Consider the following 57448-nt stretch of genomic DNA (forward strand, 5'->3'; position numbering starts at 1 on the left):
ACTTTTAAAACCTTTCTCACTACCCACAACGCATAATCCGTAAGGTAGTGTGTCAAAGCCATAGTACTTTAAAACTGCTATAATCTATCAGAAAAATTTTTTTCAAGATGTCAAGGGATTTATTTAGACTATAAATTTTAGTTATAGTTAAAAAGAAGCTTTTTTGTAACTTATTAGCCTGCAAAGCAAGCGCTGTCTTCCGCATTTAAACCCGTTAAGCCGAGTTCCGAAAAGAATTTTTTCGGAACCCGGACTCGTTAATTTGCAGCTTAAAAATTGTCTGCCAACTCTTCCATAAATGACTGCGGGTGAAGGCAGGCCGGGCATTTTTCAAGTGCTTGTTTACCTTCATAAACATATCCGCAGTTACGGCATTTCCATCTTATAGGAGCATCTTTTTTGAAAACTCTGTCATTATCCACATTGTCAAGAAGTTCCAGATATCTCGTTTCGTGATGCTTTTCAACTTCGGCAATAAACTTAAAACAGGCCGATATTTCAGGGAAACCTTCCGACTCAGCAACCTTTGCAGCTTCAGGATAAAGTTTTGAATGCTCTTCATTTTCTCCCATAGCGGCAGCTTTTAAATTTTGCGCTGTAGTGCCTATTTTTCCGGCGGGATACATTGCGGTAATTTCAAGGTCTCCTCCTTCCAAAAATTTAAAAAATCTTTTTGCATGTTCCTTTTCATTATCCGCAGTTTCCTGAAAAATGGCCGAAATTTGCTCAAATCCCTCTTTCTTTGCAACAGATGCAAAATAAGTGTACCTGTTTCTAGCCTGCGACTCCCCCGCAAAAGCCTCAAGCAACTTTTTCTCCGTCTTTGTTCCTTTCAATGATTTTGGCATTTTACGTCCCCCTTTAATAAAATTTTTTAAAGCGTAACTTCGTTATACCAGTCTCCGTGCAAATTACATTTTTCAATTATCTGAATTTTTCCTTTTGTACCTTCTTTAAGATGCACTACGGACGCAGGGTTTACATTCTCCGAAATATCGGTTGAAGCAATATATTTATTGTCATGATAAAACACGATTCTGACAATATGATGCTCGGCAAGCGACGGATGAAGTATTTCGCCTACTTTTACATGAACGTCTACACACCCTTTTCCTTCAATCAACCCGCATTCTTCTACGATCGTAATCGCCGGAATATGTTTTTTTTCACTCTCCCCATTTTCAGACTTATACTCAGGCGTCTTATACGCGTTTTCTTTTTCGGAAAACATATTTGATAAGTGACATACAGGACAAACGTCCGTTTTTCCATCTAAAGACACATACCCGCAGACTTTACATACTAAACCTTTCATTTTCTTTCCCCCGTATTGTTTTATTTACTGCTGATAAGGCATGCAAAATCATAAAAAAAACGGTGCATTCGTTTTACCCTTTTATTTTCAATGCGAACTCTTTTCCGGTTTCATAACATTTTTTGAGTTCTTCATCTGAAGGTGCATAGACGGCTCTTATGCCGTCCAAAGTTTTTTCTATTCCAGATTGCATAAAAATTTCTTCGATATTTTTCACGCCCTCACCGCTCCATCCGTAAGATCCGAAAGCAAAAGCTTTGCGTCCTTTGGGCTTGAAACCTTTAAAATAATGTAAAAAACTCGCTATGATAGGAAGCATGTCGTTATCGTGCGTCGATGAACCAAAAACAAATCCTTTGGCATCTAGCATATATGCCGCCAAATCGGTTTTATTGCATTTCATAATGTCAAACAAAAAAGCTTCAACGCCTTCCGAAGTAATGCCTTCAAGAATCTTTTTTGCCATTTCATATGTAGAATTCCACATCGTTTCATAAACTATGGCAACTTTGTTCACTGTTGAATTTGCCGACCAAAAAAGATAATCATCCCAAATTTTTGAAATATGGCTGCGCCATACCAAACCGTGACTCGGAGCAATCATATCTATAGCAAGATTTAATTTTTTAATCGCGTTAAGTTTTATCGTGATAAGATTTCCAAAAGGCCAAAGTATGTTTGCATAATATTTTTTTGCTTCTTCCATTAACACGCTGTGATCTACTTCATCGTCAAAAATCTTATTTGTGGCATAATGCTGACCGAACGTGTCATTTGAAAACAAAATTTTATCGAAAGATGAATAAGTAAGCATGCTGTCAGGCCAATGGATCATTGGAACGTCGATAAATTCCAAAGTTCTTTTTCCTATATTTATGTTCTGCCCGAACTTTACCGTGACAAAGTCTCCGCATACTCCGTAATATTTAAGCAGCCCCTGCCTGCTTTTTTCTGTACCGTAAACTTTTGCATTAGGACACAGTTTGATTATTTCCGCAAATACTCCTGAATGATCCGGCTCTATATGATTTATAATTATCATCTCAATTTTTGAGAGAACTGTAATCTGTTTTATGTTTTCAATAAAATCTTTTGCAAAATCTTTACAAACCATATCTATAAGTGTTACCTTTTCATCAAGAATAAGATATGAATTATACGTTACACCTCTGTTTGTTCTATAAGTGCTTCCGTGAAAATTTCTTGTGCCCCAGTCAACACATCCTACAGAATATACATTCTCTTTAATCAAGCGAGCCGCCATTTTTAATTCTCCTTAATTATTTTCAGTCTTTTTTTCTTTTTCCCAGCTGTCTGTCTATAAATAAGAGGCTTCCTTTAGAGTTGATTGTCATTTCCAGTTGCGCAATTATCGTTTCGACCGCAGACTCTTCTTCAACCTGTTCATCGACAAACCACTGAAGAAAAGAAAGAGTTGCATAGTCTTTGTCTTCATTGGCAATATTGACCATATTGTTTATCAGACCTGTAACATATTTTTCATGATTAAGCGCATCTTTATACATGTCAAGCGCAGTATTCCATTCATGCGGCGGCTGGTCTATCTGTAAAAGTTTTACTCTAGCGCTTCTTTCCGTCATGTATTTAAAAATTTTATCGCAATGAGAAAGTTCTTCTTCATACTGATACCTGAACCATTGCGCCATACCAATAAGATTTATGGCATTGCAACAAGCCGACATCGACAAATAAAGATATGCCGAAAAATATTCATTTCTGATTTGTTCATTTAAAGCGTTATACATTCTTTCGGAAAATTTTCCCATCATAATAAACCTCCTATTGCAAATTTATTTTTTGTTACGGATAGAAGCGGCAAGACAAGAAGGGCATTCATCATATTCAGCCGCATAACGTGCTTTGCAGCGGGCACATATTTTTATTTTTTCATTGGGAATAATACCGCACAATCTGCAAAACCCCGGATGGAAACAACCCATTTTAAGTTCCGTTTCACAATGCGGGCAGGAGCAACTTTTTATTTTCCGCATAATTATTTACCTTTGGATTTATAATTTTCTATTGCTTTATGCAAAGCGGCGGCACCTAAATTTGAACAATGCATTTTGTTCGGAGGTAATCCGCCTAAAGCTTCAGCAACTTGAGCATTTGTAAGCTGCATGGCTTCGTCAAGCGTTTTGCCTTTAGCCATTTCTGCTACCATTGAAGATACAGCGATCGCGGCGCCGCAGCCAAAAGTTTTAAATTTAACGTCTTCAAGTATATTATCTTTAACTTTAATGTAAAAAGTCATCATATCGCCGCATATGGGATTACCGACTTCTCCTATGCCGTCGGCATCTTTTATTTCTCCGACATTACGTGGGTTTGCAAAATGATCCATAACTTTTTCCGAATAGAACGCCATCTTTTTTTCTCCTCAAAACTGCCGTTTTAAAAACAATTTTATTTTATAACGCAAATCTTAAATCGCTTAAAAAAATTATCACTTCTCATCGCAAATATCACAGTGTTCATGGTCATTATCGTCATAATCCGTACCAGGTCCTGCTTTCATTCTGCTGCCTGTTTTAAGAAAATGTGAATATAGCGGTGACATATCTCTCAGTTTTTGTACAACAGGGGGAAATTCTTCAATTAGATAATCTATCTCTTCTTCGCTATTGTATTTTGAAAGCGTAAACAAAATAGAACCCTGCCCTACGGCGACATCCACATTCATTGCGGTTAAAACATGAGAAATTTTAAGATTTTTATTTGCACACGCAGAACCGCTTGCTGCCATAATTCCTTTTGCATCCAACAACAAAAACAGAGCTTCACCCTCAACAAATTCTATCGAAAAATTTATGTTTCCCGGAAGACGGTTTTTCTTGCTGCCGTTGAGATAAATGTAAGGGATTTTTTTTGGGAGTTCTGAAATCAGCTTATCCCTGAGATTTCTCATTTTTTCGGCATTTTTCACCATTTCAGATTTTGCAATCTCGCAGGCTTTTGCAAATCCTGCTATAGCCGCAACATTTTCTGTTCCTGAACGTTTCGAATTTTCTTGAACCCCGCCTTCAATCTGTGGCGTAATTTTTACGCCTTTTTTAAGATAAAGCGCAGCCGCGCCTTTTGGCCCGTACATAACGGAAGCGGAAAAAGTTAACGCGTCAACACCGAAATCTGCTGCATCAATGGGAATCGTCCCACATGCACTTACCGCGTCCGTATGAAAAAGTGCTTTGCTTTGAGATTTAACTATTGAGACAAGTTTTTTGATATTTTGAATTGTGCCGACTTCCGGGTTTGCAGTCTGGATTGACACTAAAATCGTATCATTTTTCAACGATTTTTTAAGTTCTTCCTCAAAAATGTTTCCCTCCTTGTCAACCGGAAGATAAGTTATTTCAAAACCGTCTTTTTCTAGTCTTCTTGCCGCATTCAATATTGAAATATGTTCTATGGCGGATACTATTATATGCTTGCCTGACTTTTTATAAGCGTCCGCAATACCTTTCAGCGCCAGATTATTTGATTCCGTCGCGCATGAAGTAAAAATTATTTCTTCTGGCTTAATGTTTATTAATGTGGCAACCTGTTTTCTGGCTTCTTCAACAGCATTTTTTGAAACCGAACCCAAAGAATAAATGCTTTGTGGATTACCATAATAATCCAAAAAATACGGTTTCATTGCTTTAAAAACATTTTCGTCAATTTTTGTATTTGACTGATTGTCAAAATAAATCTGTTTCATCATCGTTTCCTTTATATCTTTTCAAACATTTCCTTGCTTACGCCGCAGATAGGGCAAGTCCAATCATCGGGAATTTGCTCAAAAGGCGTTCCCGAAGCTATTCCTGAATCTGCATCACCTGTTGTAGGATCATAAATATAACCGCAGGCCGAACATTTCCATTTTTCCATAATTTTCCTCCCCCCATAAAAATTACTTCAATTTCAATTGTATTATCCTTTTTTATTATCACTTTTGCAAGCTTTGCAAACGCCGCTGTAACAGATAAAAACATCCTCTACTTTATGCCCATCAATAGCGTGTTTTAAAATATTTTTATAGCATATTTTCACATCGTATATTCTTCCGCATTTGCTACATACAAAATGGCAATGAGGTTCGGTATTCGCATCAAAACGCATTTCGGAATTCTTCATTTTAATACATTTTATTATTCTTTCTTTGACAAGTTTATTAACCGTATTATATATAGTAGTTTTGGAAACCGTGGGAATATCTTTAACTATCCTTTTATAGATATTATAAGCCGTAGGATGGGAATCAGTATTCATAAGAAATTCTAATATCTTCCTGCGTTGAAAAGTCTGCCTTAAACCTAATGATAAAAACTTATTTGTAATCATTACAATTTATAATTATAGCAAATAATTTTATTCTGTCAAACTTTTTGCCGCAAGTGGAGGGCGATTTTTAACCGATTTTTTAATGTTTGACTAAATTTTTATAAAATAGTATTATTGAAAAGTATTTTGTTTCAATAAATAAAAGGAGAAGTGTTGATGAAAAAGATATTATTGTTATTGGTACTTGCCATATTTGTTCTGTCCGCTTGTAAAGAAAAGGCTATTGTAGTTGCAAAAGTGGGTGGAACGGAAATAACGGACAAAATGCTTGCCGGAAAATTACAAAACACGCCTCCCGCATACCAAAATTACGTAAATACAGCTTTGGGAAGAAAACAATTCGTTGAAGCCATAGTAAGAGAAAATATTATGATTGAAGCTGCCAAACAGGCCGGCGTAAGTAAAAGAAGCGAATATATAGAAACTTTGGCGGATTTCAAACGCGAACAAGAACGACAATATAATGAATACCGTGATGGCCTTTTGATAGAGACATATCTCAGGGAAATACATACAGGAATAACGGCAAACGAATCGGATATTGAACAGTATTATGCGGAAAATAAAGCAATTTTTGATGCGCCGATAGAATATATGGTGAAACATATTCTTGTTACGGATAAATCTGAAGCGGAAGCCGCTTATGCAAGACTTGAGAAAGGCGAAAAGTTTGACGATGTCGCAAAAGAAATTTCACAGGATACGGGTTCCGCGGCAAACGGCGGTTTAATAGGACCTTTTAAAAGGGGAGAGCTAGTTGCAGAATTTGAAAAAGCCGCGCTTGAACTTAAAAATAATGAGTTGTCCAATATAATTGAAACTTCTTACGGATATCATATAATCTTTAAAGTTTCCGAAAATAAGCTTCCCAATATACAGTACGAACAGGCAAAACCTGAAATTAAGAGAATTTTAGAAAAAGAAAGGTTTGACAAATGGTTTGAAGACACAAGAAAAAAACTTGGTGTGACTGTCGATGAAGTTAAAGCTAGAGCTGTAACAATTATACCACAGATGGAAATTAATGAGTCTAAACTGCCTGCAAACAACGAATTTTCGGAAAATTAAAAGAATTTTAATAGGAGAATGGGAAATGGTAAAAAAATTATTGTCGGTGTTTATGTTATCGGTATTTGTAACGTGTAATGTTTTTGCAGTTGATTCAGATGTGGATAAAACAATTGCGGTAGTTAACAATGAACCTATAATGGCTTCGGAGTTTAACAAAGTTCTTATTCCAATGCTTGAACAGTATAAACAGACGGTTCCTGTTTCAGAGCAAAGCGAAGCTAGAATTAATGAATTTAAGAAGGCCTTGCTTAATCAGAGAATAGAAGACATTCTTTTAAAACAGCAAGCAAAAAAAAATAAAATAAAAGTTTCCAAAAAGGAGCTTGGAGATGGTATTGCCCAGATAAAAAAAAGATTTGCCAACGAAGCCGAATTTAATGCAGAACTTAAAAAAGAAGGCATTACGGCGGCAGAATTCGAAAAAAGGATTGATGAACAGATGTCTGTCATGAAACTTATCGAGCAGACAATGAAATCAAAAACAAAAACTCCCGATGAAACTCAGGTAAAGAATTTTTTTGATTTGGTGCAGGTTAAAATGAAAGGCGGTGAAACGGGTCTTTCTAAAGAAGATGACGATATGGTTGCAAATGTTGCCAATTTCATTAAAAGAATGTCCTCGGAACAGGTAAGACTTAGACAGGTTTTTGTAAACTCGCCCAAAGGTTCGCCTGCGGAAGAAGTTAAAGCTGCCCAATCAAGAGTTGAAATAATAAAAAAAGCCGTTAAAAGTGGAGATAGTTTTGCCGATATAGCCGCTAAATATTCCGAAGATCCTGCTTCAAGAGCTAGAAACGGAGATATAGGCATAGTCGTTAAAGGCGATTTGCCTGTAGAAATAGATAAAGTTATTTTTAATATGAACGTTGGCGAATACACAAAAGATCCCATTAAGACAGATAACGGTTATCATTTCCTAAGAGTCGAAGAAAAGAGAGCCAGTAAAGCCTTTACTTTTGATGAAGTTAAAAATGATATAGGCGAACTTCTTTATCAGAATGAAGCAAAAAAAGCTTATGCGGCATGGATGCAGGAATTGAAATCAAAAGCTAATATAAAAGACAATTCAGATTGGAAGTAAAAAATGTCTAAACCCCGTATAGCGATTACACTGGGAGATCCTGCGGGAATAGGACCGGAGATAGTTTTCAGGGCTGTAAATTCTTTGAAAGTTAAAAGAGTTTGCAGCCCTGTGATTTTTGGCGATAGGCAGAATTTGAATAAATATTTCAAAAGCCGTAAAAACTGCGAATTGATTGAAAGCTCTTTTGTAAAGAAAAAAATATACATGGGCAGGCCTTCGGCTTTAAGTGGGAAAGCGGCTTTATCTGCGATAGAAAAAGCCGTTGAAAGCTGTGTGAAGGGATACGCAGAAGCTCTTGTTAACGCGCCGGTATCTAAAGAATCGTTTAAACTTGCCGGCTCAAATTATCCCGGACATACCGAGCTCTTGGCAGATTTAACCAATAGTAAGGAAGTTGCGATGATGATGGTTTGCGGTAAAATTTGCGGTGCAATGGTTACGCGGCATATTCCTTTATCCGCCATATCTTCAAATATTAAAACGAAGGATATAGTTGGAACAGTAATGATTGCACACGCTTTTTTTAATAAACGCGGTAAAAAAAATATAAGAACGGTTTTATGCGCTTTAAATCCACATGCCAGCGATAACGGCATTTTAGGCATAGAAGAAAAGAAATTTATTTTTCCAGCTTATGAAATTTTAAAAAAAGCTGGTATTGACATATCAAAACCGCAGCCGGCAGATTCGGCATGGCTTAAAACAAAAAATGGCGAATACGATTTAATCTGTACGATGTATCACGACCAGCTGATGATACCTTTGAAATGTATAGATGCTAAAAAAATAGTTAATGTTACGGCGGGATTGCCTTTTGTCCGCACTTCTCCCGGTCACGGAACGGCATTCGATATAGCAGGAAAAGGTAAAGCATCGCCAGATTCAATAATAGAGGCAATATTATATGCGGCAGGGAAGTGATAGCAGAAGGTTAGTAGAAATTTGGAAGTTTTTATTTAATAATAAAATTATGAAAATAGAAGATTTTTCAAACGATCTTATAGATGATATCATGAAGATTGAATGGAAATCATTTAAAAAGGCTTGGACAAAAGATATGTTTTTAAGTTCCGCTTCAAATAAAAACACACATTTTAAAGTTTATTTTGAAGATGGAAAAATCGCGGGTTTTTGTATATATTGGACATTTTCCGGTGAAACTGAAATACTTAATATTGCTGTTGATCCTGATTTCAGAAGGCGCTCGATAGCCAAAAGTATGTTAAAATATATGGAAAATGATGTTAAAAATGAAAAATCGCGGACAATTTTTCTTGAAGTAAGACATAGCAACGCCGCCGCGATAAATTTGTATCTTGGTTTTGGATTTGAAAAAATAGGAATAAGAAAGAAATACTATATTGATGAAGATGCTATAGTTTTAAGGAAAATAATATAAATGAAAAAAATTATTTTTGTTATAATTTTTATAATTATTGCGCATCCGCTGCCGGCAGCTTCAGCAGTAAATTACAATGCGTATAAAGCTTATTTAAAAGCCGTGATGGCGGTAAAGGCAGGAGAATTAAATACCGCCGTAAAAGAATATGAAAAAGTAATTTCGCTTGATCCCGAAGCTGTAGCGGCGTATAAAGATTTGATGTACCTCTATTGGCAGGCGGGAAACAATAAAGAAGCTTTTGAAACGGCCGAAAAAATATATGCTCTTGACGTCGAAAACCCTAAAACTACAAATTATATAGCCACTTTTTATCTTGTGGCAAATCAACCCTACAAAGCAAAAAATTTCCTAAATAAAACGCTTGAATTGGATCCCGATAATGAAACAGCGACAATATATCTTGCTGCATATTATTACTCCGACAACAAACTTGAAAAGTCTGCCGAGTATTGGAATAAATATCTTCAGCAGCAGCCGGATTCATCCATAGGATATTTGCAGCTTGGAATGATTCAAGAAAAACTTAACATGGAGCAAGAGGCTTTAAAATCGTATGATAAAGTTATAGAGTTAAAACCAGAAGCAAGAGAAGCTTATCTTTCAAAAGCAAGAATTTATGAAAATATTAAACAAATTCCACTTGCTATTGTGGAATACGAAAAATATATTAAAGTTTTTCCCGACAACGTTTATGTGTTAATGTTTCTGGGAAGATGTTATTTTGAAAATAACGAATATGTGAAAGCCAGAGCCAGTTTTCTTAAAGCTAAAAAAGGTTTAAGCACAGCTGAAGCCGAAATGGTTTATTATTGGCTTGGGATAACTTATGAAAAAATGGGTGATATTGAAAAAGCGGCAGCAGAATTTGAAGATCTTTTAATAAAACAGCCAGACAATATTTCCATAATCGCAAGGCTCGGATATTATTATTCGCTTTTAAAACAGTATTCCAAAGCTGACAAAAAATTTCAGCTTGCTTCGTTAAAGGAACCTCTAAATTATGAAGTTTTATATCTTCAAAGCCTGAATTATACCGACTGGGCAAAATATGATAAAGCTATTAAAACTTTGGAAAAAACCATAAATTTAAAACCTGATTTTGACGATGCTTATTTTTTTCTCGGAGGCGCTTTTGACAAAAATGGGAATTTCGAAGATGCGGAAAAAGCTTTTCTACAGACGCTTGAAATAAATCCTGACCACACCAAAGCGATGAACTATTTGGGATACTCCTATGCAGACAGAAATATTAAACTTGCCGAAGCCGAAATTCTGCTCAACAAGGCGGTAAGTCTGGAGCCTCAAAATGCGGCTTATCTTGATTCTCTGGGATGGCTTTATTATAGGCAGAAAAAATATGAACTTGCAAAAAAATATATAGTTATTGCGGCGAATTTTACTAGAGATGCTTTAATTTATGAACATCTCGGAGACGTATATGTAGAGTTGGGGCAGCTTAACGATGCATGGATAGCTTATGCTCTATCATGCGATTCAGGAGGCGCGAAAGCCGCAGGCAAAAAGCTTAGCATGGTTCAAAGCAAACTTTCGGAAAAAGACTTTTATAATGCCGTTTTGTTCAGGGCAGACAGCAATTATAAAAAGCTTTTTTCACTTAAAGCTGGATACAAAATGAAAATAGGCGTCAGCGGCTATAATGTGGTAAAAGCATATTTGCCTTTTAATTATGTCAAAGGCGAAGGAATAAGTATCGGCGTTCCGTCAAAATTCGTTTTGGCCGGGGCAAATATATATATGAAAAACGGAAATATAGATTTTGTACCTCAGGCAGTAAAGGATCAGATTCCGCAGGAGTTTAATGAAATTCTGGAGTTTGCTTCGGCCGTTTTCACTCCTGATTTTTTTCAGCAGTTCGCGAATAATGTCGTCGGCAAAAAAGGTAAAAAAATTACGTATTTGGCAAATGGTTTTGAACTTGTGTTAAATTCCGACAACGGCAATATAGAAAAAATATCAAAAGGTTCCATTGTTGTATCGCTTTCAAAATATAAACCTTTTTTTAATAGCAAAGTGCCTTATGAGATAAGCGCTGTTTCAAAAATGTTTAAAATTAAATGTGTTTTTGAGGCGGTTAAAATTTCCTCTTTGAACAGTCCTGTTCGCGTCGATAAAAAAGAAATGAATATAAATACAGAAAAAGAGTCCATCGATGAAAGTCAATATCCAAGCTCCAGCGAAAATTAATCTTTATCTTGAAATAACGGGTAAGAGACCGGATGGTTACCATAATTTGGAATCGATAATGCAGACGGTAAGCCTGTTCGATGAAATTACAGTTGAGGACATTCCTGCCGGGATAGAACTGAAATGCGATAATGCACACATTCCTTTGGACAGTTCAAATCTTGCCTATAAAGCGGCTTTAGTGCTGCAAAAGCATTTCAATATACGAAAAGGCGTAAAAATCTCTTTAAAAAAAGTAATTCCAATTGGCGCAGGTCTTGGTGGAGGTTCTTCAGATGCGGCTGCAGTAATAAAAGCTCTTGTGCAGCTGTGGAATATAGATGTGGACAAATCCGTGCTTGAGCGGATAGCTGCAGGGCTTGGAGCGGATGTCCCATTTTTTTTTACAGGCGGAACGGCGGTATGTAAAGGCATTGGTGAAATCGTATTACCAATTACAAATATTAAAAAAATGTCTATAATTTTAGTAAATCCAGGATTTGTCGTTTCAACTCCTTCTGTATATAGAAACATTAAGTTTCCATTGACAAAACCAAGAAAAATTCATATAATTAGAAACCTTATTTGTGGTGGTTCTTTTAATAAAAATGATGCTTTAAAGCATTGCTTTAACAGACTTGAAGAAATTGTGTTTCCAGTGTATCCTGAAATCGCAAAAATTAAAAGCATTATGACTGATTTGGGTTGTGCAAGCCTTATGTCTGGCTCTGGCGCAACGGTTTTTGGCATCTTTGGCTCTGAATCTCAATCAGAAACAATAAAATCTAAGTTGCGTGAATATCACTGGGATACTTGGACGGTTTGTCCGGTTAAGTAAAATCAAATTGATGCAGCGGAGGAGAGATGAAAATAACCGAAGTCAGAGTATTTCTTAAAAATGAAGAAAAACTTAAAGCTTATGCTGTAATTACTTTTGACGGATGTTTTGTCGTACATAATTTGAGAATAGTAAAAGGAAAAAAAGATTTAATGGTATGTATGCCGTCGCGAAAGAAGAATGATGGAACATTTAAGGATATAGCACATCCAATTACAAACGATTTCAGAAGCGATTTAGAAAAGTTTGTTCTTAGAGCATATGAAGATAAAGTTGAAGAAGCGGGAGTTCAGGTAAAATCTCCTCAGGAAGCAGATCCTGCCGAATCCTCATAGTGCAAACCTGAAATACTATAAAAAATCAAAAAAACAAATCTAATTCCGGGATGGTGTAACGGTAGCACAAGGGATTTTGGATCCCTTTGTCTAGGTTCGAGTCCTGGTCCCGGAGTATTCCTTTACTAAACGACCTTTGGCAATTTTGTCAAAGAGTTTTTTTATATGTAAAATCAATACAATTTTTCCCACCTTAGAGTTGGAACCCACAGAAATCAAAATCTGATTTTTTTGCTCCGAGTTTGAACTTTCAAACAATTTAAATACCGCCACAAGTGAAAAATTAACTTTGTTGTTGCCCTTAATTTAGTTAACATGGGTGTTTATGCCAGCTGTGAGTATTAAAATATAAAATGATTACATTTTTATTAAATATAATTATATTTTTATAAATTTTATACTATTATATTTTCTATGAAAACATTAAAATTACAGGACATCTGCACGGACATATTTGCAGGAGCAGCTATTTTTGATAACGACAGACTTTCGCGGGAGTATAAAAATGGAGGATATAGAGTTATCCGATTAGCCGATATTCAAAATAATGAAATTTATTTGAAAGATTGTATGTTTTATAATAAAACCGATTACAAGAAGAACCGATACCTTTTGCAAGACAACGACATTTTAATATCTTCCCGCGGAACTATTTTTAAAGTTGCAATTTATGCCAAAGACGGCAATTATAAGACAATCCCGTCGGGCTTCTTAACTTGTATAAGGATAAACCCAGAATTAGACATCTCTGTCAATTATGTAGCTGCCTGCTTAAGACATAAAGAAAATAGTATAATATCAAAGTGCAAAACGGTAAAAAATATAGGCAACAAGAAGCCAAAAATCCAATTAAAACTTGCAGATATTTACAACATAGAAATTCCAATTGCTTCAAATAAAGTTCAAAAAGAAATAGATAAATTGTCGCAAGAAGTGACAAATTTTTTGAAACAAAGGATTGAAAAAACAAAAAAAATTGAAAATCTGATAAATAATTATCACTTGCAGGAGTAAAATAATGGGAAATTTACAACTATATGGCAATGTCGTTAGAAGGATTTATTATGATGATGCTTTGAGATTATCTAAAATCTCAAACAAGGTTCATTGCGCTGATGCTTTATCTTTTCTTAAAAGAGTGCCTGATAATAGTTTTGATTTAGTTATAACTTCACCACCTTATTTTCAACAACGGGATTATGGCTGCGGCGGTATTGGAAATGAGACTACAGAAGACGAATATATAAATAATTTAGTTCTTATATTCAATGAATGTTCGCGTGTTGTTAAACCAACAGGAGCAATAGTTTTTAATTTAGGAGATAAATATCTTAACGGCAATTTGTCGTTAATCCCTTTTAGAAGAAACGGATTTACAATAATTAAGATAACAGGAAATGCTATGAAAAAAGATTTAATAGAAAGTCCTGTTGAAATAACAAAGGGTAATAAGCATACGGCAGTTTATCCGTTATATATAATACAAGAATTAGTAAAATTGTTATCTAATAGCGACGATATTGTATTAGACCCTTTTTGCGGAAGCGGAACTACTTGTGTTGCCGCTAAAAATCTTGGAAGAAAATATTTAGGGATAGAAATAAACCCTGAATATGTGTCTTTATCAGAAGAAAGAATAAAAGAAGCAGATAATCACGAGGAGTTTTTTATATGAGCGAAAGAGAACTTTTAGAACAGGCATGTAAGGACGCTGTTAAATTGAATGCCGACAATATCCCTGAAGTGATTAAAAAAGACATAGATACATTGATTGCAAATATAGAAAGTAATAAATTTTTGGTTTCTGCTTTGACCTCAAGTCTTTTAAAGAAAATAATAACTCCCAAGTAAGATATTCGTTTGCATAGAACAGATTTTGAAGGCGGCTATTCTGCAAGAGTTTTGGATACCCATATAACATCGCCTTTTTTAAAGACTATTTTCCAAAATATGCCAACAAAGAAAGCGCTTTCTTAACGTTAGCTATAAGAGAAAAAATAAAATGGAATAAAAAAGAAGGGATAAATTTAAAGATACGAAATATAAAACTGAAAGAGGCTTTCTTAAACATACTTGATCAGATAGAAACTTTTAAGACAGAGCCTAAAAAATATCTTGTCTATCTATTTTTAAAACTTATAAAATTATCAGAAAGCAGCGAGGATTTGTTTCAGAAAACGGTTCAACAAAAAACAAAAAATTCAAATAGTTTGAATATCAGTACAATTCTTTCAATGCTTGCAGAATATATTGTGATTTGCGAGAAGACAGCATAGTAAAATTTATTTTAATGAATAATCCGTATCACATACAATTAAACAAAGCTTTATTATTCCAACATCTTCTTAAAAACTAAAATCTCCAATATGTTGTGATATTTTATATTTTTTGATTTTTAAGTCATTATTTGATACAAATATACTCATGAAATTGTGTAAAATTCCAAGAAAAAGTGAAGAGCAAATCTATAAGGCCTTTACGGAAAAACAAAACAAATCCCAGCAAAAGAAGTTTGCCGCCGTTGCTTTTGACAAGCGTGTTGTTTTTGCTCCGCATTGTATGCGCAATACTGCGGTTTGCATTGCACAGGAAAAAGAAAGCTATTACATCTGCGGGGAATGCGGCGGATGTAGCATAGATAAAATAAGCAAGCTCATAAAAAAGTTTGGTTATAAAGGACTTTTTATCGTTAAAGGCGGAAGATCTCTCATGAAGCTTGCAAATGAAGACCGTCCGGAAGCGGTTGTCGGAATTGCATGTTATTTTGAAGGAGAGCTCGGATTTAAAGCTTTTAAAGGCACAAATATCTCAGTGCAGTATGTTCCTCTCACAAAAGACGGTTGCTCCGCAACCGATGCGGACATAAAGGAAATAGAAACGATTTTGTCGCAAAAAATATAAAAAGGAAACACGGTATTTAAAGAACCCATGAAAACATTAAAATTTGATGAACTAAATTTGTCAAACGAAATACTGAAAGCCATCGAAGATCTCGGTTTTGAAGAGGCCACGCCTATACAATCTTTGTCCATCCCCGTTATGATGACCGGTACGGATATTATAGGTCAGGCTCAGACGGGCACCGGAAAAACCGCGGCGTTTGGAATACCTCTTCTTGAAAAAATCGACGCTAAAAATAAAAATGTTCAAGCTATAATTTTGTGTCCTACCAGAGAGCTTGCGATACAGGTATGCGAAGAGATCAAACTTTTTTCAAAATATAAAAGAGGCATAAACATTGTTCCGGTTTATGGCGGACAACCTATACAGAGACAGATGATGGCTCTTTCAAAAGTCGCGCAAATAGTCGTCGGTACTCCCGGCAGAGTAATAGATCATCTTGACAGAAAAACGTTAAAGCTTGAAAATGCGTCTACAATTGTTTTAGATGAAGCCGATGAGATGCTGGACATGGGATTTCGTGATGACATAGAAATTATTCTTAAATCTCTACCGGAGAAAAGACAGACGGTGTTTTTTTCCGCCACGATGCCTAAAGAGTTTATGTTTCTTACCAGAAAATATCAGCATCATCCAGAAACGATAAAAGTCGTAAGCGAAAAGCTCACTGTTCCTTTAATCGAACAATACTATTTCGATATACGCGAGCATCAAAAACTCGAAGCTTTGGCAAGATGTCTTGACATGTATGATCCAAAACTGTCTCTTGTATTTTGTAATACCAAAAAGAAAGTTGATGAAGTTGTCGCGTCTTTACAGGTACGTGGCTATTCAGCAGACGCTCTTCACGGCGATATGAACCAATCTCAAAGGGACAGAGTCATGGCAAAATTTAGAAGCGGTTCAATAGAACTTCTTATAGCTACAGACGTTGCGGCAAGAGGAATAGACGTAGACGATATTGACATGGTTTTTAACTTTGACGTCCCGAAAGACGATGAAGATTACGTGCACAGAATAGGAAGAACCGGCAGAGCCGGAAAAGCAGGCAAAGCATATACTTTTGTTTCCGGAAAAGATATTTATAAGTTACGTGACATACAAAAATACACAAAAGTCAATATAAAAAGAGTGAGTGTTCCCTCGCTTGCTGATGTAGAAAATCTGAAAACAACGATGCTTCTTGAAAAAGTTAAAGAGATTCTTAAAGATAAAGGCACGGAAAAGTACACGCAGACTGTAGAATCTCTTATATCGGACGACGTTACGTCTTTAGATGTGGCTGCGGCGCTGTTAAAAATGTTTTTTGACAATGAAAAGAAAGAGCAGAAACAAAAAGAAGACGTTTTTGCAAAAAAAGTATATGAAAACACCGGCGCAAGAGATTACGGCATGACTCGTTTATTTATCAATATCGGCAAAAAAGATGGAGTCAGAGCCGGTGATTTTGTCGGAGCGATAGCAGGAGAAACGGGTCTTAGCGGAGATATTGTGGGAAATATTAAGATTTTGGAATCTTTTTCGTTTGTTGAGGTTCCCAACGAATATGCAGAAAATGTGATAAACGCTTTAAGTTCAAGCAACATAAAAGGTAAAGTTGTTTTTGTGGAGCCTGCAAAAGAAATAAAAAAATCCGAAAAAAGTTATGGAAGGCAAAGAGAAGGCAGCGAAAACAAAAATGATGGGTACCGTTCAAAAGAAAACAAAAATTATAGGAAAAGATTTAATAGAAGAGGATAATATGCCTATTTTTGAGTTCATATGCAAAAAATGCAGCGAAAAATTTGAAACACTTGTTCTAAATGACGCAGAAAGAGTCGAATGCCCGAAATGTAAAAATGGCGAAGTGTCTAAACAATTTTCTGTATTTTCCGCTTCTTCCGGCTCAAATTGTACAAATTATGATGCCTGCCGTCCGAAAAGCAAACACAAATGCAGCGGTGGCTGTTGCCATTAATTTGTAAACCTGTTGCTTTTATTGACTTTAAAGCTAAAATCGAATAAAATAGATTCCTAATAAGCTTTTGCGCCCATAGCTCAATTGGATAGAGCATTTGACTACGAATCAAAAGGTTAGAGGTTCGACTCCTCTTGGGCGCGCTTAGCGTTAAGCGATACTGTCCCGTCATCTCCCGATGTAGTGTCGCACTTTGACAGTAAATTATAAAAAAATTATAATATACTATAGAATACATTCTGATAGAGAAAAGATATGAGACTATCAACAAAAACTCGTTATGGGACAAGAGCAATGATTGAATTGGCTGACAATTATGGGATAAGAGTCTCTCCCGTAAACGTTATAGCCAAAAATCAAAATATCTCTGAAAGGTATTTGCAAAATATTCTTCTTATACTTGTAAATGCGGGACTTGTAAAAAGCGTAAGAGGTAAAAACGGCGGTTTTGCGCTTGCAAAACATCCATCTGAAATTAATCTTGCTGAAATTGTGCTGGTTTTGGAAGAAGATAAGGCTCTGTTTGAGTGCGCTGACGAAGATATCTCATCTGAAAAATCATCTTCATGTGTTGTGAGCAAGATATGGGAAATGGTTTCTGAAAATCTATATAGTTTTTTAAGCAGGATAAAGCTGTGTGACCTAGTAAAAATGAGCAATGAAAAAGAGTATGGAGAAAAAATATTAGATTTTTATATTTGAAATAAATATTGAAAAGGAAATTTCAGATGGCCAAAGCGTATGGCGATATAACCGAGACCGTTGGAAATACTCCTCTTGTGAAAATCAACAAACTTTCAAGCGGTCTTCATGGTAATATATACGTTAAGGCTGAATTTATTAATCCTCTTTCAAGTATTAAAGACAGAGTAGCAGTTGCACTTATTGAGGACGGCGAAAAAAAAGGTCTTATAAATAGAGATACTTTGATAATCGATGCGACAAGGGGAAATGAAGGCATTGCTCTTTCTTTCGTATGCGCTCAAAAAGGGTATAATCTTTTGCTTACCATGCCGGATACGGTAACGGATGAAAGAAAACGGCTTTTGCATATGTTTGGAACAAAAGTAGTTTTGACAGAAGGGAAAAAAGGTATGACCGGTGCTGTTGTAAAAGCCCAAGAGTTTGCTAAAACTTATCCAAACAGTTTTATTCCGTGTCAGTTTACAAGTAAAGAAGCGAGCGACGTTCACAAAAGAACTACAGCGGTTGAAATATGGGAAGCTCTTGACGGCGAGATCGACTATTTTATTGCAGGTGTCGGCAGCGGTGGAACGATAACAGGAGTCGGCGAATTTTTAAAAGAGCACAGGCCAAAAGTAAAAATCGTGGCTGTTGAACCCGAAGATTGTGCAGTTTTATCTGGAGGTGTTTCTGGTTCACATACAATATACGGCATTGGCGCAGGTTTTGTGCCAGAAATATTAAACAGAGATATTATAAATGAAATAATAAAAATCGGATTTGAAAACGCATATATAACGACAAGTCGACTTGCCAAAGAAGAGGGGATTTTAGCAGGTATTTCTTCCGGCGGAAATCTTTGGGCGGCTTTACAAATTGCAGCAAGACCTGAAACAGAAGGTAAAAATATAGTTACAATCCTTTGTGATAGCGGCGAAAGATATATAATGCATTTCTATTAATATTGACAAAAACCAAAAAAGTTTATATTATTAGCAACAACATATAAACTAAACATATAAACAATGAATAATTTATTACAACGCTTTAATTTTTATACGGTTTTTTTCTCTTCAATCACAACTCTTGAAGTCGTGATTCGAATGCATATCTTTTATTGCTGAGATATTCGTTCGAATTATAAATTCAAGAGGTAAACCAACAATGTCATCCAACAAAACAAATAAAAAAGATTTCTTTAAGACTATTCCGTTTTCATTCGTCAATGGCCGAATGCGCGTTTGCTAATGCGCAAACATACATTATTATAATATATGTATAAAAAACAAAAAATCATAATGATAAAATAATATAAAATGTTTCAAAAGGAGAAATTAAATGTCAAAAATAGACAATAAACTTGCAACAGAGAGTCTTTTAATTCACGGTGGGCAACAGCCTGATACTATTACAGGATCCGTAGCAGTGCCGATTTACCAGACGACGTCTTTTAAATTTAACAATGCCGAGCATGCGGCAAACCTTTTCGGACTGAAAGAGTTCGGAAACATATATTCAAGACTTACAAATCCTACAAATGATATTCTTGAAAAAAGAATAGCTTTAGTTGACGGTGGAGCGGCTGCATTATCTTTTGCCAGCGGTGCCGCGGCGATTACGGCATCAATACTTACTTTGACGCAAAATGGAGATGAGATAGTTTCCGCAGATAACCTTTACGGTGGAACCTATTCTCTTTTTGCAAATACCATAAGTAAGTTCGGCATAAAAGTTAATTTTGTAGATTCGGCAAATTTGGACTCTATTAAAAAAGCCATAACGCCTAAAACAAAGGCCGTTTATGCGGAAAGTATCGGAAATCCTAAACTTGACATAGCAGATGTTGAAGCTTTGTCGAAAATAGCGCACGATGCGGGGCTTCCTCTTATAATAGATAATACGGTATCTCCCTATCATTTTAAACCCATAAAATACGGGGCAGATATCGTTGTTTATTCTGCTACAAAACTTATAGGCGGTCACGGAACGACTTTGGGTGGTTTGATAGTTGACGCTGGAAAATTCAATTGGGCAAGCGGAAAGTTCCCTTTAATTTCCGAGCCGGATCAGGCATATCACGGTTTAAAATTTACTGAAGCTTTCGGAAATCTTGCCTACATACTCAAAGCCAGAGCCGGGATTTTGAGAGATACCGGAGCGGCTTTGTCGCCTTATGCGGCATTTTTGCTTCTGCAGGGTCTCGAAAGCCTGCACGTGAGAGCTGAAAGACATAATGAAAACGCTTTAAAAGCCGCACAGTTTTTGGAAAAACATCCTTTGGTTACATGGGTAAATTATCCCGGTCTTGCCAGCAGCAAAGAAAATGCAAAAGCTAAAAAATACCTCGGCGGCAGAGGTGGATTTATTATAGGTTTCGGCATAAAAGGCGGAAAAGAATCCGGCAAAAAGTTTATAGATTCCGTTGAACTTGCCACGCATTTGGCAAATGTCGGCGATGCAAAAACTCTTGTAATACATCCTGCTACGACAACTCATTCGCAGCTTGAAGAAAAAGAACTTCTCTCGACTGGAGTAACGCCAGACTATGTAAGACTTTCAATCGGTATAGAAAATATAGATGATATTATAGCCGACATAGACCAGTCGCTTAAAAAATCGCAGGCTTGATGCGAAACGCGAAATAAATTAGTATAATAAATGAAAAAGCGGGATTAGAAAAAATTAATCCCGCTTTTCACATTTCAAAAGCAGTAAAACGACAATAAGATTAATGGAACTTTTATGAAAAAAAGTGGCGCTCCTCTTACATTGGCAACATCGGACATAGGAAAATTATTAATACAATATGCGGTGCCTGCGGTAATCGCAATGACGGCGGCCTCTCTTTATAATATTACGGATGGCATTTTTATAGGGCACGGTGTTGGTCCGCTTGCACTATCCGGTCTAGCGATAACTTTTCCGATAATGAATTTAGCGGCGGCCTTCGGTTCTCTTGTGGGGATGGGCGGTGCGGCTCTTTTATCGTTAAGATTGGGGCAAAAAGATTATGAGTCTGCAAATAGAATTTTAGGCAATGTTCTGGTACTAAACATAATTATCGGCTCTCTTTTTACTCTATGCGCTTTAATATTTCTTGAACCTTTGCTACGCTTTTTTGGAGCAAGTAATGAAATGCTTCCTTATGCACGCGATTTCATGGTAATCATTCTCATCGGCAATGTAATTACTCATATATATATGGGGCTTAACACTCTTTTGCGTTCCGCAGGGCACCCTAAAAAAGCGATGTTTGCGACAATACTTACCATTATTATCAATATTATTTTAAACCCGTTATTTATTTTTGGTTTCGGTTTGGGAATACGCGGAAGCGCTCTTGCAACCGTCATATCGCAAAGTGTTGTTTTAGTTTGGCAGTTTAAATTTTTCAGTGATAAAGAAAGCTTTATATGTTTCAGAAAAGGCATATACAAATTAAAAAGTAAAGTAGTCAAAGGAATCATTTCGATAGGGCTTGCCCCGTTTCTTCTTAACGCAGCCGCCTGCATTGTAGTAGTGCTTGTAAATAAGCAGCTTACTTCTTACGGCAGCGATTTAGCTGTCGGTGCTTATGGCATAGTCAACCGTGTGGCATTTTTGTTTGTGATGATAGTTTTTGGAATAAATCAGGGAATGCAGCCGATAGCCGGATATAATTATGGAGCGGCTCTTTATTTACGTACGTCTGAAGTTTTAAAAAAGTCCATATTTCTTGCCACGTCGGTTATGTCTATCGGATTTGTTTTCGTGGAGCTATTCCCGCATGCCGTTGCCTCCATATTTACAAGAGATGAAGAACTTATCAATTTATCCGTCACAGGGTTACGCTACACATTTTTATTCTTTCCCATCGTAGGTTTTCAAATGGTTACTTCGACATTTTTTCAAAGTATCGGAATGGCGGTAAAAACTATATTTCTTACTTTGACAAGACAAGTCTTATTTTTAATTCCATTGCTCATAATACTTCCTAAACATTTCGGCATAAAAGGCGTGTGGCTTAGCATGCCACTGGCGGATTTTACTGCGGGGATTTTGGCTTTTATTTTGCTTTTCACGCAGCATTGCAGGTTAAAAGAAAACAATGAAATTAAACAGGAGAGCATGAGTCCATGAGTAAAAAATTTGTAATAAATATCGGACGTGAGTTCGGAAGCGGAGGCTTTAAAATTGCAGAAAAACTGTCAAAAAAGATGGGGATAAATTTTTATGATAAAAAACTCATAGAGCTTTCCGCACAAAAAAGCGGTCTGTGCAAAGAATATTTCGAAAATTCCGAAGAGAAGACTCAAATAGGGCTTATCGGCGATTTATCAGGCGTAGCTTCAAATATTTTCAGCGCGGGCTATTGCTCCAAAAGGTATTTTATAGATGAATTTCTTTTTAAAATCCAAAGCGATATTATAAGACAGTTTGCAAGAAAAGAGTCATGTATTTTTGTAGGCAGATGCGCCGATTATGTGTTAAGAGAGCATCCATGCGCCATAAATGTTTTTATTTGCGCGAACATAGATGACAGAGTCAAAAGGATAATGGAACTAAGAGGGGAAGCTGATTTTGAGAAAATCAAAAAAGAAATTGAAAAGACTGACAAAAACCGCTCTAAATATTACGATTTTTACACAAACAAGGTATGGGGAGCTGCATCATCCTATCATATTTGTATAAACTCTTCTATTCTCGGGCTTGATGCAACAGCATGTTTTATTCATTCTTTTGCAGAAAGAAGAATCGGGAAAAAATAAAAACTTATTAATAAATCAGGTATATCAAATTCATAAACGACGTAAAAAATGGTATAATAACAACATTGTCGGGAAATATGGATTTTTTTGTCAGGAATCCGCTTAATTTTATTGTTTTTTTAATAATCATTTTTAACGGGGGCAGTGTTCATGGACAAGATTTACGAAGTGTTGGAAAGGGTAAGAAAGCAGTCGCCTTTGGTTCACCATATTACAAACTGGGTAACTATTTCCGATTGTGCCAATATCGTGAAAGTTTTCGGCGGGTCTCCTGTGATGGCACATGCTAAAGAAGAAACGTCCGATATGGCTTTGATAGCGGACGCTGTCGTAATAAATATAGGCACTTTGAACTCTTTTACCATAGAGGCCATGAAGCTTGCCGTTGGTATGGCAAACAAAAGAAACATACCCGTAGTTTTGGATGCAGTTGGCGCTGGCGCTACAAAGTTCAGAAACGATATGATTAAAGAACTTTTAAAATATAAAATTGACATTATAAAAGGAAACCATTCCGAAATAGCGGCCGCCGCTGGAATTAATGTTACCACAAAAGGAGTGGACAGCGGCCATGTTTCTGGAAATATGATTGAAATAGCAAAAAGTTTTGCAAACGAAAGGGAATGCGTAGTAGTAGTTACCGGAAAAGAAGACATTTGTACAAACGGCGAAGACATTTTTTTGGTAAAAAATGGTACACCTCTGATGTCAAAAGTCGTCGGAACAGGCTGTATGGCAGGTTCGGTAATCGCAACATTCTGTGCAGTTGAAAAAGATTACCTTTTTGCCTCCGCTGCGGCTCTAGTATGTTTTGAAATAGCGGCCGAAAACGCTGATAAAACTTCTGAAGGTCCGGGCACTTTCAAAAATAAACTTTTTGACAAAATAAGTACTTTAAGCGATATTTCGATAAATAAAATGAAGAAGATAGAGAAGAAATGAATAACGGCATAACTGCGGATGACTAGCAAAGATAGAATGACGTAAATCGCAGAATCTTGACAGGAACTCGTAAACGCAGTTTTTGTCTCCCTGCTTCTCAGCTTCTAAATAATACCATGAGTAAAGAAACCATTGAAAGGCTTAACAAACTTAAAAAAGAGCGTAATGCGGTAATTTTATCGCATATATATCAACTGCCCGAAATACAGGATATTGCCGATTTTGTCGGCGATTCTTTGGATTTAAGCAGAAAAGCTGCCAAAACGAAAGCCGATATTATAGTTTTTTGTGGAGTTCATTTTATGGCCGAAACGGCCGCAATACTAAGTCATGATAAAAAAGTTCTCATCCCTGACACGCATGCAGGTTGCCCGATGGCGGACATGATTACAGCGCAGCAGTTGAAAGAATTTAAAAAGCGATATAAAAATCCGGTAGTCGTAGCTTATGTAAATACTTCAGCAGCGGTTAAAGCTGAAAGCGATATATGCTGCACTTCTTCGAATGCCGTGAATGTTTTAAAAAGTATTGATGCGCAGGCGAAAGACTCGGAAATCATTTTTGTTCCGGACAGAAATCTCGGCTCTTACGTGCAGAAAATGTCAGGGAGAAAAATGGAAATATGGAACGGTTTTTGTCCAACGCATAACAATATGCTTCCCGAAATGGTTTTAAAAGCAAAAAATGAACACCCAGAAGCAGAAATTTTAGTGCATCCTGAATGCCGTCCGGAAGTCATTGAACTGGCAGACCATGCTTTGTCCACAGGCGGAATGTGCAAACATGTTCTTTTAAGTTCCAAAAAAGAGTTCATAATAGGCACGGAAAGCGGTATTTTATATAAATTGAAAAAAGAAAATCCCGGCAAAAACTTTTATCCGATTTTTCCGCACGCCATATGCCCTAATATGAAAAAAATTACTCTGTCCAAAGTGTTTGATGTTTTGACAAATATAAAAAATATTGTGACAGTCAAACAAGATATAAGAGAAAAAGCCTATCCTCCGATAGAACGTATGCTAAAAGTGAATGCTTAATGAAATAGAAGATTCGATGATTATAAATTTCTGCCGTTTAGCCGTTTGCAGATACTTGGCTTTCTTTAAATCGAAAACATATTGAAAGAAGCGTTGTGTATGCCTTTTATGCCTTTAATACGCGAAAAAAGGCGTTCAGTTTCTTTTTTTATCCCTTTGACAATAATTATTTCAAAACAGTCGCGATGACTGACATGAATATGCTGGGAAGAAAGTATCAATTCTTGAAAATCGTGTTGTACACAGGTAAGTTTTTTTAAAAGTTCTCTTTTATTGTGATCGTAAATAATATTAATTGTCCCGATAATTAATATTTTATCATCGGTGAGATTCTCGCCGGTGATATAGTGATTGATTAAATCTTCTATGGCTTTTGACCGCGTCGGATATTCCTGATCATTTATAAGCCTGTCAAACTTGTCCAAAATATCGGCGTTTAACGATACTCCGAAACGTGAAAGTTTAGACATATTTTAATCCTCTAAAATTTTACTGCGCGACGACTCTACCGATGGATTCTTTAATTTTTGTTCGGTTTCTTTCGTATGAAATCTGTACTCTATTTCTCCATGAGCTATAACGTTTAACTCTCTGCGTACCATTCTTTCTATGTAGGAAGGTTCATTTTCCAGATAATAAATTCTTTTTTTGAGCAGTTCATTTTGATATTGGGCGCTTTTTATGTCTGAATCCAATTTTCTCTGCTCAAAAAACCGCCTTATCAGCGTCCTTGAACCTCCGTTGAAAATTAACACCGATAAAATAATTATTAAAGCGACATAATAGCGAAAGCGTATTTTGAGTTTTTTCATAAAAAATGAACGCAGTCTGGAAATATTCCAGACTGCAGGCAGACATATTATTTACTTTATGCTTGAAAAAGCAGCTTTTCCCAAATAGCTTGCTTTTGATCCAAGCTCTTCTTCAATTCTTAAAAGTTGATTGTATTTACACATTCTGTCCGTTCTTGAAGCTGAGCCTGTTTTAATCTGTCCAGTATTTAAAGCTACTGCCAAATCAGCAATAATCGAATCTTCGGTTTCGCCAGAACGGTGCGACATGATAGCCGTATAGCCCGCGTCATATGCCATCTGTACCGCAGCAACGGTTTCCGACAGAGAGCCTATTTGATTTACTTTAATGAGAATTGAATTTGCTATTCCTTTTTCGATTCCTTCTTTAAATATTTTTGTGTTTGTAACGAAAAGATCATCTCCTACCAGCTGCATTTTTGACTTTAAGGTATCAGTAAGAGGTTTCCAGCTTGCCCAATCTTTTTCACTGAGACCGTCTTCCATAGATATAACGGGATATTTTTTAAGCCATTCTTCATAGAATTTTATCATTTCCTGCGAAGTTTTTACTTTGTCTGATAGTTCGCCTTCCAAAGTATATTTCCCATCCTCATAAAGTTCGCTTGCTGCACAGTCTAAAGCCAAAAGAATATCTTTTCCGAGTTCATATCCCGCGACTTTTACGGCTTCGGAAATAACTTCAAGCGCTTCTATATTCGATTTCAAATTAGGCGCAAATCCGCCTTCATCACCTACTCCCGTTGCATACCCTTTATTGTTTAAAACTTTTTTCAGGTTGTGAAAAACTTCGCAGCCCATTCTTAGAGCTTCACGGAAATTCGGGGTACTTACGGGTGCGATCATAAACTCTTGCAAATCAACGTTATTGTCGGCATGTTCTCCTCCGTTGATGATGTTCATCAAAGGCACAGGAAGCACATATTTGTCGGTTTTTATGCCGTAAATTTCTCTTACATATTCGTAAACAGGAAGCTTTTTTGAATTTGCGCCGGCTTTTGCACAGGCAAGCGAGACACCGAGAATAGCATTTGCGCCAAGGTTGACTTTGAAATCGGTTCCGTCAAGTTTAATCATTATATCGTCGATCTCTTTTTGCTGCGTTATTTCTTTGTCGATGAGGTTAGCTGCTATAATCTCATTGATATTTCTAACGGCTTTTAAAACTCCTTTTCCGCCGAACCTTTTTTTGTCTCCATCCCTGAGTTCCAAAGCTTCTCTTTCGCCGGTTGACGCACCCGAAGGAACTGCTGCTCTTCCGATAGCGCCGTCGTCGAGTTTTATATCGACTTCAACCGTAGGGTTTCCGCGGGAATCTATTATTTCCCTGCCGATAATTTTTTTAATCTTTGCCATCTTTGCTGCCTCCTGTAAGAAATTTTTAATAATAAACGGAATTATTATAGAAGTTTTGTTTAGTTTAGTCAAAGTTGTTCGTCTTCTGAATTTTTTGGCGGATTAAGCATTAAAGTGAAATATTGTTCCGACAGATTTTGCGCAAGCAGCGAATTATTGCAGATTACCGTAATTTTTACCTGCTTTCCAGTAATTTCTTCAATAAAAAAACCTGCTTCTGTAGAATCTAAACAATAATCAAAACTTTTTGCAAAATCGAAAGCTGTTATGTAGTTCTTTTTATAGCTTTTACTTGTTGTTCTGGCTTTTAAAAATTTTATTATAAGTAAAGTTCTGTCAAAACTTTCTTTTTTTGTCAGATTAAAAGTTTGCGAATATCTTCCTTTTTGTTCTTTTTCAAATTTTTGAATGGAATATCCCGCTGCACGTTTCGGGAAGTCCACAAGAGCGCAGGATGACAGAAAAAACAAAAATGGAAAAATAAAGATAAGTTTAAACATTCTTTAATCTGCAAAATCGAACAAGTCGGCAATCTTATCAAATAAATTCTTGCAATCTCCTTCTCTTCGCTTGCAAAATTCGTTTTGAAAAAGCTCAATATTTTGAAATTTTTATTTTCATAGCCCGAAAAAAATAAACATTTCGCTAATATCCACTTTTTCCTATGAAGAAGGATGTGAGACTTCAAAACCTAGAACCAATTTTGGTATTTAAAGTATTGATTAAGATCTTATTTTTTTGAACATGAGCATAATATGAGAGCGAATAAGAAAAACACACAGGCAAAAATATTCTTCGGCATATAGTTTCTTTTATATTTGTATTATTTATAATGGATTATAACAAATAGTATAAGGCAAGTAAATAAACGAAACGTCGTTATGCTGTTTGACAAAGCAAAAGAATTCATATATAATTTTGTATTCAAAACACTATGATTTAAGGTAGTGTGCGCCTGAGCAGCGGATTTACAAGCGTATTTATCCGCACATTATCTGACATTAAGTGTAAGCATATACGGAGGTAGAAGATGGCTGTCAAACTGCGTCTGCAGAGAAGGGGCAAACCAAAGAGACCTTTTTACAGGGTTGTAGCAATTGATCAAAGGGCAAAAAGAGATGGAGAACCTATTGAAATTCTTGGACAATATGATCCTATCGCGCAAGAAAATAAGTTTAATGTCAATATGGGCAGAGTGAATTATTGGTTGACAGTGGGAGCGAAAGCATCTGAAACGGTTGCAGTCCTAATTAAAAAATCGCAGCCGTCCGAAACAGAAGCGGAAAATAAGTAAATCAGTGAAAAATTAAACACCTTAGACTATGGGAGGAAGTATGAAAGATTTGGTTCTTTACATCGCAAAAGCATTAGTTGATAATCCGGAACATGTTGAAGTTAAAGAAATTGCGGGTGAAAAAGCTACGGTTTTAGAGCTTAAAGTTGCCGATGGAGACAGAGGAAAAATTATAGGAAAAGAAGGCAGAATTATAAAAGCCATAAGAATTATAATAAATTCGGCTTCAGCAAAACTTGATAAGAGAGCAACAGTAGAAATAGTAGAGTAAAGCAAAAAAAATGGCGCAGAAAAAAAAAATAAACTCTCTAAGCAAAACTTGGAAAGTTTCTGATATTTTGGGTTTTGAAGTTTTTAACCAAGCGGGCGAGAGACTTGGAGTTCTTTCCGATGTAGTCTCAACCGGAAGCAATGATGTCTGGGTTGTCAAATATGATGGAGAAGAGTATCTCATTCCAGCTTTAAAAAATGTAATAAAAGAAGTAAATGTTTTAAGAAAAAAGATATTTGTCGAATTGCCGAACGGTTTTGATTCGGTTTATGGTTCGGCAAAATCGGCAGACGGGACTCTTGAATATAACGGTTATTTGGTTTATGAAGATTGACGTGCTGACAATATTTCCTGCGATGTTTGAAGGTCCGTTAACTGAAAGCCTTATAGGGAAAGCGAGGCAAAAAGAAATTCTTAAAATTAATATGATAGATATAAGATCTTTCTCTAAAGATAAGCACGGAAAAGTTGACGATAAATCATTTGGCGGCGGCGCGGGTATGATAATGAAACTCGAACCTGTTTATGATGCAATAAAAAGCACGGGTGTAAAAAAAAAAAATAAGGATTATAAAAATTTTTACAATAAACCCTACGTTATTTATATGTCCCCGCAAGGCAGGACTCTCAACTGTAATATCGTAAAAGAACTGTCAAAATTTAAACATTTAGTAATTTTATGCGGTCATTACGAAGGAATAGATGAACGCATAATGAACTTTGTTGACGATGAAATTTCCATAGGCGATTATGTGCTTACCGGAGGCGAGCTTCCCGCAATGGTGTTAATAGATTGCATGGCAAGAATGGTGTCTGGAGTCATAAAAGAAAAATCTTCGGTAGAAAATGATTCGTTTTATAATAATTTATTGGATTATCCGCATTATACAAGGCCGTCAGTTTTTAAAGGCATTAAAGTGCCTGAAATTTTGTTGTCCGGCAACCATAAAAAAATAGAACAGTGGCGAAAAAAAGAGTCTGCTGAAAGAACAAAAAAACGCAGACCCGATTTGTTGAAAAGAATACGACATTGTTGTTGTTGACGCTACAAAATTCTTTGAATGCGTAGATAAACAACATTATTGCAAGGATAATAAAGCGGGAAAATAAGAAATATTATTACAAAATATGACATCCTAAAATTGTATTTTTTGAATTAAGTTAAGAAAGTGGAACTATGGTTATTGTTACGGAAACGGCTATTGTCATGAATCGGACGACTCTTTTTAGGATATTCTGAAGCAGCAGGTTTCTTAAAAGATATGTATAATGCCGTTTCATTTTGATATTCGCTATTAAATAAAGGAGCAGTAAAATGTCATTATTAGAGCAAGTTCAAGCAGCACAGAAAAGGGAGTTAGCGGTTGATTTTAAGCCCGGCGATCAAATTAAAGTACATTTTAAAGTTGTTGAAGGCGGAAATGAAAGAATACAGGTTTTTGAAGGCGTTGTAATAAGAAGAAAAGGCAGCGGACTTTCGGAGACTTTTACGGTAAGAAAAATTTCTTTCGGAGTAGGCGTTGAAAGAATTTTCCCGATTCATTCGCCCAGAATAGATAAAATTGAAATTTCAAGACGCGGAAAAGTGCGCAGAGCAAAACTTTATTATCTCAGAAAGCTTTCCGGAAAAGCCGCAAGAATCGTCGAAGATTCTTCAAGAATAAAAAAGTCTGAAACTAAGAAAACTGAAACCGAGCCTGCTTCTTTCCAAGCCGAGATGGAAGTGGCAGCTGAAACGCCGTCGGCAAATTAAAATTTACGGAGAAGCGGGTGTGTCCATTCTTCTTCGATAAAAATTATTACGACAGGGGACTCTGTTCTATTGCGGGTATTGACGAAGCAGGACGGGGACCTTTGGCAGGACCAGTAACGGCAGCCGCAGTAATCCTTCCTAAAGATATAAATATCGCTTATCTTAACGATTCCAAAAAATTAACTGAAAAAAGAAGAAACGAGCTTTTTGTGATTATAAAAGAAAATGCGGTTGATTATTCTGTTTCAACTATCGACAATATAATAATTGACGAAGTAAATATACTTCATGCGACTTTTATGGCGATGAAACAGGCTGTTTTAAATTTAAAAATCTCTCCTCAATTATGTCTTGTGGATGGAAATTATAAAATACCAAACCTAGATTTAAAACAGGAAGCCATAATAGACGGCGATGCAAAAAGCGCGTCGGTCGCCGCGGCTTCGATATTGGCAAAGGTTACAAGAGACGCAATAATGTATGAATATGCGAAACGGTTTCCGCAATACGGTTTTGACAAACATAAAGGATACGGAACAAGAGCGCATATGGACGCTTTAAAAAAGTACGGCTCCTGTCCTATACACAGACAGAGTTTTGCACCCGTAAAACTTTGCTCACAGGAGCAAAAATGGTTGATACCAGAACAGTAGGTTTTGAGAAAGAAAAAGAAGCCATAAAATTTCTTCAAAAACGTGGATATAAAATAATCGGAACGAATTATGTTACGATTTTTGGAGAGATAGACATAATTGCAAAAAATAAAGGCAATATTGTCTTTATCGAAGTAAAGTACAGAAAAAATTTGTCGGGAGGAACTCCTCAGGAAGCGGTAACTAAATCCAAGCGGAAAAAAATCATAAAATCTGCAGTTCTCTATGTAAAACAAAACGGGCTTAAAGATAGTAATATCCGCTTTGATGTAGTGTCAATTAATGATGACAAATTTGAAATAATTGAATCTGCATTTTTTGCGTCCGGATATTTTATATAAATAACTTTACAAAATGGAATTCTTCAAAATGTAAAAAAATTTCGAAATATGCCATTTTTTGTTGCTAACACTTTAAAATACGGATATAATATTTCCAAATACAATATTTGTTGGAGTTTTCTGAAATGATAAAAATTTTACTCGTGGACGATGAAATTTACGCAAGGGACAATATGGCAAAACTTATTCAAAGAAGAGGCTTTGATGTATGCGTAGCCGGAAATGCCGACGAATGTCTTAAAGTGTTAAAAGAAGAAAATCCCGATATTATTTTTCTTGATATCATGCTTCCGGATCTTGACGGGGACCATTTATTTCATTATATAAAAGAAATAAATACAACCGTGCTTATTTATTTTATTACTGGGTCGGGCGCAATTTTTACGGAAGAACATGCAAAAGAACTGGGAGCCGCTGGATATATGCAAAAGCCTGTTTATGTGGAAAATCTCTTTGCTCTTCTTGATGAAATAAAAAGTAAAATAACAAAAGAGGTGTCATGAAAAAAATAGTTTGTATTGTTTTGGCGGTATTTATTTATGCACATACGGCTTTTGGATATGGAAGTGTTCAATATGACGATTTTAACGAATATAAATCAAAATACAGAATACTTTATGGAGCATTGCTTTTGATAGGCGGAACCCTGCTTGCTTATGATGGATTCAGAACTATACAGGTAGACATATCCAGACCATCGGTTAACATGAATTTTTCATCTTTTTGGTATAAAAACCTCGGCGCCAATAAATATGTGATAAATATGAGCGGTGCAATAGTAAATACCGGTAATGTTGATTTGCAAAATGTGAATGTTTGGATAAGATATAAAACAGTAGCTCAGGACGGCAGCCCCAGCAGCTATTATGTGCCTAGTGATCAAGGCAAAATGATAAAATATGACGGCAATCCGACAGGATCTCCTCTTGCAAATCTTTCCGCAGGAGAAACAAAAGGTCTTAGCGATGTGACCGAGTATGACACTTTTGCGCCGGGCCAATCAAAAAATCCTCCAGCAGGAAGCGAAGCCAACAGTAGTAATCCTGATGAGAATGTTTATCATGAACAATATCCTTCGGCAACGCCTACGACACTTGTGGATGTAGTAAAAATCGATTATGAATATAAGAAAAGATATAAAGATGAAATGAACAATGCTTATGAGGGCATACTCGGACTGCTTCTCGTAGCGGGCGGAACGTATTTGTTGATAGATTATGTTATCAGCATGAAAAAATTCGATTATTATATGAAGAAAAACAATATGAGTCTTTACGTTGAAAATACTTTTGATGAATTTAAGTTGATGCTTTCAAAAAGACTCTGATACAAGAACATCAGCTGCAATGATTTCGAAAAAATCCATGTATATTTTTATTATATAGCCGACTTTCATGTTTTTTCTGATTTTAAACTCTTCCTATATTGCCTGTCAAAAATTACCAACTTCAACATGTTTAATGAGACGTTTGAAAGCAAACCTCAAATATCCGTTATTGCTTGTCGTTAAGCTTTTAAAGACAAAGGAAGCCATTGCAGCAGGCAGTGTCGTTATTTCTTTTTTTGCTGATAGAAAAAGGTTTTTAATTCTTCTGCTGCATTGGCAACTTGAATCTACCTATTTGTTTTTTTTATAGTTTATGGCAGAAATTTAATGTATAATAATAATGTCAAGATAATCGGAGTTATGGCTGTTTATATATTAATTTATAGAAAAAACGGGTGTAAAATGACATTAAAAAATACAAAAAAAAGCCTAATTGCATTTGCGGCATTATTGTTTTTTGTTTTAGCGGGTTTTGCGGCTCCCTCGCCGGGCGGCAAAGGCCGCATAGGTTCATACAATTCGACAATGCAGCATTCAAGAGTAACCTCAAACGTAAGTTTCCCGTATCCGACAAACAGATGGTTTAGTTCGATTTTTACCAAGCATGGTGATATACATCATTCCTCCTTTAGAATGTCGCCGTCTCCGTGGATAATAAACACAAATACTGGGACAACTCAGCAGGGGGGGGCATATTCAAGCATAGGGTATCTTTTAGGATATCCGGAAATAACCTTTTCTGCGGACAGTGTACATAATGCGGTCAGTCTAGAGCATCCAGTGAAGCAATTTGCAGCCGTAATATCAGGGAATATATCCCCTGCCGAAGTGCTTTTAGACAGCTATTCGGATTGGTCGGCAACTTTTATAAGCAGGAATCAAAGTGATAATACAAAATGGATAAAAACTACCATCGGTAAAGGCTTTATTTTTACTTATAATGAATATTCCGATACGGTAAATCCTTCTATACATACTTGCCTAAACACCCCAAACCCCGAACCTTTCGTCGTATATGATTCATCGGGCAATCCTCTTTCCGGAGTATATCAAGGCGATCGTATTCTTATAAGAGGTTATGATGGAGGCACATCCGGCCGCTATGTTTATTATGCCATTTACGCTCCTGAAAATACGACATTTAATATTATCTCTGTACCTCCCGTAAATACAAGAATAGAAATCTCTTTTACTTCAGCCGATAGATATCTTTCCATAGCATTGATAACCGCAGGAGACGACAGTTCTGCTGCAAAAGATGATGCCATAGAAATTTTCAATGAATATTATAAGTACGCATATAATTTTATTACCGATACTAAAATGTCGTATGTTTTTGACAAACAAAATTCAAAGGTTAAAACTACTTTTAACTTTACTACGACGCCAAAGAGAACCGGTGCAAGTTTTCTGCCCGGCACGGTTTTTGCACTTTTTCCACATCAATGGAAAAACTCTTCCATGGCTTTAAGACCTGAAAAATATAATTTCCGTACACTTAGAGGTACGCTGAAAGTCGGGACGGGTTTTTCATTTACTACGGAAAATAAATTTTTCGGCATCATGCCCAATCTTACGTATGAAGTGCCCGAAACTTCAAGAAACACAATGCAAAACTATATAAATACCGACAAAAATTTTTCCGCGCAGGGTTCGGCTGCAGACACGTATTACAGCGGCAAAGCTTTGGCAAAAGCGGCAAATCTCATACCGATTTTTCATCAGTTCGGGGATATTTCAAGCAGAAATCAGATGATTGAAAAATTAAAAGCCCAACTGGAGCTATGGTATAAAAACGGTTCGGGCTCAAAATATTTTGCTTATGATTCAAACTGGGGCGGCATTATCGGCATACCTCATGCTTTCGGTTCAGAAAACTATAATGACCATCATTTTCATAATGGATACTTTATATATGCGTCTGCGATTCTTGCACTGTTTGACCCGCAGTTTGCCGACAGCAGCGAATATAAAGGAATTGTAGATTTGCTTGTAAGAGACAGTTACAGCCATATTCGCAATGATACGGATTTCCCATATTTAAGGTGTTTTGACATCTATGAAGGACATTCATGGGCAAACGGCGCGGGCGGCTCCAACGACAAAGGTATTGACCAAGAATCGTCATCAGAAGCCATGAACGCTTGGTCAGGAATATATTTATGGGGTCTTGCGTCAAACAATCAGGATTTAATGGATCTTGGCGCATACGGATACACTACGGAATATGAGGCGACAAAAGAATATTATTTAGACACTTCCGGCGAAATTTATGGCGGCACGCCTTATGCGCATAAAAGTATAGGAATACTTTGGGATAACGCAGCTGAGTATGTAGTTCATTGGAATGCCGGCGGAGAGCCACAGCAGATTATGGGTATTCAGGTGCTTCCTTTAACTCCTGCAATGCTTTACCATGGATATGATACATCTTATGCTCAAAGTTTCTATAGTGAAATGTACGCTAATAGGACTGGTCAATTGAACAGATGGAGAGACATATGGCTTAGATATAAAGCTCTCTTTGACGCCGCAGGCGCATTGACCGATTTTATCGCAGGCGGTTTTTCAGCTGATGATGATGGCACTTCTCTGACTTTTTCTTATCATTTCATAAATTTTTTCAAGGAATATGGTACGGTTGACACAAGTATAGCTGCGGATGGTGAGTCTTTTTGTGTTATGAATAAAGGCGGCACAAAAAGCTATATAGCGTTTAACGCTTCCACAGACTCTTATAAAACCGTTACTTTCAAACCCGTAGGAGGAAGCATGCAAGTTCCCCCTATGACAACGGCCGTAACAAAAGATTTTGTAAATTTTAAATACGATTCTTTAAGAACATTGTGTGCCGACGGAAACAATTACGCTCTATTTATGAACAAATATTCGGATTTAATAACAGTATCAACTGTTTCTGTTCCTTTGATAGATTCAACGTATTATAAGACTCTGCCTTTTGCTTTTACTGTTGAAAATTTGGAAAAGGATGTAACGGGCTATGTCTGGCTTTCAAGCATTACCATTCCCTCGGGATTTACAGCCGATCAAATAAAAATTGCTGTTTACAATTCTGTAAATGAGTTTCCTGAGAAAACATATCCGCCGCAAGATATTATTTTTAAATCCGAAAGCGGCTCTTCCGCGACCGTTTTAATACAATCTACGTTTACGAGAACAGCAACGTACGTTCTAGTTATTCCCACGGGTTTACAGCCGCCCAACTTGAAAATAATAAGCGGTACTTTGACAAATGCCAAAGACACATCCAATGTTTATGCGTCAATAGATCTTTACGATTCACTTAGCAAATCTACCATTACTGTATTGTCGTCTGACGGTTCGTATGAAATAGAAGTTATCGAAGGCAGGAGTTATATTATTACTCCTTTTGCGGACGCATTCAAGTTTGAACCTGAAAATTATTCATTTACGACATACAATACGGATATAACTAAACACTTTAGCGCTTTTCAAGAATATATGCTCAGCGGGATAATCTCTTTTAATGCGAAAGGACTGGGAAATTTAAAAATAAATATTTATGAAAATGAGGGGAGTACCGCTACGATAACAACTGCAATCGATGGCAGCTATCGCGGCGAAATATATTATGGGAAAACTTATACGATAACTCCGCAATCCTCGGAATACGATTTTTTTCCGCCCTTTCAAATTCTTAATACCGTAGGGCAATCGGATTTGAATATGAATTTTTATGCCCAAATAGCGGCCGATAGATTTATCGTTTATCCCAACCCTTATAAACCGTCAAAGCACGGAAATATTGGGATAATGTTTTCAGGTTTAAAAAGCGGGGCCGAAATCAAGATTTATAACATTGCCGGCGAACTTGTTTTTGAAGATAAAACTGCTATTGATGGTCCGTATGCATGGTATGGCGAAAATAATTCAGGTTATCAAGCTGCTTCTGGAATTTATATTTATTACATAAAATCCGGTGGAAAAGTACAAAAAGGCAAAGTGGTCATAGAAAGATAACTCGCAGAGGTATGCGCACATTTTTCAGGAGAAGCTGATGCGGAAAATTTTGAAATTTTTAGTTTTTTTATATATTTGTTTTTTATTGACGGATGCTCAGGCTGACGTTTATGTTTCGAGCGCCGCCGGATTATCAAAGGCAATATCCGATAACGAAAGCGGCATTTTGGTTCAAAATGGAGGATTTTCTCTGGGAAGCGCTATAAACATTGCAAACTATCCCGCACAATTACATATACGCGCCGATTCAACTGCGGCAAATTTTTTTGGCAGCTCTTACGGACAGATATTTGTCATCAACGCTTCCAGTATAACTTTTCAAGATATAAATTTTAAAAATATGCAGGGAAATATTTTTATTGAATCAAAAAATTCATCCTTAAATTTTAATAATACCATATTTGAAAATAATGATTCTGGTTTTGCGCATTCGGCTTTCATGTTTGACAAAAATTCTAAAGTCAATTTTAATGAAAAAACGGAATTTGCCGATAATAAAGGCAGAGATGGCGGCGGTTTTCATACCGCATACGCGGATATGACGTTTAACGGCAAAACTGCATTTATAAATAATAAAGCCGAAAGCGGCGGCGGTTTTTTTTCAATGGGAATATATGACGATGGCAGTTGGAACCGTTCAGCGATTAATTTTAATGAAGAAGTAATTTTTGCCTCAAATACAGCTTCTTTATCGGGCGGGGGTTTTTTTGTTTCTGCAAGCGGCATTAATTTTAAAGAAAGTATCTTCAAATACAATAAAGCGAAAACTGACGGCGGAGCCGGTATTGTTTCCGGCGCAAGCGTAAATTTCGGCGGGGTTGCCTTATTTGAAAAAAATAAATCAGACAGAAATGGCGGTGCTTTATATATTACGATGAATTATGTAGATACCGTTGATTTTCAGTCCACTTCGGAGTTTAAGGAAAATAACTCGGGAGGCAGCGGCGGAGCGATATATATGTACGATTCAGTAGTAAATCTGAAAAATGCAAATTTTACAGGCAATAAAGCGGGAGAAAACGGTGGTGCGGTTTTTCTGCGCGGTGATGCGGAATATGAAAGTTACGCGCAGTTGAATATTAATACGGTTAATAATAGCGCGTCAGACAATAAAACCATTTTTCAGGGCAATATGGCAGCAAGTGAGTCAAACGCCTTATATCTTGCCGAGTATTCAAGAGTAACTTTTATGACGAATACAGGCGCTTCCGTTGAGATATATGATGGCATTAACTCCGATACGAATACGGCTTTTATGGTTATAAAAGGAGCGGGCAATTTTAATCTTTATGCGGACGCTTCTCTTTATAATCTTGAATTAAACACGGGCAATTTTAATCTTGGGCCATCAAGCAGGGTTGAAGTTATAAATTTGGATGTGGATAAAGATTCAGTTTTAAATATGCGTAGTTTGTCGGCTTCAAACCTGTTAAACGTCAAAAATTTTAATTTTGACGGTACTTTAAAAGTTGATGGGAACAAAATAGTTGCAGTGACGACCAAATTGGGAGCAAATAGCAGGCTTGATATACAAACGGATGCGGCTGTAAATGCTTCGAAAAATTACAGAAAAAGGTATTACAAAATTCTCAATTATGAAACATTAAACGGTTCTTTCGGATATATAACGCTTAATAATGGTTTATCTTTGTCAGCGCTGAGTGTTGACAGTTCTATATTGAATATTGACAATTGGCTTGTTGTGTCTTTGAAGGGAAACGACACTTCGACAAAATTTTCTGAAATTTCCGGACTTTCATATAATCAGATGCAGGTCGCAAAAACTTTTGACAGTATTTCTTCCCGGACGATAAGCTTTGACCTTGACGAACAAATCTCAGCTATTGAAGTTCTTGACAATGATGATCTTAAAAAGTCGGCTTTTCTTGACGCTTCGGGATATTTTCTTGCCAATATCATAAGAAGCGCGGCTTTTGAAAGCGGTAAACAGGATATTTATAACAGAATAAGATATCAAGATATCAATACTCGTAACGTAAACGGAATATGGGTGCAGGCAACAGTTCAAAATAGCGAAATTGATGAAGATGAAAATTCGGCTGACAAATATAAAGATTACGAAACAGGCGCTCTTTCCGGATGGGACATAATGTTCGATGATTATGGTTTTCTTTTAGGCGTATATGGAAAATACGCAAAACATCATATACAGCAGGATTTAAAAAATGAAGCGGTGCTTGAAGGTTTTGGTGCAGGCATTTATATGGGAATTCTTAAAGATGATTGGGAAATAAAATCTTTTCTATCAGCCGGTAGGAATAATTTTGTTGCTGAAAGATACATAAATTATGCCTCTCGTACGGCTGAATCAGATTTTTCTGCAATGACCGTTTCGGCTGATTTTGAAGGCGCTATAAGAAGTTATGTTACAGAAGCTGTGTTATTAAGACCTTTTACTGGAATCGAATTTAAAAATGTTGCTTATGATTCTTTTAACGAAAAAAACGCCGGCGGCTTGTCTTTAAACGTCAACAATGGGAACTATTCCAGAAGCACTGCGCGCATAGGGTTGAGCGTAGGAAGCGATGAAGACGTCTCATTTGAGTGGTATGCTGCAGTTGAAGGAAAATATCTTTTAACCGATGAAACTTCAGAAATAATTTCTTCTTTTGCGGCTGCGCCGGACAAATTTACAAGTAAAGGTGCCAAAGAGGGAAGCACAATAATAAGTTTCGGCGCAGGCAGCTCTTACAGAATTCTGCACAGTTTTAAAATTTTTGCCAATATGAGTTATCAGTATTCTGATGGTTATCACAATATCTATACATCCGCAGGCATAAGAGCGATGATTGACTGAGTAAATAAAAGGGGTTAATATTTTTTTATATTTGAAGCTCGGAGGGGTTATGCAGTTAAAAAAATTATTACTTATTTTAATGTTTTTATTTTTATCTACATCGGCGGCATTTGCGCAGTCTTACGGTTTTGCCGCCAATATCATAAATGCCGTAGGCAGTCGAAGCGACAGAACAAAAATATATGATAAACTTGCGATAGTTACTCATGGCAATCAAAAGTATATCAATGATATATGGCTTCAAACAAAATATGAAAATTTCAATCTTGTAAACGATGAAAACTCAAAAGGTAGTTTTAATGATGATGTCGGCGGTCTAAGTTTTGGTTGTGAAAAGGAAATCTTTAAGAATATTTTACTTGGCTTTTTCGGCAAATATGATAGTCATTCGATATCACAGGAAAATAGCAGGGCTAGTGTTAACTCTTATGGCATAGGCGCATATGGGAGCTATTTGTACGGTGATTTTGATTTTAGAGGGATGCTCAGTTTTTCTGGTTTACAGTATGTCACTTCGCGAAATATAGCAAATAATGATAAAGCGAGAGCCGATTTTAACGGCTATGGAATCGCCGCTGATATTGAAGCTGTTATGTGGTTTGAAATGACTTCGGAAATTAATCTGAGACCTTTTTTTGGTATAAATATATCTCACAGTGGATATGGCAGTTCAAATGAAATCGGAGCAGGCAGCATGAACCTCAATACTGAAGGTGGAAATTTTTTAAGAAGTGCTATGCGCATAGGTGCTGGTTTGAATGGGAAATATGAGAAGTTCGGCTGGTATAGCGGGCTTGAAATGGAATATATAATTTCGGGACAATATACAGAAATAGAAAGTAGACTCAGCGGCACAAATGTTAAAATTAAATCTAAAGGCGGGAAAAATGCTGCCGCTTTGGCAGGCATAAACGCCGGCTGTGATTATGATATAACAAAGCAGATAAAAACTTATGTAAATTTAGGTTATAAAGTTAACTATTCCGTAAGCGATTTCGGTGCAAATACGGGAATTATTTTTATTTTTTGATTCGTTTTAAATATTAAAAATTTTGGTGGAAAAATATGGAAGGACTTGGGAAGTTTCCTGTTTTGACAAGTTTTGCGGCGGGCATATTAACTTTTGTCAGTCCTTGTATTTTACCCTTGATTCCCGCTTTTGTCTCATTCATAACTGGTACGTCCATAGAAGATTTACGTGGATATAAGACTTCTCTCGGCAGCACGTTTTTAAAATCTTTAATTTTTATTTTAGGGTTTAGCACGGTTTTTATAATTTTCGGTATGTCGGCGAGCTGGTTGGGCGGGCTGCTGATTGAATACAGGGATTGGCTGCGTTATGGCGGCGGTGCTGTAGTAATAATTCTGGGCGTCCATATGACCAGCCTTGTCAGGATAAAATTTTTATACAGGCAGGTTTCCGTTTTCGGAAAAATTAAATCTAGCGTAACATGGATAGGCACATTTTTTGTGGGTTCTGCTTTTGTTTTAGGCTGGACTCCTTGTGTTGGACCTGTGCTTGCTTCAATATTGATTTTGGCTTCAACTCAAGAGAACGCTAAAAGCGGTTTTTGGCTTTTGTCGGTCTATTCGCTCGGACTTGCCGTTCCTTTTATGCTTACTTCGCTTTTTATTAACCGCTTTTTAAAATTTTTTAACTTTATAAAAAATTATTACAAAATTATTGAAATTATCTCTGGGATTCTTTTAGTTGCCGTAGGAATACTTATCATTACAGATGGCATGATGAGAATAACAGAATTCCTTTTAAAAATATAGGGCAGAGTGGTGAGAAGATTGGAAATTTAGCGATGACAATTTCCTTGTTTATCATTGTGTGTGTAAGTCGCACCATCTTTACATGAACTCGAAAAGTCGGTTCTCAAATCCCGTCGCGTAATGTCTTAATACGGGGTTGTCAAACTTCTAAGTTTGTGTAGTTTAGTAACTGCATCGGATTTTGTCGGTTCATCGTCAGTATTGCCATAAAAATGAAGAAGCAATCAATAATAAAATAACAGCCGTAACGGAGGCTCAAATGTTCGGGATAGGATGGCAGGAAGTATTGGTGATTCTTATTTTGGCATTGCTTTTATTCGGGGCAAAAAGGCTGCCTGGAATAGCAAAATCGCTTGGAAGTTCCATTCAGGAATTTAAAAAAGGAATGGATGCCAATAATAAAGCCGAAAACGATGAAAAAAGTGAAACAAATAAAATTGAAGATAAAAAAGATGAAATAAAACCACAAAAATGAGAATGAGTGTAACCGACCATCTTGAAGAGCTAAGATGGCGCATAATCCGCTGTGTAATATATATTGCCGCTGCTTCCGCTGTTTCGCTGTTTTTTACTGAAAAGATTCTTTATATTATAAAACTTCCTTCACAAAATATAATAGAAAATTTTTTAATACTCAAACCGGCGCAATCCATAGCTATTTATATCAAAATCGCTTTTTTTTCTGGATTAGCCGCGGCGGCTCTGCCGATTTGGTATGAACTGTTCGCTTTTATAAAGCCTGCTGCTTTAAAAGAGCAAAATATATCCGCAATAAAATGGATGTTTTCGGCGTTTGTTTTATTTGTATCTGGGATGTTGTTTACATATTTTGTGATTTTACCTAAAGCTATCGGTTTTCTTATGGGGTTGTCGCAAAATCTTACGGGAACGCCGAACCAGATAACTTTAACTTCATATGTTTCTTTTGTAGCTGCTTTGATTTTTTGTGGCGGAACGATATTTCAGATTCCTCTTATGGTTTATATTCTTACAAAACTCGATTTGATTACTCCAAAACTTTTGGCGGGAAAAAGAAAAGAAGCATATTTTGTTTTGTGCATAATAGCTGCAGTAATTACGCCGACCACTGACGTTTTCAGTATGGCTTTGTTTATTTGCCCGATGATAATTTTGTACGAATTTGGAGTCATTCTTTCAAAAACGGTCTATAAAAAAAGGATTGTTCCGGGAGGAGAAGTTTATGAACAAAAAGATTGAAAAAGCCGTTTCAAAAGCGAAAAAAATACTGTCGACTGAACTTACAAGAAAAACATTTCTTAAAACTTTGGTTGCCGGCGGCGCATTTTTGGCGTTTTCGTCAAACACGGCAAAAAAAGTTTTTGCCCAAAATGGCAAAACCATTGATCCCAGAAAAAAAAGAGAAACTCCCATTATGGATTATGAACTTACTGCGGTTACGGGCGGCGACATAGAAAAAATAACCCGACAAAGCGTAGATTTGCTCGGCGGAATGGGCAAATTCGTAAAAAATGGGGATACAGTTGTCGTAAAACCAAACATGGGCTGGAACAGAACGCCGGAATATGCCGCAAACACAAATCCAGCTGTTGTTGCCGCTGTAGTCAAAATGTGTTTTGAAAGCGGCGCAAAAACGGTGAAAGTTTTTGACAATACGTGTAATGAAAAAAAACTTTGTTATCAGAATTCCGGTATTATGGAAGCGGCAAAAGCTGCTGGCGCCACCGTGTTTTATATGGATGATTGGAAGTATATGCCGGCAAGATTTATGAGAGTGGACGCTCTTATGCAGGGTTGGCCGCTTTTTAGGGATGCGATAGAATGCAACGCTTTTATTAACGTGCCTATAGCAAAAACACACGGTCACGGAACGCTGACTTTATCGATAAAAAATCTCATGGGCATATGCGGTGGCAACAGAGGCCAGATGCACTGGGAAATGGACAAAAAACTTCCCGAAGTTTACGATTTCGTAAAACCAGATTTAAATATTATAGACGCTTACAGAATACTTACCGCAAATGGTCCACGCGGTGGAAATCTTAAAGATGTTGCGATGAAAAATACGATTATCGCTTCTTCAGACCCAGTTTTGGCCGACAGTTATGTTTCGGAAACTTTTTTTAACATCAAAGGTTCAACCATTGCACATATAAAACGTTCTCAGGAATACGGTTTAGGAAAATTTTATTCTTCAGCAAATACAAAGATTAAAATAGAAAAAATATAGTCATGAAAAAATTAAAAGCCACGCGCGTAATATCGCAGATATTTTTCTTTTTGCTTGTTGCAGCGGCATTTACGGTTTTGACTTTTCCGATTAAATTTATCGATACAAAAGAATTTTTTTTAACTTCGCCCTCCCTTCTTATTTTTTCCGAAATTTCTGCAGTTTACCTGACAAAAGGCATGGCTGTTCTTTTGATTTTTATTATTATTGCATTTCTTTTTGGAAGAGTTTTTTGCGGCTGGATTTGTCCGTTCGGCGCGGTTATGGATTTTTTTGTTTTTCTTTTAAAACCGTTAAGAAAATATAAAGAGTCCAAACCGGACAAAAAGCTTATGATAAAGTATTACGCACTTGCAGTATTTGCTGTTCTTGCTGTTTTGGGTTATCAGTTTGTATGGATTTTTGAGCCTATAACGGTTTTTTCAAGATTTTTTCATCTCAGCCTTTTTCCTTTTTTTAATGCCGTTACAGATAAATTTTTTCAATACATAATAATGAATCATGATTTCGGCGAAAATATATATTATGCAATAAGCAATAACATTTTTTCTGCAAGAAGCATATCGTTTAAATATTCGTTTGCATTTTTTGTTCTTTTTATGATTCCTCTGCTGGCGGCAGCATTTCGTAGACGTTTTTGGTGTAGATATATTTGTCCTTTGGGCGCCTCTTTGGGAATTTTATCAGTAAATCCAAAATTTGCTTTAAGAAAAAAAGCCTGTAGTTCAGATTGCGGCAGATGCGAACAAATATGTCGTTCAAACGCCATAAAGCATGACGGATCGTATATATCAAGCGAATGCGTAATGTGCATGGACTGCACAATATTAAAATGTTATAAGCCTATTGAAAACAAAAAACCCTGTCAAAAAGAGATTGTCCAAAATTCTGGACTTTGTCAGCGGCAAAACAAAGGCATTTCCAGAAAACAGTTTTTTTTATGGATCAGCGGCGCCGTTGCCGCGATATATGTTTTAGTAAGAAAAGCTTATGCTGCTTCGCACTTTTCAAAAAACTCTGTTATTCGTCCGCCAGGAGCGATGAAAGAAAAAGAATTCAAGGCAGCATGTGTTCGTTGCGGAAACTGCATGAAAGCGTGCATAACAAACGGATTACAGCCTGTAATGTTTGAAAGCGGATTTGATGGAATTTGGACTCCGAAAATTGATAATATAACAGGCTACTGCGAATATAATTGTAATGCCTGTGGACAGGTATGTCCAACGCAGGCTATAAAAGCGCTCACTCCGGAAGAAAAGCTGAAACAAAAGCTCGGTAAAGCGGATATAGTAAAAAATGTCTGCGTGCCATGGAAAGACGGAATAGAGTGCCTTGTATGTGAAGAACATTGTCCTGTTGCGGAAAAAGCCATAAAATTCGTAAAAGAAATTATAAACGGGAAAGAAACAGACGTTCCTATTGTCGATGCGGATTTATGTATAGGCTGCGGAGTCTGTGAAAACAAATGCCCGGTAGAAGGCAGAAAACGCGGAATAACCGTCAATCCGATATAAAAGCAGCATAGGCAATACGGTAAAACGCAAAGCTGAAAAGTCAGCAACCGCAAAAGATGCTTTTAAACTCTGAAAAAATAATTTTTGGAATTTTGGCAGTTATGACAAGGTACTATTTTTGTCTTTTAGGCTGGATTTTTTATTGACAAACCGGCAATATTTTTAATAAAATTGTAAAAATCGCTACACAAAATTAGTGTTTTTTTAAACCGCCCTAAAATGGGCGGTTACTTTTCTGTGCAAGGAGAAAACTAATGAGTAATGCGTATGTAAATGCCGTGCTGGAAACCGTTAAAAGAAGGTATCCGGCGGAAGCCGAGTTTCATCAGGCGGTAACAGAAGTTTTAGAATCTTTGGTTCCTGTTATTGAAAAAAACAAAGATTTGCAGGAAGCGGGAATTCTGGAAAGAATAGTCGAGCCGGAAAGACAAATTATTTTCAGAGTACCTTGGGTAGACGATAAAGGCAAGGTACAGATTAACAGAGGCATGAGAATCGAATATAATTCGGCTCTCGGACCTTACAAAGGTGGACTCAGATTTCACCCTTCAGTAAACACCGGCATCATTAAGTTCCTCGGTTTTGAACAAATCTTCAAAAATTCTCTTACTGGACTTATGATGGGCGGAGGAAAAGGCGGCGCTGATTTTGATCCTAAAGGCAAGTCTGACAACGAAGTTATGCGTTTCTGTCAGAGTTTTATGACAGAACTCCAAAGGCATATCGATGCGGACACCGATGTTCCGGCAGGAGATATCGGAGTTGGCGGAAGAGAAATTGGTTATTTATTTGGCCAGTACAGAAGAATCAGAAATGTATGGCATGGCGTATTGACGGGCAAAGGACTTGATTATGGCGGAAGCCTTGTGAGAACCGAAGCGACCGGATACGGCTGTGTATATTTCTGCGAAGAAATGCTTAAAGATAAAAAGACAAATTTTGAAGGTAGAACTGTAGTAATTTCAGGCTCGGGAAACGTTGCCATATATGCCGCCGAAAAAGTTCAGCAGCTCGGAGGGAAAGTCGTAGCTCTTTCGGATTCTAACGGATACATATATGATGCAAACGGAATAAAACTTGACATAGTTAAGAGACTTAAAGAAGTCAAAAGAGAAAGAATCTGCGAATATATAAAGGAAGTCAAAACTGCTAAATATACGGAAGGCAAAGGAATTTGGACTATTCCCTGCGATGTCGCTCTTCCGTGCGCTACTCAAAATGAGCTTGATGGAAATGACGCAAAAACATTGGTTAAAAATGGAGTTATCGCTGCAGCCGAAGGCGCAAACATGCCTTCAACCCCACAAGCAGTAAAAGTTTTCCTTGAAGCTAAAGTCGCTTTCGGTCCCGGAAAAGCTGCAAATGCCGGCGGAGTAGCTGTGTCAGGCTTGGAAATGGCACAGAATTCACAAAGACTTGCGTGGAGCTTTGAAGAAGTTGACAAGAAACTTTACAGTATCATGATAGATATTCATAATAACGCAAAAGCGGCCGCTGAAGAGTATGGAACTCCAGGCAATTTGGTAAACGGTGCCAATATTGCGGGATTTATAAAAGTTGCAAGAGTAATGCAGTCCAACGGCGTAATTTAACAAATTTACATAAACTTGTCGTATATAAAAAGAGGGCGGTAAATACAAATACCGTCCTTTTTCTATGGAAAAGCAGGTATGCGGCTTGCTTACTTCTTTAGTAATTATCGGATTTTAAAATATTTTTTATACAATATATATAATGTCCGTTAAGTTGTTTATGGAGGGGTAAATGAAACGATTATCTCCAAAAGTCTCAATAATCGGCTGTGGGAACGTTGGCATGCGTTATGCTTATTCGATGATAATAAAAGGAATTGCCAGAGAACTTGTTTTAGTCGATTATAACAAGAAAAAAGCAGAAGGTGAAGCCATGGACTTGTCGCATGGCGCACCATACGTGTCTCCGGTAAATGTTTATGCAGGCGATTATTCCGATACAACGGATTCAAATTTGGTTGTTATAACCGCGGGCAGAGGACAAAAGCCTGGTGAGACAAGAATAGATCTGGTTAAGGGAAATGCCGAAATATTAAAAAGCATAGTTCCGCAGTTAGTCAAATATTCGCCAAAAGCGATAATTCTTGTTGCATCAAATCCTGTGGACATTTTATCTTATATCACATATAAAATTTCCGGAAAATCATCTAACGAAGTTATAGGTTCCGGTACGGTTCTTGATTCAGCACGGTTTCGATATCTTATAGGCAAACACTGCAATGTGGATTCGAGAAGCATACATGCTTCGATTCTAGGTGAGCATGGAGATACGGAATTTCCGATGTGGAGCAAAGCGATGATAGGTGGCATATTGTTCAGCCATTATTGTGATGTCTGTAAAAATCAGTGCAGAGAAAATCAAAAAAACAAATTAGAAAAAATATTTACCGATGTAAGAGATTCGGCTTATGAGATTATCGAAAAGAAAGGGGAAACATCTTACGGAATAGGTCTGGCACTTACAAAGATATCAAAAGCCGTGCTGAAAGACGAAAATACTGTTCTGCCTGTTTCTTCGCTTCTTGAAAACTATCACGGCATAAGCGATATATATTTAAGTGTTCCTGCCGTTGTTCACAGAACGGGCATAAGGCAGACACTTGAAGTGGATTTTAACGAAGAAGAATTACAGGCTTTCCTGCATTCCGCACGGCAAGTCAAAAAAATAATCAAAAAAAGTGGTTTTTAAACAAAAAAGCTGTGCGATATAAATTTATTTGTGATGGGCAAGGCTCTGTTGGGTATCATAATTATATGGACAAAGACTTTATAGGTTCTACAACTTTATCTGTAGGATATAATGATAATTTGAACCAGTATAATGGTTTATTTTTAACAGCAGCTTTAGATATGGAACGTCCGAAATATTCGTATGGAAGAAAATACAAGAAAAATTTGTCAACTGCTAAAATTAAACTTCCTGTAGATAAAAAAAGGGAAACTGATTGGAAGTATATGGAAGATTATATAAAGTCATTGCCATATGCAGATTTGATTTAAGCAAAAATGCAGTTAGAGACAAGTGAATTAAAAGCATTAGCGCTGTTGTTTATATGAAAGCGGAACTCGTTGATATAATTTTGAAGGATTCAATGCCGTTAAAAGCAGAGTATTGACCAAGAGAATGATTTCGGAAGGACGTATGAAGTGCAGCCTGTAAAGTGTCAGTATAGACAGTTTATCAGCTTCTGGCATCAATCGCACTATTTTTTTGGAAAGTTTTTATGCCTACTTTGCGCAGAACGCCTTCGCCTTCTGAAAAAGTTTCTATATTAGAATTGTTCTTCAGATATGTGTGTATTATTTTTCTTTCTTTGGCGCTCATCGGTTCGAAACGGTAAATTTTTCCGGTACGGCTTACGTATTCTACGGCTTTATCCGCTAAAACTTTTAATTTCTCATTTTGTTTCTGCCTGTATTTTTCACAATCAAGATTAACTTTTATTTTTGAATTTAAAATATTATTGGCAATTATCTGCGTTAAATATTCAATTGAGTCCAGAGTCTGGCCGTTTTTGCCTATAACATAACCGCTTTCCTCTGTTTCTATTTCGGCATCTAAGCTGTCTGTATTAAATTCAGTTTTTACACTTTTTAAGCACATACCCATTTTATTGATAATTTCCGATAAAATTTTTTCAACCGTTTGACAGGCTTTTTTAGCGTCCACTTCAACAGAAATTTCTTCTTTTTTGCAGTCTGCGCTTTTAGTTGTAATAAGAATCCTTGCAGGTTTTGCTCCCATTAAACCGAACAGCCCGGATGTGCCTTCGTCAATAACTTTTATTTCGGCCTGATTGCGTGTACAGTTAAGTTTTTCCAGTCCTTTTTGTATTGCTTCTTCTACGTTTTTACCTTTCATTTCGATTTCAGGCATATGGTTCCCTCTTTACTTTTTTATTCCCCCACACTCAACCCCAAACTTGTCGTACAAACGCTCATTTAAAGCGATTTTACGCGTGTTTTACCTTTACTGCATCTTTTTTTATTATAAAATATTGTTCTATCATTGAAATCACGCTGTTTGTCAGCCAGTAAAGAACAAGCCCAGATGGAAAAGTCCAGAACATAAACGTGAACACTATCGGCATTATATACATTATTTTTTTCTGTGTAGGATCTGAAGTAGCCGCGGTCATTTTCTGCTGCAAAAACATTCCGATACCCATTATTAATGGCAACAGATTTAAATTGAAAGAGCCCAGATGCATAAACTGGTCGGCTGCGGACAAATCTTTTACCCATAAAATCCAGCCTTCATTTCTGAGTTCATAAGCGTTTCTAAGCATGGTAAAAAACGCCCAGAAAATCGGAAGCTGAAAAAGCATCGGCAGACAACCACCCAAAGGGTTGACTTTTTGACTCTTGTAAACATTTAACATTTCCGCATTAAGTCTTTGAGGATTTCCTTTATATTTTTCTTGAATTTCTTTTATCTTTGGCTGTATGCGTTTCATTGCTGCGGCCGACTTTAAACTTTTTAATGTCAAAGGCATCATGATAATTTGAAGAATAACGGTTAAAATTATGATGGACCAGCCGTAGTTGCCAGTAAGAGCGCGAAAAAAAGTTAAAACGGAAAAAGCTATTTTACCCAAAAAGCCAAAAAAACCGAAATCAACGGTTTTTTCAAGAGCTAAATCATAAGTTTTTAAATAAGTGTATCCTTTCGGGCCTAAATAAAAATTGATGGAATATTCTTTCTTTTCGTCATCTTTGGGCATAAACGCTGTAATAGTCATAGAATAGGGGTGTTTTTTGTCTGTTCTTGAAGGTGTTATTTGGTCGAAATCTATTGATTTTTCAGGTATGAATGCAGCAAGAAAATATCTATTATCTAATGCTGCCCATCTGAACAAAGAAGCGGCTTCTGAGTCTTTTTTAAGTTTTTTCAGTTTACCGGGTTTTCCCGCAGTATAAGCTATTACCCTTGTAGTCGCCGTATTTTCTTTCATCTCTTTCATGTCGGTGCCAAGTCCTGGACCCCATTCGAGTTCTATGCGTGGCATAGAAGCGCTTTCGTTGACTTTTTCAATTATTATATTGAGATTATGCATGTAAGAATCTGGTGAAAGTGAGAAAGTTTTTGTTATTTTCCAGCCTTCGTGAGAGGTATATTCGAAAACTATTTTCTCATTGGATTTTGAAACGATTTTATAATTTGAGCCTGGAAAATTTGCCATAGCCGGGGCAGTCTGCGGAAGAACCAAATCTACCCATTCGCCATTCTTTTCTTTTATAAACCAATTCAATATTGATGCACCTTTGTTTGAAAATATGGCTTTATATTTTTCTGTTTTGACTTCAATTTCTTCTTCTTCAATTTTTATATTTTCTTTAAGAAGTTTTGTATTAGCAGAGTTTAAAGAAAGCGGTTCTGACGGCGAATCTGCTTCCTGAACACTTTGTTTTTCTTCGATTTGCCGCTGAGTTTGTTGCTGAGGCTGCTGAGGAGCAATAAAAAAATACCATATAAAAATAGTTAAAGATGAGCAAACTACAAACAAAATCGTGTTTTTATTCATTTAGTTTTCCTATGGGTTTTTCACCCTTTTGATTTTTCGGTAGTGGAACTGGATCTATGCCGCCTTTACAAAAAGGTTGGCAGCGTATGATTCTTTTAAAAGCCAGAAAAGATCCTTTTAAAAAACCGTAAATTTCTATTGCTTGATAAGCATAAGTCGAACAACTCGGCTGGAAACGGCATCTTGCAGGGAATACTGAAGATAAAACTTTATAATATTTAATTAAAAAAAGCGCTAAACGCTTCATTCTTGCCTCAAGCTTTGTAAAGCCCTGCGCTTTCAAGCGAATTAAGTATAATCTTTTTTAAACTTCCGTAATTCAGCGATGCAGTTTCCGGTTTAGAGATAAAAATTAAGTCTAACCCCGGATGTAACGAATGTTTATTTGTCCTGAAAATTTCTCTCAGCCTTCTTTTTGTTCTATTTCTTATAACAGCTTTCCCAACTTTGTGCGGGGTAACCAGTCCAAGCCGTCTGATGTGCTGCTCTTTATTTATATAAGCCAAAATTTTTACGGCTTTACTATCAATTTTCAATCCTTTTTTAAATACCGTATTGAAATCTTTTTGAAGATGCAATCTTTCGCGGTATGAAAAGGACTGGCTTTTCGGCTGCATTTTAATTATGCACTTATAGTTTTGCGGCCTTTTCTTCTGCGCGCAGAAATCACCCTTCGTCCGCCTGGAGCAGCCATTCTTGCCATAAATCCAATTTTCTTTTTTCTTCTGTCTTTGTTGGGCTGAAACGTTCTTTTCATTTTGTAATAATCCTTTTATTTGTAAAGGTTCAGCTTTTTTGTCCATGAAATGCGGCTTCTATTTACAAAACACTGTGTCCCGCTGTTCCCTTTTGAATATTTAAAAATACTTTGGTATTATATCTAAAATCGCATTAAAAAATCAACTACGGATACAAAGATATGAAAGCAATAATATTTATATTAATATCAGCCTGCTTTTTAGTTTTAAATGTTTTTGCCGCAGACTTGCCTGACATTTCCGGGAAATGGTACGGTCAGCTTAAAGAACACGGCGTATATTTAAAAATAGCGCTTAACATAAAAAAGAATGAAAATGTTTATCATGCCTCGCTCGACAGCCTTTTGCAAAATACTTATAACATTGCGGTAAGCACTTTTTCTTTTGACAATCAGGCTGTAAATTTTACGATTACTGATCTTGTGATTGAATACAAAGGCACACTAGAGAAAAATGGGAACATAAAGGGCATTTTTCGTCAGCATGGACAAGATTTTAATGTGACTTTTTCAAAAACTCAAATCGGAAGACCTCAAGAACCGGCAAAACCTTACCCTTACATTGAAGAAAAAATCGTTTTTGAAGACAAGAAGTCCGGCATAAAAATTGATGGAACTTTAACTTTACCGCATGCCAAAGGCTCTTTTCCCGCAGTAATATTGATAAGCGGCAACGGTCCACAAAACAGGGACGGAGAAATTTTCGGGCATAAACCGTTTCTTGTTATTGCGGACTACCTTACAAATAACGGTATTGCTGTTTTACGATATGACGACATAGGAACCGCTTATTCTTCTGGACATTTCGCTTCTGCGACGATTGCAGATTTTGCCGCAGCAGCAGAATCTGCCTTAGCATATCTTAAAAACAGAAAAGAAATCAATAAAAAAAATATAGGTTTTATTGCTCACAGCGAAGGAGCTGCGTCAGCTTCAATAATAGCCGCACAAAATGAGGATGTTGCTTTTATGGTTTTTCTGTCGGCCTGCGGGCTTCCGGGAAAAGATATAATTGTGAAACAGTATGAACTTATTGGCAAAGCATCAAAAATCGAAAAAAAATATTTTAAAAGAGATTTGCAGATAAATAAAAAAGCCACTGAAATCGTTTCTACTGCGCCGGACATAGGGCAGCTGAGAAGTTTGCTGTTTAACTATCTGGGAAAAACTTTTGACGGTTTCAGCCCTTCAGTTATACCTAGAGGAATTGGAAAAGCCGATTTTATGCGTACCTATACAAATATATACACGACTCCATCGATGATATATTTTTTAAAGTATAACCCCACAGACAGCCTTAAAAGAGTTAAATGTCCAGTATTTGCCGTATGGGGCGGCAAAGATTTGCAGGTATCGGCCAAAGAAAATTTAAAAGCTGTGAAAAAAGCTCTGAAAGCAGGCGATAATAAAGATGTTACGTTAAAAATATTTCCAAATTTGAATCATTTGTTTCAAGAATGCAAAAGTGGTCTTCCTGAAGAATATTCACAAATAGAACAAACTTTTTCTCCTGAAGTTTTATCAGAAATTACCGATTGGATAACTTTGAGAACGGCAAATTAGGATGACAAAAACAGATGCTGAAACAAGTTTAAGAAATGAGCAAGGGAGAGAATATTTTTTTGCATTAGTTGCAAGGAAGTTTGAAAAAGGAAAAAGCAGAAGTTTAAAACTTATATAAATATTTGCCTTATTTGTCGCTGCACACTTTAATTGCGTAATCTTAATTAATAGCAGCTAGAAAAGGCGGTTCTCGGAGTATGTCCCGCTCTTGATATGGGGATAATCTTCCAAAATAAAAGAGGCGGAAATGAAAAAAATTTTATTTGTGATTATAGCAGTTTTAATTGTGAAACAATCGGTATTTTCTCAAGATGCGTTCGAGAAAATAAGTTTTAATTTTGATGGACTTGCACGCATACGTTATGAATTTCTTAACAATAATTCCTCTTTAGGCATATCAAACGATGAACGCGATTATTTTAGGTTTAAATTTTCAGGAGGCGTTTTGGCAGATTTTTTTAGCATTTTTTCGGTTTATGGAAAAGCCACCACGGAAAGCCGTTCATACATATATAATGCTGACGGTGATACTCGCTATGATATAAATGAAGTTATTATTGACAGCCTTTTTATAAATTTTCCAAAACTGTTGGGGACTTTTGACGTAAAAGTAGGAAGAATAGATTTGGCGGCAAATGAGTATGGTGAAGGCTTTTTGTTTGCTGACGGAACCCCTTTGGACGGCTCAAGAACGTTTTATTTTAATGCTGCAAGACTCAGATATACTATGCCTCAGTCAAGTATAGAGTTTATGACAATTTATAATTCGGAATTTGATGAACTGCCAGTTATAAATTCTCTAGACAGAAAACTTAATGATTCGCAGGAATCGGCGCTTGTTCTTTATGCAAGATCTCAGATAACAAACAGATTGTACATAGAACCTTACTATATATGGAAAAATGAAAAAACTGACAACAATATATTGTATTTAAATAAAGATGTATCGATTAACACTATCGGCTCTTATCTAAGGTATGATTTAACTTCAATCGCTTTTCGGGCGCAGGCGGCGGCACAGCTCGGCAATTATGATGATGAAACCGGTCGTGCTTTTGGCGGATATGTTTATGCGGATTTACCGCTTTTAAATATTTTTAAACCTTTAAGTGTTGGATACATATATCTTTCTGGAGATGATCCCAACACTAAAAACGTTGAAGCGTGGAATCCTCTTTTTTCACGTTATCCATGGGTCTCCGAAATTCTTGCCACTTTATATTCGAGCGAGTCTGCTGTAGCGTATTGGACAAATTTGCAGCTTGCAAGAATAGAAGCAAATTTTAAACCGTATAAAAAAGTTTCAATCAACACAAGTTACGATTTCATTTATGCAAACGCTGCCATACAAAATTCGACAAATAACATCTTCGGCGACGGCTTAAATAGAGGAAATCTTATACGCTGCAAAATTTCGTACGGTTTTTCCAATAATTTTGGTGCTTCTGCTTTAGTCGAATATTTTATACCTGGCGATTTTTATTATAAAGATGCACAAGATGCATCTTTTTTCCGTTTCGAATTCGCAGCAAAAATATAAATACAAATACCTGATAATCCCGCGCCAAACATATTTGTTAAAAATTGCCAAAATACAATAAAAATGATAGATAATATCATAATTAAATCGATATGACTTTTTAATTATGGGATAAAAATTATGAAAATGGTTGACGCAAAATCCGAAGCGCAGAAAATCGCTTTTTCGCCGCTGACTTTTCAGGCGGTTCGCTCAATGATAAATCTTGGCATATTAAAAGTTTTAGACGATGCTGGCAAAGACGGCGTGGAGACTTCCGTTGTAGAAAAATCGCTAAATCTGTCGGAATATACAGTTACGACTCTGCTTGAAGCTGCGGAAAGCGCCGGCATTATTTTGGCAAAAGATGGAAAATATTTTACTTCAAAAATTGTCCAGTGTTTTTTATACGACCCGATGACGCGGATAAATATGAATTTTGTTCATGACGTTTGTTATCGGGGCGCTTTTTATCTTCAGGAATCTTTTGCAAACGGTCGTCCGGAAGGTTTGCAAACGTTTGGGAAATGGGCTACAGTTTACGAAGGTCTTTTGCAGCTTCCGCCGCAAGTTCAAAAAAGTTGGTTTGCTTTTGACCATTTTTATTCTGATAACGCTTTTGACGATGTTATCAAAATTCTTCTTGAAAACAGTCCGCAGACGGTTTTTGACATTGGCTGCAATACGGGCAAGTTTGAACTTGCGTTATTTTCAAAAGGGTTTAAAGGGCAGATGACGCTTCTTGATTTGCCGCAGCAGTTAAAGAAAGCCGAAGAAAATTTGAAAGCGGCGGGATTTAGCGGCAGCTGCGTTTTTTATCCGATAGACGTTCTGAAACAGGAAACAAAATTTCCAAAAAATCCAGATGCAGTTTTAATGAGCCAGTTTCTCGACTGCTTTTCAAAAGAGCAGATAATTTCGATAGTTAAAAAAGCTTTTGAGTCGATGAACAAAAAATCAAAGCTTTATATTCTGGAACCTTTCTGGGATAATCAAAAGTTTGAAGCCGCAAAACTTTCGCTCACACACACCTCTCTATATTTTACGGCCATAGCAAACGGCAGCAGTAAAATGTACGGCCGTACAGAAATGGAAAAATACATCCGCGCCGCTGGCCTCCATATTGCAAAAATCCATGAAAATATCGGAACCCACGAATACACTCTTCTGGAATGTGTGAAATGTTATTAAAACTCAAACTAAACTATTTTTTGGCCAAAATAATATAATAGATTATATACAATTAATCTTCTGCTGCTCTTCATAAATTGCTTTTGTCATTCCATAAATAAGCGCCCATACTATGTATTGCAATAAAAATATATAAGGAGTAAAGGTATATGCAGCCGTTTTGCATATTATAACAGCCTTTTAGTATAATCTTTTTGAATACGGAAAAGATAGAGATGATATAAGCCGTGTTAGAGGTCGTAAAATCAGCATATTGTTAACTGTAGGAATGAAAAACCCGTTCCACAGCATGTTGATGACTTTTGCCATTTTAACTTGTGTTTTATTCTAGATATTTTTATGTTAAAAAATTTAGAGTGTTTAACTATTAAAAAAGCAAGCCTGCGCACAGCTGATTATACAGGGGAAAAAATTACAACTTCAAACTCCTATATTATTAAACACAGCAGGTCTGACAATGGCTCAACTAAAATCGAAAAATATTTAAGCTCAAAAGATGTGGCTAAGCCTTTTTTAAAGTGGGTAGGAGGCAAAAGGCAGCTTTTGGAACAGTTAAAAAATTTTTATCCAAAAGAGCTTAAAGACGGAAAGATAAAAAAATATATTGAACCTTTCCTTGGCGGGGGGGGGCAGTGTTTTTTGAAATTATATCAAAGTATAAAATTGAAAAAGCCTACCTTTCAGACATCAATAAAGATTTGATTTTAACGTATATTGTAATACAACAAAAACCGCATAAACTTATAGATAAATTAGCGGATTATCAAAAGGATTTTGATAATAAAAATCAAGCAGAGAGACTGAATTTATTTTTAACCGTTAGGAAAGAACTTAACGAAACGGAAATAAAGATAAACTATAAAAAGCTGACAGACCTATTGATAAAACGGGCGGCTCAATTTATTTTTTTAAATAAAACATGTTTTAACGGTCTTTTTCGGTTAAATTCAAAAGGTAAGTTTAACGTTCCCTATGGGAAATATAAGACGGCGTCAATTTGTGATGCTGAAAATATCTCAGCGGCATCGCAAAGTTTGAATAAAGCGGAAATTTATCAGGCATCTTATGGCGAATGTTATCAAAGAATTAACGATGCTGCGTTTGTTTATTTTGATCCGCCGTATAAACCTATATCGAAAACTGCAAGTTTTACGACTTATACAGGATTTGAATTTGCCGATAAACAACAACAAGAGTTGTCGTTATTTTTTAAGAAGATAGATAAAGAACTTGGAGCAAAATTAATGCTTTCTAATTCTAATCCAAACGATGGCTTTTTTCAAAAAATTTATAAAGGATATAATATTTCAAAGGTTTATGCCAACAGATATGTCAATTGCAACGGCGATAAACGCGGAAAAATCAGCGAGCTGGTAATAACAAACTATTTGAAAAGTACGATAAAATGAATCACAAACCTTGGCAAGCAATTTTTAACAAATATAAAATACAAAAACACGATTTCTCTAAATCGCCTTTTATAATAACGGCAGAGCAAATTAAATCTGCGACAGCGCATTTTAAAACTACTAATGAACGCGAAGTGCGTGTATTGTGTAAACAAGATACAAGAGAATCTCGTCCTGAAGTATTTGTTGAAAATGACTTATTTTTATTACCAATTAAAAATGGCTCTTATGCCATTATACAAGGAGAAGGCTATATTGATATACCTGATATATCAGGCAAAATAAATACTTATAATTCAAAACTTGATTTTGAACTTGAAACGTCTAAAATAGGCAATTCTGAAATGCAGCATCTTGATTTTGCCTATGCTTCAAGTTTAATTAGAACATTTCTAAAAGACCGCTCGCTTGTATTGACTATTCGCGGTAGAAAATATACCCCGTAATTTAAATTTACAGCTGGTAAATTTAATCAAACTAT

At 36.4% G+C, this 57448-nt stretch carries 60 protein-coding genes, 2 tRNA genes and 2 pseudogenes; 47 read left to right on the forward strand and 17 right to left on the reverse strand.

Translation table 11 applies throughout. From position 1 onward, the window contains the following. Positions 1-269: 269 nt before the first annotated feature. From LBD46_04200 to LBD46_04235, 8 genes are all read right to left on the reverse strand, one after another. A complete protein-coding gene (locus LBD46_04200; GenBank protein ID MDR2426365.1) occupies positions 270-848 on the reverse strand; it encodes a rubrerythrin family protein in 579 nt (192 codons plus the stop codon). Between the two features lie 26 nt (positions 849-874). Next, entirely contained in the window at positions 875-1315 is a 441-nt protein-coding gene (locus LBD46_04205; GenBank protein ID MDR2426366.1) for a hypothetical protein, read from the reverse strand. A gap of 73 nt (positions 1316-1388) precedes the next feature. Further along, entirely contained in the window at positions 1389-2579 is a 1191-nt protein-coding gene (locus tag LBD46_04210) for a flavodoxin domain-containing protein (protein MDR2426367.1), read from the reverse strand. 22 nt (positions 2580-2601) lie between these two features. Further along, a complete protein-coding gene (locus tag LBD46_04215) occupies positions 2602-3105 on the reverse strand; it encodes a ferritin (GenBank protein ID MDR2426368.1) in 504 nt (167 codons plus the stop codon). A 224-nt stretch (positions 3106-3329) separates the two neighbouring features. Beyond that, positions 3330-3704: a Fe-S cluster assembly scaffold protein NifU gene (gene nifU, locus LBD46_04220; GenBank protein ID MDR2426369.1), complete on the reverse strand. Its 375-nt coding sequence runs from the start codon at positions 3702-3704 to the stop codon at positions 3330-3332. A 78-nt stretch (positions 3705-3782) separates the two neighbouring features. Continuing rightward, complete coding sequence (locus LBD46_04225; GenBank protein MDR2426370.1) at positions 3783-5036, reverse strand: cysteine desulfurase; 1254 nt, start codon at positions 5034-5036, stop codon at positions 3783-3785. Positions 5037-5047: 11 nt separating this feature from the next. Further along, entirely contained in the window at positions 5048-5206 is a 159-nt protein-coding gene (locus LBD46_04230) for a rubredoxin (protein MDR2426371.1), read from the reverse strand. Between the two features lie 42 nt (positions 5207-5248). Further along, complete coding sequence (locus tag LBD46_04235) at positions 5249-5659, reverse strand: transcriptional repressor (protein MDR2426372.1); 411 nt, start codon at positions 5657-5659, stop codon at positions 5249-5251. 156 nt (positions 5660-5815) lie between these two features. Between LBD46_04235 and LBD46_04240 the strand changes: the two genes are divergently transcribed. The 22 genes from LBD46_04240 (at position 5816) to nadA (ending at position 24842) form a co-directional block, all read left to right on the forward strand. Beyond that, on the forward strand, positions 5816-6727 hold the full coding sequence (locus tag LBD46_04240; GenBank protein ID MDR2426373.1) for a peptidylprolyl isomerase: 912 nt from the start codon (positions 5816-5818) through the stop codon (positions 6725-6727). A 25-nt stretch (positions 6728-6752) separates the two neighbouring features. Beyond that, positions 6753-7811: a SurA N-terminal domain-containing protein gene (locus LBD46_04245; GenBank protein ID MDR2426374.1), complete on the forward strand. Its 1059-nt coding sequence runs from the start codon at positions 6753-6755 to the stop codon at positions 7809-7811. Between the two features lie 3 nt (positions 7812-7814). Then, a complete protein-coding gene (pdxA, locus tag LBD46_04250) occupies positions 7815-8735 on the forward strand; it encodes a 4-hydroxythreonine-4-phosphate dehydrogenase PdxA (GenBank protein ID MDR2426375.1) in 921 nt (306 codons plus the stop codon). A 49-nt stretch (positions 8736-8784) separates the two neighbouring features. After that, positions 8785-9213, forward strand: a complete 429-nt coding sequence (gene rimI / locus LBD46_04255; GenBank protein MDR2426376.1) for a ribosomal protein S18-alanine N-acetyltransferase — start codon at positions 8785-8787, stop codon at positions 9211-9213. Continuing rightward, positions 9214-11421, forward strand: a complete 2208-nt coding sequence (locus LBD46_04260) for a tetratricopeptide repeat protein (protein ID MDR2426377.1) — start codon at positions 9214-9216, stop codon at positions 11419-11421. Then, complete coding sequence (gene ispE / locus LBD46_04265; GenBank protein MDR2426378.1) at positions 11387-12238, forward strand: 4-(cytidine 5'-diphospho)-2-C-methyl-D-erythritol kinase; 852 nt, start codon at positions 11387-11389, stop codon at positions 12236-12238. Before LBD46_04260 ends, ispE begins: the two co-directional genes overlap by 35 nt. Before the next feature lie 26 nt (positions 12239-12264). Next, positions 12265-12573, forward strand: coding sequence for a SpoVG family protein (locus LBD46_04270; GenBank protein MDR2426379.1), 309 nt, complete (start codon positions 12265-12267; stop codon positions 12571-12573). A gap of 44 nt (positions 12574-12617) precedes the next feature. After that, positions 12618-12688 (forward strand) — tRNA-Gln (locus LBD46_04275). A 299-nt stretch (positions 12689-12987) separates the two neighbouring features. After that, positions 12988-13587 carry a restriction endonuclease subunit S gene (locus LBD46_04280; GenBank protein ID MDR2426380.1) on the forward strand — a complete coding sequence of 200 codons (600 nt, stop codon included), beginning with the start codon at positions 12988-12990 and terminating at the stop codon, positions 13585-13587. A gap of 4 nt (positions 13588-13591) precedes the next feature. Then, positions 13592-14248 (forward strand): site-specific DNA-methyltransferase, encoded by a 657-nt coding sequence (locus tag LBD46_04285; protein ID MDR2426381.1) that lies wholly within the window; start codon positions 13592-13594, stop codon positions 14246-14248. Beyond that, positions 14245-14424, forward strand: a complete 180-nt coding sequence (locus LBD46_04290) for a hypothetical protein (protein MDR2426382.1) — start codon at positions 14245-14247, stop codon at positions 14422-14424. The genes LBD46_04285 and LBD46_04290 overlap by 4 nt, the downstream gene beginning before the upstream one ends. A gap of 573 nt (positions 14425-14997) precedes the next feature. Beyond that, positions 14998-15474 carry a DUF116 domain-containing protein gene (locus tag LBD46_04295; GenBank protein MDR2426383.1) on the forward strand — a complete coding sequence of 159 codons (477 nt, stop codon included), beginning with the start codon at positions 14998-15000 and terminating at the stop codon, positions 15472-15474. 27 nt (positions 15475-15501) lie between these two features. Then, the gene (locus LBD46_04300; GenBank protein ID MDR2426384.1) at positions 15502-17214 is read left to right on the forward strand and encodes a DEAD/DEAH box helicase; all 1713 of its coding nucleotides are present in this window, start codon (positions 15502-15504) and stop codon (positions 17212-17214) included. A 1-nt stretch (position 17215) separates the two neighbouring features. Continuing rightward, positions 17216-17431 (forward strand): zinc ribbon domain-containing protein, encoded by a 216-nt coding sequence (locus LBD46_04305; protein ID MDR2426385.1) that lies wholly within the window; start codon positions 17216-17218, stop codon positions 17429-17431. A gap of 69 nt (positions 17432-17500) precedes the next feature. Continuing rightward, positions 17501-17574, forward strand: a tRNA-Arg gene (locus LBD46_04310). A gap of 112 nt (positions 17575-17686) precedes the next feature. Further along, positions 17687-18133, forward strand: a complete 447-nt coding sequence (locus tag LBD46_04315) for an Rrf2 family transcriptional regulator (protein MDR2426386.1) — start codon at positions 17687-17689, stop codon at positions 18131-18133. 26 nt (positions 18134-18159) lie between these two features. Then, the gene (gene cysK, locus LBD46_04320; protein ID MDR2426387.1) at positions 18160-19077 is read left to right on the forward strand and encodes a cysteine synthase A; all 918 of its coding nucleotides are present in this window, start codon (positions 18160-18162) and stop codon (positions 19075-19077) included. 376 nt (positions 19078-19453) lie between these two features. Next, entirely contained in the window at positions 19454-20743 is a 1290-nt protein-coding gene (locus LBD46_04325; protein MDR2426388.1) for an aminotransferase class I/II-fold pyridoxal phosphate-dependent enzyme, read from the forward strand. Between the two features lie 114 nt (positions 20744-20857). Continuing rightward, positions 20858-22234 (forward strand): MATE family efflux transporter, encoded by a 1377-nt coding sequence (locus LBD46_04330; GenBank protein ID MDR2426389.1) that lies wholly within the window; start codon positions 20858-20860, stop codon positions 22232-22234. Beyond that, entirely contained in the window at positions 22231-22863 is a 633-nt protein-coding gene (locus LBD46_04335; GenBank protein ID MDR2426390.1) for a cytidylate kinase-like family protein, read from the forward strand. The genes LBD46_04330 and LBD46_04335 overlap by 4 nt, the downstream gene beginning before the upstream one ends. A gap of 150 nt (positions 22864-23013) precedes the next feature. Next, positions 23014-23805 carry a hydroxyethylthiazole kinase gene (gene thiM / locus LBD46_04340; protein MDR2426391.1) on the forward strand — a complete coding sequence of 264 codons (792 nt, stop codon included), beginning with the start codon at positions 23014-23016 and terminating at the stop codon, positions 23803-23805. 116 nt (positions 23806-23921) lie between these two features. After that, positions 23922-24842 (forward strand): quinolinate synthase NadA, encoded by a 921-nt coding sequence (gene nadA / locus LBD46_04345; protein MDR2426392.1) that lies wholly within the window; start codon positions 23922-23924, stop codon positions 24840-24842. A gap of 65 nt (positions 24843-24907) precedes the next feature. Here nadA and nikR read toward each other — a convergent pair whose 3' ends face one another. The 4 genes from nikR to LBD46_04365 form a co-directional block, all read right to left on the reverse strand. Beyond that, a complete protein-coding gene (gene nikR / locus LBD46_04350; protein ID MDR2426393.1) occupies positions 24908-25312 on the reverse strand; it encodes a nickel-responsive transcriptional regulator NikR in 405 nt (134 codons plus the stop codon). A 3-nt stretch (positions 25313-25315) separates the two neighbouring features. Then, a complete protein-coding gene (locus LBD46_04355) occupies positions 25316-25654 on the reverse strand; it encodes a septum formation initiator family protein (GenBank protein MDR2426394.1) in 339 nt (112 codons plus the stop codon). Between the two features lie 51 nt (positions 25655-25705). Next, positions 25706-27010: a phosphopyruvate hydratase gene (eno, locus tag LBD46_04360; GenBank protein ID MDR2426395.1), complete on the reverse strand. Its 1305-nt coding sequence runs from the start codon at positions 27008-27010 to the stop codon at positions 25706-25708. 68 nt (positions 27011-27078) lie between these two features. Next, positions 27079-27510 (reverse strand): hypothetical protein, encoded by a 432-nt coding sequence (locus LBD46_04365; protein MDR2426396.1) that lies wholly within the window; start codon positions 27508-27510, stop codon positions 27079-27081. Positions 27511-28040: 530 nt separating this feature from the next. Between LBD46_04365 and rpsP the strand changes: the two genes are divergently transcribed. The 20 genes and pseudogenes from rpsP to LBD46_04465 all read left to right on the forward strand — a co-directional run bounded on the left by rpsP (position 28041) and on the right by LBD46_04465 (position 48003). Then, a complete protein-coding gene (gene rpsP / locus LBD46_04370) occupies positions 28041-28304 on the forward strand; it encodes a 30S ribosomal protein S16 (GenBank protein ID MDR2426397.1) in 264 nt (87 codons plus the stop codon). A 40-nt stretch (positions 28305-28344) separates the two neighbouring features. Continuing rightward, positions 28345-28575, forward strand: coding sequence for a KH domain-containing protein (locus LBD46_04375; protein ID MDR2426398.1), 231 nt, complete (start codon positions 28345-28347; stop codon positions 28573-28575). Between the two features lie 10 nt (positions 28576-28585). Further along, entirely contained in the window at positions 28586-28909 is a 324-nt protein-coding gene (locus tag LBD46_04380; GenBank protein ID MDR2426399.1) for a PRC-barrel domain-containing protein, read from the forward strand. Continuing rightward, positions 28899-29618: a tRNA (guanosine(37)-N1)-methyltransferase TrmD gene (gene trmD / locus LBD46_04385; protein ID MDR2426400.1), complete on the forward strand. Its 720-nt coding sequence runs from the start codon at positions 28899-28901 to the stop codon at positions 29616-29618. The genes LBD46_04380 and trmD overlap by 11 nt, the downstream gene beginning before the upstream one ends. 272 nt (positions 29619-29890) lie before the next feature. Continuing rightward, positions 29891-30223 (forward strand): annotated as a pseudogene (rplS, locus tag LBD46_04390) (50S ribosomal protein L19). A 122-nt stretch (positions 30224-30345) separates the two neighbouring features. Beyond that, positions 30346-30981, forward strand: coding sequence for a ribonuclease HII (locus tag LBD46_04395; GenBank protein ID MDR2426401.1), 636 nt, complete (start codon positions 30346-30348; stop codon positions 30979-30981). Then, complete coding sequence (locus tag LBD46_04400) at positions 30960-31322, forward strand: YraN family protein (protein MDR2426402.1); 363 nt, start codon at positions 30960-30962, stop codon at positions 31320-31322. Before LBD46_04395 ends, LBD46_04400 begins: the two co-directional genes overlap by 22 nt. Before the next feature lie 125 nt (positions 31323-31447). After that, entirely contained in the window at positions 31448-31825 is a 378-nt protein-coding gene (locus LBD46_04405; GenBank protein ID MDR2426403.1) for a response regulator, read from the forward strand. Further along, positions 31822-32649 (forward strand): hypothetical protein, encoded by an 828-nt coding sequence (locus LBD46_04410; protein MDR2426404.1) that lies wholly within the window; start codon positions 31822-31824, stop codon positions 32647-32649. Before LBD46_04405 ends, LBD46_04410 begins: the two co-directional genes overlap by 4 nt. 402 nt (positions 32650-33051) lie before the next feature. Next, positions 33052-36651: a T9SS type A sorting domain-containing protein gene (locus LBD46_04415; protein MDR2426405.1), complete on the forward strand. Its 3600-nt coding sequence runs from the start codon at positions 33052-33054 to the stop codon at positions 36649-36651. A gap of 37 nt (positions 36652-36688) precedes the next feature. Next, complete coding sequence (locus tag LBD46_04420; protein MDR2426406.1) at positions 36689-39469, forward strand: autotransporter domain-containing protein; 2781 nt, start codon at positions 36689-36691, stop codon at positions 39467-39469. Positions 39470-39518: 49 nt separating this feature from the next. Further along, positions 39519-40499 carry an autotransporter outer membrane beta-barrel domain-containing protein gene (locus tag LBD46_04425; GenBank protein ID MDR2426407.1) on the forward strand — a complete coding sequence of 327 codons (981 nt, stop codon included), beginning with the start codon at positions 39519-39521 and terminating at the stop codon, positions 40497-40499. A 35-nt stretch (positions 40500-40534) separates the two neighbouring features. Continuing rightward, positions 40535-41248, forward strand: coding sequence for a cytochrome c biogenesis protein CcdA (locus LBD46_04430; GenBank protein ID MDR2426408.1), 714 nt, complete (start codon positions 40535-40537; stop codon positions 41246-41248). A 259-nt stretch (positions 41249-41507) separates the two neighbouring features. Beyond that, positions 41508-41723 carry a twin-arginine translocase TatA/TatE family subunit gene (locus LBD46_04435; GenBank protein MDR2426409.1) on the forward strand — a complete coding sequence of 72 codons (216 nt, stop codon included), beginning with the start codon at positions 41508-41510 and terminating at the stop codon, positions 41721-41723. A 2-nt stretch (positions 41724-41725) separates the two neighbouring features. After that, complete coding sequence (tatC, locus tag LBD46_04440) at positions 41726-42466, forward strand: twin-arginine translocase subunit TatC (protein MDR2426410.1); 741 nt, start codon at positions 41726-41728, stop codon at positions 42464-42466. Continuing rightward, entirely contained in the window at positions 42450-43457 is a 1008-nt protein-coding gene (locus tag LBD46_04445) for a DUF362 domain-containing protein (protein MDR2426411.1), read from the forward strand. Before tatC ends, LBD46_04445 begins: the two co-directional genes overlap by 17 nt. A gap of 2 nt (positions 43458-43459) precedes the next feature. Then, entirely contained in the window at positions 43460-44971 is a 1512-nt protein-coding gene (locus LBD46_04450) for a 4Fe-4S binding protein (GenBank protein ID MDR2426412.1), read from the forward strand. A 254-nt stretch (positions 44972-45225) separates the two neighbouring features. Beyond that, positions 45226-46563, forward strand: coding sequence for an NADP-specific glutamate dehydrogenase (gene gdhA / locus LBD46_04455; protein ID MDR2426413.1), 1338 nt, complete (start codon positions 45226-45228; stop codon positions 46561-46563). A 172-nt stretch (positions 46564-46735) separates the two neighbouring features. After that, on the forward strand, positions 46736-47692 hold the full coding sequence (locus tag LBD46_04460) for an L-lactate dehydrogenase (protein MDR2426414.1): 957 nt from the start codon (positions 46736-46738) through the stop codon (positions 47690-47692). Next, the gene (locus tag LBD46_04465; GenBank protein ID MDR2426415.1) at positions 47629-48003 is read left to right on the forward strand and encodes a restriction endonuclease subunit S; all 375 of its coding nucleotides are present in this window, start codon (positions 47629-47631) and stop codon (positions 48001-48003) included. The genes LBD46_04460 and LBD46_04465 overlap by 64 nt, the downstream gene beginning before the upstream one ends. A gap of 181 nt (positions 48004-48184) precedes the next feature. On the opposite strand, the gene LBD46_04470 is transcribed toward LBD46_04465, so the two are convergent. The 5 genes from LBD46_04470 to rpmH form a co-directional block, all read right to left on the reverse strand. After that, positions 48185-48880 (reverse strand): protein jag, encoded by a 696-nt coding sequence (locus tag LBD46_04470; protein ID MDR2426416.1) that lies wholly within the window; start codon positions 48878-48880, stop codon positions 48185-48187. A gap of 76 nt (positions 48881-48956) precedes the next feature. Beyond that, a complete protein-coding gene (yidC, locus tag LBD46_04475; protein ID MDR2426417.1) occupies positions 48957-50528 on the reverse strand; it encodes a membrane protein insertase YidC in 1572 nt (523 codons plus the stop codon). Then, positions 50521-50775, reverse strand: coding sequence for a membrane protein insertion efficiency factor YidD (yidD, locus tag LBD46_04480; GenBank protein MDR2426418.1), 255 nt, complete (start codon positions 50773-50775; stop codon positions 50521-50523). The genes yidC and yidD overlap by 8 nt, the downstream gene beginning before the upstream one ends. 7 nt (positions 50776-50782) lie before the next feature. Continuing rightward, complete coding sequence (gene rnpA / locus LBD46_04485; protein MDR2426419.1) at positions 50783-51145, reverse strand: ribonuclease P protein component; 363 nt, start codon at positions 51143-51145, stop codon at positions 50783-50785. Between the two features lie 5 nt (positions 51146-51150). Next, the gene (rpmH, locus tag LBD46_04490; protein ID MDR2426420.1) at positions 51151-51285 is read right to left on the reverse strand and encodes a 50S ribosomal protein L34; all 135 of its coding nucleotides are present in this window, start codon (positions 51283-51285) and stop codon (positions 51151-51153) included. A gap of 162 nt (positions 51286-51447) precedes the next feature. Between rpmH and LBD46_04495 the strand changes: the two genes are divergently transcribed. From LBD46_04495 to LBD46_04515, 5 genes and pseudogenes are all read left to right on the forward strand, one after another. Then, positions 51448-52848: an alpha/beta hydrolase gene (locus LBD46_04495; GenBank protein ID MDR2426421.1), complete on the forward strand. Its 1401-nt coding sequence runs from the start codon at positions 51448-51450 to the stop codon at positions 52846-52848. Between the two features lie 247 nt (positions 52849-53095). Beyond that, positions 53096-54388: an alginate export family protein gene (locus LBD46_04500; GenBank protein MDR2426422.1), complete on the forward strand. Its 1293-nt coding sequence runs from the start codon at positions 53096-53098 to the stop codon at positions 54386-54388. A gap of 120 nt (positions 54389-54508) precedes the next feature. Further along, positions 54509-55558 (forward strand): methyltransferase domain-containing protein, encoded by a 1050-nt coding sequence (locus LBD46_04505; protein ID MDR2426423.1) that lies wholly within the window; start codon positions 54509-54511, stop codon positions 55556-55558. Between the two features lie 339 nt (positions 55559-55897). Further along, positions 55898-56967, forward strand: a pseudogene (locus tag LBD46_04510) (Dam family site-specific DNA-(adenine-N6)-methyltransferase). Beyond that, on the forward strand, positions 56964-57413 hold the full coding sequence (locus tag LBD46_04515) for a hypothetical protein (protein MDR2426424.1): 450 nt from the start codon (positions 56964-56966) through the stop codon (positions 57411-57413). The pseudogene LBD46_04510 and the gene LBD46_04515 overlap by 4 nt, the downstream one beginning before the upstream one ends. The last annotated feature ends 35 nt before the right edge of the window (positions 57414-57448 follow it).

This window comes from Candidatus Endomicrobium procryptotermitis, from assembly GCA_031279415.1.
In the GTDB taxonomy this organism is placed as follows: domain Bacteria; phylum Elusimicrobiota; class Endomicrobiia; order Endomicrobiales; family Endomicrobiaceae; genus Endomicrobium_B; species Endomicrobium_B procryptotermitis.

What these genes read in the sequence shown, in the direction of transcription:
- LBD46_04200 (MDR2426365.1), bottom strand. Translation starts at nt 848, where the DNA reads ATGCCAAAATCATTGAAAGGAACAAAGACGGAGAAAAAGTTGCTTGAG.
- LBD46_04205 (MDR2426366.1), bottom strand. Translation starts at nt 1,315, where the DNA reads ATGAAAGGTTTAGTATGTAAAGTCTGCGGGTATGTGTCTTTAGATGGA.
- LBD46_04210 (MDR2426367.1), bottom strand. Translation starts at nt 2,579, where the DNA reads ATGGCGGCTCGCTTGATTAAAGAGAATGTATATTCTGTAGGATGTGTT.
- LBD46_04215 (MDR2426368.1), bottom strand. Translation starts at nt 3,105, where the DNA reads ATGATGGGAAAATTTTCCGAAAGAATGTATAACGCTTTAAATGAACAA.
- nifU (MDR2426369.1), bottom strand. Translation starts at nt 3,704, where the DNA reads ATGGCGTTCTATTCGGAAAAAGTTATGGATCATTTTGCAAACCCACGT.
- LBD46_04225 (MDR2426370.1), bottom strand. Translation starts at nt 5,036, where the DNA reads ATGAAACAGATTTATTTTGACAATCAGTCAAATACAAAAATTGACGAA.
- LBD46_04230 (MDR2426371.1), bottom strand. Translation starts at nt 5,206, where the DNA reads ATGGAAAAATGGAAATGTTCGGCCTGCGGTTATATTTATGATCCTACA.
- LBD46_04235 (MDR2426372.1), bottom strand. Translation starts at nt 5,659, where the DNA reads ATGATTACAAATAAGTTTTTATCATTAGGTTTAAGGCAGACTTTTCAA.
- LBD46_04240 (MDR2426373.1), top strand. Translation starts at nt 5,816, where the DNA reads ATGAAAAAGATATTATTGTTATTGGTACTTGCCATATTTGTTCTGTCC.
- LBD46_04245 (MDR2426374.1), top strand. Translation starts at nt 6,753, where the DNA reads ATGGTAAAAAAATTATTGTCGGTGTTTATGTTATCGGTATTTGTAACG.
- pdxA (MDR2426375.1), top strand. Translation starts at nt 7,815, where the DNA reads ATGTCTAAACCCCGTATAGCGATTACACTGGGAGATCCTGCGGGAATA.
- rimI (MDR2426376.1), top strand. Translation starts at nt 8,785, where the DNA reads ATGAAAATAGAAGATTTTTCAAACGATCTTATAGATGATATCATGAAG.
- LBD46_04260 (MDR2426377.1), top strand. Translation starts at nt 9,214, where the DNA reads ATGAAAAAAATTATTTTTGTTATAATTTTTATAATTATTGCGCATCCG.
- ispE (MDR2426378.1), top strand. Translation starts at nt 11,387, where the DNA reads ATGAAAGTCAATATCCAAGCTCCAGCGAAAATTAATCTTTATCTTGAA.
- LBD46_04270 (MDR2426379.1), top strand. Translation starts at nt 12,265, where the DNA reads ATGAAAATAACCGAAGTCAGAGTATTTCTTAAAAATGAAGAAAAACTT.
- LBD46_04280 (MDR2426380.1), top strand. Translation starts at nt 12,988, where the DNA reads ATGAAAACATTAAAATTACAGGACATCTGCACGGACATATTTGCAGGA.
- LBD46_04285 (MDR2426381.1), top strand. Translation starts at nt 13,592, where the DNA reads ATGGGAAATTTACAACTATATGGCAATGTCGTTAGAAGGATTTATTAT.
- LBD46_04290 (MDR2426382.1), top strand. Translation starts at nt 14,245, where the DNA reads ATGAGCGAAAGAGAACTTTTAGAACAGGCATGTAAGGACGCTGTTAAA.
- LBD46_04295 (MDR2426383.1), top strand. Translation starts at nt 14,998, where the DNA reads ATGAAATTGTGTAAAATTCCAAGAAAAAGTGAAGAGCAAATCTATAAG.
- LBD46_04300 (MDR2426384.1), top strand. Translation starts at nt 15,502, where the DNA reads ATGAAAACATTAAAATTTGATGAACTAAATTTGTCAAACGAAATACTG.
- LBD46_04305 (MDR2426385.1), top strand. Translation starts at nt 17,216, where the DNA reads ATGCCTATTTTTGAGTTCATATGCAAAAAATGCAGCGAAAAATTTGAA.
- LBD46_04315 (MDR2426386.1), top strand. Translation starts at nt 17,687, where the DNA reads ATGAGACTATCAACAAAAACTCGTTATGGGACAAGAGCAATGATTGAA.
- cysK (MDR2426387.1), top strand. Translation starts at nt 18,160, where the DNA reads ATGGCCAAAGCGTATGGCGATATAACCGAGACCGTTGGAAATACTCCT.
- LBD46_04325 (MDR2426388.1), top strand. Translation starts at nt 19,454, where the DNA reads ATGTCAAAAATAGACAATAAACTTGCAACAGAGAGTCTTTTAATTCAC.
- LBD46_04330 (MDR2426389.1), top strand. Translation starts at nt 20,858, where the DNA reads ATGAAAAAAAGTGGCGCTCCTCTTACATTGGCAACATCGGACATAGGA.
- LBD46_04335 (MDR2426390.1), top strand. Translation starts at nt 22,231, where the DNA reads ATGAGTAAAAAATTTGTAATAAATATCGGACGTGAGTTCGGAAGCGGA.
- thiM (MDR2426391.1), top strand. Translation starts at nt 23,014, where the DNA reads ATGGACAAGATTTACGAAGTGTTGGAAAGGGTAAGAAAGCAGTCGCCT.
- nadA (MDR2426392.1), top strand. Translation starts at nt 23,922, where the DNA reads ATGAGTAAAGAAACCATTGAAAGGCTTAACAAACTTAAAAAAGAGCGT.
- nikR (MDR2426393.1), bottom strand. Translation starts at nt 25,312, where the DNA reads ATGTCTAAACTTTCACGTTTCGGAGTATCGTTAAACGCCGATATTTTG.
- LBD46_04355 (MDR2426394.1), bottom strand. Translation starts at nt 25,654, where the DNA reads ATGAAAAAACTCAAAATACGCTTTCGCTATTATGTCGCTTTAATAATT.
- eno (MDR2426395.1), bottom strand. Translation starts at nt 27,010, where the DNA reads ATGGCAAAGATTAAAAAAATTATCGGCAGGGAAATAATAGATTCCCGC.
- LBD46_04365 (MDR2426396.1), bottom strand. Translation starts at nt 27,510, where the DNA reads ATGTTTAAACTTATCTTTATTTTTCCATTTTTGTTTTTTCTGTCATCC.
- rpsP (MDR2426397.1), top strand. Translation starts at nt 28,041, where the DNA reads ATGGCTGTCAAACTGCGTCTGCAGAGAAGGGGCAAACCAAAGAGACCT.
- LBD46_04375 (MDR2426398.1), top strand. Translation starts at nt 28,345, where the DNA reads ATGAAAGATTTGGTTCTTTACATCGCAAAAGCATTAGTTGATAATCCG.
- LBD46_04380 (MDR2426399.1), top strand. Translation starts at nt 28,586, where the DNA reads ATGGCGCAGAAAAAAAAAATAAACTCTCTAAGCAAAACTTGGAAAGTT.
- trmD (MDR2426400.1), top strand. Translation starts at nt 28,899, where the DNA reads ATGAAGATTGACGTGCTGACAATATTTCCTGCGATGTTTGAAGGTCCG.
- LBD46_04400 (MDR2426402.1), top strand. Translation starts at nt 30,960, where the DNA reads ATGGTTGATACCAGAACAGTAGGTTTTGAGAAAGAAAAAGAAGCCATA.
- LBD46_04405 (MDR2426403.1), top strand. Translation starts at nt 31,448, where the DNA reads ATGATAAAAATTTTACTCGTGGACGATGAAATTTACGCAAGGGACAAT.
- LBD46_04410 (MDR2426404.1), top strand. Translation starts at nt 31,822, where the DNA reads ATGAAAAAAATAGTTTGTATTGTTTTGGCGGTATTTATTTATGCACAT.
- LBD46_04415 (MDR2426405.1), top strand. Translation starts at nt 33,052, where the DNA reads ATGACATTAAAAAATACAAAAAAAAGCCTAATTGCATTTGCGGCATTA.
- LBD46_04420 (MDR2426406.1), top strand. Translation starts at nt 36,689, where the DNA reads ATGCGGAAAATTTTGAAATTTTTAGTTTTTTTATATATTTGTTTTTTA.
- LBD46_04425 (MDR2426407.1), top strand. Translation starts at nt 39,519, where the DNA reads ATGCAGTTAAAAAAATTATTACTTATTTTAATGTTTTTATTTTTATCT.
- LBD46_04430 (MDR2426408.1), top strand. Translation starts at nt 40,535, where the DNA reads ATGGAAGGACTTGGGAAGTTTCCTGTTTTGACAAGTTTTGCGGCGGGC.
- LBD46_04435 (MDR2426409.1), top strand. Translation starts at nt 41,508, where the DNA reads ATGTTCGGGATAGGATGGCAGGAAGTATTGGTGATTCTTATTTTGGCA.
- tatC (MDR2426410.1), top strand. Translation starts at nt 41,726, where the DNA reads ATGAGTGTAACCGACCATCTTGAAGAGCTAAGATGGCGCATAATCCGC.
- LBD46_04445 (MDR2426411.1), top strand. Translation starts at nt 42,450, where the DNA reads ATGAACAAAAAGATTGAAAAAGCCGTTTCAAAAGCGAAAAAAATACTG.
- LBD46_04450 (MDR2426412.1), top strand. Translation starts at nt 43,460, where the DNA reads ATGAAAAAATTAAAAGCCACGCGCGTAATATCGCAGATATTTTTCTTT.
- gdhA (MDR2426413.1), top strand. Translation starts at nt 45,226, where the DNA reads ATGAGTAATGCGTATGTAAATGCCGTGCTGGAAACCGTTAAAAGAAGG.
- LBD46_04460 (MDR2426414.1), top strand. Translation starts at nt 46,736, where the DNA reads ATGAAACGATTATCTCCAAAAGTCTCAATAATCGGCTGTGGGAACGTT.
- LBD46_04470 (MDR2426416.1), bottom strand. Translation starts at nt 48,880, where the DNA reads ATGCCTGAAATCGAAATGAAAGGTAAAAACGTAGAAGAAGCAATACAA.
- yidC (MDR2426417.1), bottom strand. Translation starts at nt 50,528, where the DNA reads ATGAATAAAAACACGATTTTGTTTGTAGTTTGCTCATCTTTAACTATT.
- yidD (MDR2426418.1), bottom strand. Translation starts at nt 50,775, where the DNA reads ATGAAGCGTTTAGCGCTTTTTTTAATTAAATATTATAAAGTTTTATCT.
- rnpA (MDR2426419.1), bottom strand. Translation starts at nt 51,145, where the DNA reads ATGCAGCCGAAAAGCCAGTCCTTTTCATACCGCGAAAGATTGCATCTT.
- rpmH (MDR2426420.1), bottom strand. Translation starts at nt 51,285, where the DNA reads ATGAAAAGAACGTTTCAGCCCAACAAAGACAGAAGAAAAAAGAAAATT.
- LBD46_04495 (MDR2426421.1), top strand. Translation starts at nt 51,448, where the DNA reads ATGAAAGCAATAATATTTATATTAATATCAGCCTGCTTTTTAGTTTTA.
- LBD46_04500 (MDR2426422.1), top strand. Translation starts at nt 53,096, where the DNA reads ATGAAAAAAATTTTATTTGTGATTATAGCAGTTTTAATTGTGAAACAA.
- LBD46_04505 (MDR2426423.1), top strand. Translation starts at nt 54,509, where the DNA reads ATGAAAATGGTTGACGCAAAATCCGAAGCGCAGAAAATCGCTTTTTCG.
- LBD46_04515 (MDR2426424.1), top strand. Translation starts at nt 56,964, where the DNA reads ATGAATCACAAACCTTGGCAAGCAATTTTTAACAAATATAAAATACAA.